At 46.4% G+C, this 56,235-nt stretch carries 60 protein-coding genes (2 of these 60 only partly in view); 42 read left to right on the top strand and 18 right to left on the bottom strand.

Annotation, left to right across the window (positions count from 1 at the left end):
- The 7 genes from glgB to MTR82_RS13850 all read left to right on the top strand — a co-directional run.
- Positions 1 to 1,131: the 3' portion of a 1,4-alpha-glucan branching protein GlgB gene (gene glgB / locus MTR82_RS13880; protein ID WP_246809520.1), read on the top strand. Its footprint begins 753 nt before the window's first position; the window shows 1,131 of its 1,884 coding nt (coding positions 754–1,884); the start codon falls outside the window, past its left edge; its stop codon occupies positions 1,129 to 1,131.
- Positions 1,121 to 2,269, top strand: a complete 1,149-nt coding sequence (locus MTR82_RS13875) for a glucose-1-phosphate adenylyltransferase (protein WP_246809519.1) — start codon at positions 1,121 to 1,123, stop codon at positions 2,267 to 2,269. The genes glgB and MTR82_RS13875 overlap by 11 nt, the downstream gene beginning before the upstream one ends.
- The gene (locus MTR82_RS13870; protein ID WP_246809518.1) at positions 2,266 to 3,291 is read left to right on the top strand and encodes a GlgC family sugar phosphate nucleotidyltransferase; all 1,026 of its coding nucleotides are present in this window, start codon (positions 2,266 to 2,268) and stop codon (positions 3,289 to 3,291) included. The genes MTR82_RS13875 and MTR82_RS13870 overlap by 4 nt, the downstream gene beginning before the upstream one ends.
- Positions 3,288 to 4,730 (top strand): glycogen synthase GlgA, encoded by a 1,443-nt coding sequence (glgA, locus tag MTR82_RS13865; RefSeq protein WP_246809517.1) that lies wholly within the window; start codon positions 3,288 to 3,290, stop codon positions 4,728 to 4,730. The genes MTR82_RS13870 and glgA overlap by 4 nt, the downstream gene beginning before the upstream one ends.
- A 38-nt stretch (positions 4,731 to 4,768) precedes the next feature.
- Positions 4,769 to 5,578: an SDR family oxidoreductase gene (locus tag MTR82_RS13860; protein ID WP_052653508.1), complete on the top strand. Its 810-nt coding sequence runs from the start codon at positions 4,769 to 4,771 to the stop codon at positions 5,576 to 5,578.
- Positions 5,579 to 5,732: 154 nt separating this feature from the next.
- Positions 5,733 to 6,815 (top strand): MBL fold metallo-hydrolase, encoded by a 1,083-nt coding sequence (locus tag MTR82_RS13855; protein WP_246809516.1) that lies wholly within the window; start codon positions 5,733 to 5,735, stop codon positions 6,813 to 6,815.
- Between the two features lie 4 nt (positions 6,816 to 6,819).
- On the top strand, positions 6,820 to 7,080 hold the full coding sequence (locus MTR82_RS13850) for a DUF3006 domain-containing protein (protein ID WP_052653504.1): 261 nt from the start codon (positions 6,820 to 6,822) through the stop codon (positions 7,078 to 7,080).
- A gap of 50 nt (positions 7,081 to 7,130) precedes the next feature.
- Here the strand turns inward: MTR82_RS13850 and MTR82_RS13845 are convergent, their stop codons facing one another.
- The 4 genes from MTR82_RS13845 to MTR82_RS13830 form a co-directional block, all read right to left on the bottom strand.
- Positions 7,131 to 7,430 (bottom strand): DUF3219 family protein, encoded by a 300-nt coding sequence (locus MTR82_RS13845; protein WP_110925671.1) that lies wholly within the window; start codon positions 7,428 to 7,430, stop codon positions 7,131 to 7,133.
- A gap of 13 nt (positions 7,431 to 7,443) precedes the next feature.
- The gene (locus tag MTR82_RS13840; protein WP_246809515.1) at positions 7,444 to 8,616 is read right to left on the bottom strand and encodes an acyl-CoA dehydrogenase family protein; all 1,173 of its coding nucleotides are present in this window, start codon (positions 8,614 to 8,616) and stop codon (positions 7,444 to 7,446) included.
- A 91-nt stretch (positions 8,617 to 8,707) separates the two neighbouring features.
- A complete protein-coding gene (locus tag MTR82_RS13835) occupies positions 8,708 to 9,772 on the bottom strand; it encodes a YkvI family membrane protein (protein ID WP_246809514.1) in 1,065 nt (354 codons plus the stop codon).
- A gap of 286 nt (positions 9,773 to 10,058) precedes the next feature.
- The gene (locus MTR82_RS13830; RefSeq protein WP_052653499.1) at positions 10,059 to 10,385 is read right to left on the bottom strand and encodes a YflT domain-containing protein; all 327 of its coding nucleotides are present in this window, start codon (positions 10,383 to 10,385) and stop codon (positions 10,059 to 10,061) included.
- Positions 10,386 to 10,505: 120 nt separating this feature from the next.
- Between MTR82_RS13830 and MTR82_RS13825 the strand changes: the two genes are divergently transcribed.
- From MTR82_RS13825 to MTR82_RS13800, 6 genes are all read left to right on the top strand, one after another.
- A complete protein-coding gene (locus MTR82_RS13825) occupies positions 10,506 to 11,240 on the top strand; it encodes an MBL fold metallo-hydrolase (RefSeq protein WP_246809513.1) in 735 nt (244 codons plus the stop codon).
- A gap of 143 nt (positions 11,241 to 11,383) precedes the next feature.
- The gene (locus MTR82_RS13820) at positions 11,384 to 12,355 is read left to right on the top strand and encodes a cation diffusion facilitator family transporter (RefSeq protein WP_246809512.1); all 972 of its coding nucleotides are present in this window, start codon (positions 11,384 to 11,386) and stop codon (positions 12,353 to 12,355) included.
- Positions 12,356 to 12,441: 86 nt separating this feature from the next.
- Positions 12,442 to 13,449 (top strand): LLM class flavin-dependent oxidoreductase, encoded by a 1,008-nt coding sequence (locus tag MTR82_RS13815; protein WP_246809511.1) that lies wholly within the window; start codon positions 12,442 to 12,444, stop codon positions 13,447 to 13,449.
- Positions 13,450 to 13,466: 17 nt separating this feature from the next.
- Positions 13,467 to 14,105: an NAD(P)-dependent oxidoreductase gene (locus MTR82_RS13810; protein ID WP_052653489.1), complete on the top strand. Its 639-nt coding sequence runs from the start codon at positions 13,467 to 13,469 to the stop codon at positions 14,103 to 14,105.
- 193 nt (positions 14,106 to 14,298) lie between these two features.
- Entirely contained in the window at positions 14,299 to 14,568 is a 270-nt protein-coding gene (locus MTR82_RS13805) for a hypothetical protein (protein WP_052653487.1), read from the top strand.
- Positions 14,569 to 14,661: 93 nt separating this feature from the next.
- On the top strand, positions 14,662 to 15,966 hold the full coding sequence (locus MTR82_RS13800) for a purine/pyrimidine permease (protein WP_246809510.1): 1,305 nt from the start codon (positions 14,662 to 14,664) through the stop codon (positions 15,964 to 15,966).
- A 219-nt stretch (positions 15,967 to 16,185) separates the two neighbouring features.
- Here MTR82_RS13800 and pepF read toward each other — a convergent pair whose 3' ends face one another.
- Complete coding sequence (pepF, locus tag MTR82_RS13795; RefSeq protein ID WP_246809509.1) at positions 16,186 to 18,000, bottom strand: oligoendopeptidase F; 1,815 nt, start codon at positions 17,998 to 18,000, stop codon at positions 16,186 to 16,188.
- Positions 18,001 to 18,695: 695 nt separating this feature from the next.
- Between pepF and MTR82_RS13790 the strand changes: the two genes are divergently transcribed.
- The 4 genes from MTR82_RS13790 (at position 18,696) to MTR82_RS13775 (ending at position 21,766) form a co-directional block, all read left to right on the top strand.
- On the top strand, positions 18,696 to 19,175 hold the full coding sequence (locus tag MTR82_RS13790; RefSeq protein ID WP_246809508.1) for a PaaI family thioesterase: 480 nt from the start codon (positions 18,696 to 18,698) through the stop codon (positions 19,173 to 19,175).
- A gap of 277 nt (positions 19,176 to 19,452) precedes the next feature.
- Positions 19,453 to 20,511 (top strand): LLM class flavin-dependent oxidoreductase, encoded by a 1,059-nt coding sequence (locus MTR82_RS13785; RefSeq protein ID WP_052653483.1) that lies wholly within the window; start codon positions 19,453 to 19,455, stop codon positions 20,509 to 20,511.
- Between the two features lie 11 nt (positions 20,512 to 20,522).
- Positions 20,523 to 21,473: an ATP-grasp domain-containing protein gene (locus MTR82_RS13780; protein ID WP_052653481.1), complete on the top strand. Its 951-nt coding sequence runs from the start codon at positions 20,523 to 20,525 to the stop codon at positions 21,471 to 21,473.
- A 110-nt stretch (positions 21,474 to 21,583) separates the two neighbouring features.
- Positions 21,584 to 21,766: a hypothetical protein gene (locus MTR82_RS13775; protein WP_052653479.1), complete on the top strand. Its 183-nt coding sequence runs from the start codon at positions 21,584 to 21,586 to the stop codon at positions 21,764 to 21,766.
- A gap of 28 nt (positions 21,767 to 21,794) precedes the next feature.
- On the opposite strand, the gene MTR82_RS13770 is transcribed toward MTR82_RS13775, so the two are convergent.
- Positions 21,795 to 22,097 carry a hypothetical protein gene (locus MTR82_RS13770; protein WP_246809507.1) on the bottom strand — a complete coding sequence of 101 codons (303 nt, stop codon included), beginning with the start codon at positions 22,095 to 22,097 and terminating at the stop codon, positions 21,795 to 21,797.
- A gap of 132 nt (positions 22,098 to 22,229) precedes the next feature.
- On the opposite strand from MTR82_RS13770, the gene MTR82_RS13765 reads away from it, so the two are divergent.
- A complete protein-coding gene (locus tag MTR82_RS13765; RefSeq protein ID WP_052653475.1) occupies positions 22,230 to 22,910 on the top strand; it encodes a hypothetical protein in 681 nt (226 codons plus the stop codon).
- Between the two features lie 63 nt (positions 22,911 to 22,973).
- Here MTR82_RS13765 and MTR82_RS13760 read toward each other — a convergent pair whose 3' ends face one another.
- The 4 genes from MTR82_RS13760 to MTR82_RS13745 all read right to left on the bottom strand — a co-directional run bounded on the left by MTR82_RS13760 (position 22,974) and on the right by MTR82_RS13745 (position 25,993).
- A complete protein-coding gene (locus MTR82_RS13760; protein WP_246809506.1) occupies positions 22,974 to 23,729 on the bottom strand; it encodes a hypothetical protein in 756 nt (251 codons plus the stop codon).
- Complete coding sequence (locus MTR82_RS13755; RefSeq protein ID WP_052653471.1) at positions 23,713 to 24,243, bottom strand: RNA polymerase sigma factor; 531 nt, start codon at positions 24,241 to 24,243, stop codon at positions 23,713 to 23,715. The genes MTR82_RS13760 and MTR82_RS13755 overlap by 17 nt, the downstream gene beginning before the upstream one ends.
- Before the next feature lie 125 nt (positions 24,244 to 24,368).
- Entirely contained in the window at positions 24,369 to 25,634 is a 1,266-nt protein-coding gene (locus tag MTR82_RS13750; protein WP_246809505.1) for an erythromycin esterase family protein, read from the bottom strand.
- Positions 25,635 to 25,723: 89 nt separating this feature from the next.
- Entirely contained in the window at positions 25,724 to 25,993 is a 270-nt protein-coding gene (locus tag MTR82_RS13745) for a GNAT family N-acetyltransferase (RefSeq protein WP_052653467.1), read from the bottom strand.
- A 95-nt stretch (positions 25,994 to 26,088) separates the two neighbouring features.
- Here MTR82_RS13745 and MTR82_RS13740 point away from each other — a divergent pair, with 95 nt between their 5' ends.
- Positions 26,089 to 27,024, top strand: a complete 936-nt coding sequence (locus tag MTR82_RS13740) for a catalase family peroxidase (RefSeq protein WP_246809504.1) — start codon at positions 26,089 to 26,091, stop codon at positions 27,022 to 27,024.
- A gap of 21 nt (positions 27,025 to 27,045) precedes the next feature.
- Here MTR82_RS13740 and MTR82_RS13735 read toward each other — a convergent pair whose 3' ends face one another.
- The 3 genes from MTR82_RS13735 to MTR82_RS13725 all read right to left on the bottom strand — a co-directional run bounded on the left by MTR82_RS13735 (position 27,046) and on the right by MTR82_RS13725 (position 30,702).
- Entirely contained in the window at positions 27,046 to 28,425 is a 1,380-nt protein-coding gene (locus MTR82_RS13735; RefSeq protein ID WP_052653463.1) for a Glu/Leu/Phe/Val family dehydrogenase, read from the bottom strand.
- A 132-nt stretch (positions 28,426 to 28,557) separates the two neighbouring features.
- On the bottom strand, positions 28,558 to 30,048 hold the full coding sequence (locus tag MTR82_RS13730; RefSeq protein ID WP_246809503.1) for a glycine betaine uptake BCCT transporter: 1,491 nt from the start codon (positions 30,046 to 30,048) through the stop codon (positions 28,558 to 28,560).
- A gap of 96 nt (positions 30,049 to 30,144) precedes the next feature.
- On the bottom strand, positions 30,145 to 30,702 hold the full coding sequence (locus MTR82_RS13725; RefSeq protein ID WP_052653459.1) for an SLOG family protein: 558 nt from the start codon (positions 30,700 to 30,702) through the stop codon (positions 30,145 to 30,147).
- Positions 30,703 to 30,892: 190 nt separating this feature from the next.
- Here MTR82_RS13725 and MTR82_RS13720 point away from each other — a divergent pair, with 190 nt between their 5' ends.
- From MTR82_RS13720 to MTR82_RS13670, 11 genes are all read left to right on the top strand, one after another.
- Positions 30,893 to 31,666 carry an SDR family oxidoreductase gene (locus MTR82_RS13720; RefSeq protein WP_246809502.1) on the top strand — a complete coding sequence of 258 codons (774 nt, stop codon included), beginning with the start codon at positions 30,893 to 30,895 and terminating at the stop codon, positions 31,664 to 31,666.
- Between the two features lie 27 nt (positions 31,667 to 31,693).
- A complete protein-coding gene (locus MTR82_RS13715; RefSeq protein WP_246809501.1) occupies positions 31,694 to 32,254 on the top strand; it encodes a TetR/AcrR family transcriptional regulator in 561 nt (186 codons plus the stop codon).
- Between the two features lie 17 nt (positions 32,255 to 32,271).
- Positions 32,272 to 33,159 (top strand): 3-hydroxyacyl-CoA dehydrogenase family protein, encoded by an 888-nt coding sequence (locus MTR82_RS13710; RefSeq protein WP_246809500.1) that lies wholly within the window; start codon positions 32,272 to 32,274, stop codon positions 33,157 to 33,159.
- Complete coding sequence (locus tag MTR82_RS13705) at positions 33,156 to 33,935, top strand: enoyl-CoA hydratase (protein WP_246809499.1); 780 nt, start codon at positions 33,156 to 33,158, stop codon at positions 33,933 to 33,935. Before MTR82_RS13710 ends, MTR82_RS13705 begins: the two co-directional genes overlap by 4 nt.
- Before the next feature lie 14 nt (positions 33,936 to 33,949).
- Complete coding sequence (locus MTR82_RS13700) at positions 33,950 to 34,357, top strand: acyl-CoA thioesterase (RefSeq protein WP_052653452.1); 408 nt, start codon at positions 33,950 to 33,952, stop codon at positions 34,355 to 34,357.
- Positions 34,357 to 35,424, top strand: a complete 1,068-nt coding sequence (locus MTR82_RS13695; protein WP_246809498.1) for a phosphotransferase family protein — start codon at positions 34,357 to 34,359, stop codon at positions 35,422 to 35,424. Before MTR82_RS13700 ends, MTR82_RS13695 begins: the two co-directional genes overlap by 1 nt.
- 13 nt (positions 35,425 to 35,437) lie before the next feature.
- Positions 35,438 to 37,198, top strand: a complete 1,761-nt coding sequence (locus MTR82_RS13690; RefSeq protein WP_246809497.1) for an acyl-CoA dehydrogenase family protein — start codon at positions 35,438 to 35,440, stop codon at positions 37,196 to 37,198.
- Between the two features lie 24 nt (positions 37,199 to 37,222).
- A complete protein-coding gene (locus MTR82_RS13685) occupies positions 37,223 to 38,197 on the top strand; it encodes a quinone oxidoreductase family protein (RefSeq protein WP_246809496.1) in 975 nt (324 codons plus the stop codon).
- 18 nt (positions 38,198 to 38,215) lie between these two features.
- On the top strand, positions 38,216 to 39,157 hold the full coding sequence (locus MTR82_RS13680) for an MBL fold metallo-hydrolase (protein ID WP_246809495.1): 942 nt from the start codon (positions 38,216 to 38,218) through the stop codon (positions 39,155 to 39,157).
- 77 nt (positions 39,158 to 39,234) lie between these two features.
- On the top strand, positions 39,235 to 40,221 hold the full coding sequence (locus MTR82_RS13675; RefSeq protein WP_246809494.1) for a zinc-binding dehydrogenase: 987 nt from the start codon (positions 39,235 to 39,237) through the stop codon (positions 40,219 to 40,221).
- A gap of 67 nt (positions 40,222 to 40,288) precedes the next feature.
- Positions 40,289 to 40,597 (top strand): DUF4870 domain-containing protein, encoded by a 309-nt coding sequence (locus MTR82_RS13670; protein ID WP_052653442.1) that lies wholly within the window; start codon positions 40,289 to 40,291, stop codon positions 40,595 to 40,597.
- Positions 40,598 to 40,878: 281 nt separating this feature from the next.
- Here the strand turns inward: MTR82_RS13670 and MTR82_RS13665 are convergent, their stop codons facing one another.
- Entirely contained in the window at positions 40,879 to 41,319 is a 441-nt protein-coding gene (locus MTR82_RS13665; protein ID WP_246809493.1) for a YtoQ family protein, read from the bottom strand.
- A 54-nt stretch (positions 41,320 to 41,373) separates the two neighbouring features.
- Positions 41,374 to 41,595 (bottom strand): hypothetical protein, encoded by a 222-nt coding sequence (locus tag MTR82_RS13660; protein WP_052653439.1) that lies wholly within the window; start codon positions 41,593 to 41,595, stop codon positions 41,374 to 41,376.
- A gap of 128 nt (positions 41,596 to 41,723) precedes the next feature.
- On the opposite strand from MTR82_RS13660, the gene MTR82_RS13655 reads away from it, so the two are divergent.
- The 7 genes from MTR82_RS13655 to MTR82_RS13625 all read left to right on the top strand — a co-directional run bounded on the left by MTR82_RS13655 (position 41,724) and on the right by MTR82_RS13625 (position 50,049).
- Complete coding sequence (locus MTR82_RS13655) at positions 41,724 to 42,887, top strand: exonuclease SbcCD subunit D (RefSeq protein WP_246809492.1); 1,164 nt, start codon at positions 41,724 to 41,726, stop codon at positions 42,885 to 42,887.
- Complete coding sequence (locus tag MTR82_RS13650; RefSeq protein WP_246809491.1) at positions 42,888 to 45,980, top strand: AAA family ATPase; 3,093 nt, start codon at positions 42,888 to 42,890, stop codon at positions 45,978 to 45,980.
- Positions 45,981 to 46,076: 96 nt separating this feature from the next.
- Positions 46,077 to 46,730, top strand: a complete 654-nt coding sequence (locus MTR82_RS13645; RefSeq protein WP_246809490.1) for a hypothetical protein — start codon at positions 46,077 to 46,079, stop codon at positions 46,728 to 46,730.
- Positions 46,731 to 46,742: 12 nt separating this feature from the next.
- A complete protein-coding gene (locus MTR82_RS13640) occupies positions 46,743 to 46,955 on the top strand; it encodes a hypothetical protein (protein WP_246809489.1) in 213 nt (70 codons plus the stop codon).
- A gap of 99 nt (positions 46,956 to 47,054) precedes the next feature.
- On the top strand, positions 47,055 to 48,323 hold the full coding sequence (locus tag MTR82_RS13635) for an acetyl-CoA hydrolase/transferase family protein (RefSeq protein ID WP_246809488.1): 1,269 nt from the start codon (positions 47,055 to 47,057) through the stop codon (positions 48,321 to 48,323).
- A gap of 123 nt (positions 48,324 to 48,446) precedes the next feature.
- Complete coding sequence (locus tag MTR82_RS13630; RefSeq protein WP_052653428.1) at positions 48,447 to 48,881, top strand: MarR family winged helix-turn-helix transcriptional regulator; 435 nt, start codon at positions 48,447 to 48,449, stop codon at positions 48,879 to 48,881.
- The gene (locus MTR82_RS13625) at positions 48,874 to 50,049 is read left to right on the top strand and encodes an MFS transporter (protein ID WP_246809487.1); all 1,176 of its coding nucleotides are present in this window, start codon (positions 48,874 to 48,876) and stop codon (positions 50,047 to 50,049) included. The genes MTR82_RS13630 and MTR82_RS13625 overlap by 8 nt, the downstream gene beginning before the upstream one ends.
- A gap of 62 nt (positions 50,050 to 50,111) precedes the next feature.
- Here the strand turns inward: MTR82_RS13625 and MTR82_RS13620 are convergent, their stop codons facing one another.
- Positions 50,112 to 50,891, bottom strand: coding sequence for a 2-keto-4-pentenoate hydratase (locus MTR82_RS13620; RefSeq protein WP_246809486.1), 780 nt, complete (start codon positions 50,889 to 50,891; stop codon positions 50,112 to 50,114).
- 108 nt (positions 50,892 to 50,999) lie between these two features.
- The gene (gene trhA, locus MTR82_RS13615) at positions 51,000 to 51,647 is read right to left on the bottom strand and encodes a PAQR family membrane homeostasis protein TrhA (protein ID WP_246809485.1); all 648 of its coding nucleotides are present in this window, start codon (positions 51,645 to 51,647) and stop codon (positions 51,000 to 51,002) included.
- Between the two features lie 138 nt (positions 51,648 to 51,785).
- On the opposite strand from trhA, the gene MTR82_RS13610 reads away from it, so the two are divergent.
- Together MTR82_RS13610 and MTR82_RS13605 are read left to right on the top strand one after the other, a co-directional pair.
- Positions 51,786 to 52,361, top strand: coding sequence for a DUF1836 domain-containing protein (locus MTR82_RS13610; RefSeq protein WP_052653422.1), 576 nt, complete (start codon positions 51,786 to 51,788; stop codon positions 52,359 to 52,361).
- Positions 52,358 to 52,804 (top strand): YaiI/YqxD family protein, encoded by a 447-nt coding sequence (locus MTR82_RS13605; RefSeq protein ID WP_246809484.1) that lies wholly within the window; start codon positions 52,358 to 52,360, stop codon positions 52,802 to 52,804. The genes MTR82_RS13610 and MTR82_RS13605 overlap by 4 nt, the downstream gene beginning before the upstream one ends.
- A gap of 56 nt (positions 52,805 to 52,860) precedes the next feature.
- Here MTR82_RS13605 and MTR82_RS13600 read toward each other — a convergent pair whose 3' ends face one another.
- The gene (locus MTR82_RS13600) at positions 52,861 to 53,964 is read right to left on the bottom strand and encodes an S-layer homology domain-containing protein (protein WP_246809483.1); all 1,104 of its coding nucleotides are present in this window, start codon (positions 53,962 to 53,964) and stop codon (positions 52,861 to 52,863) included.
- Positions 53,965 to 54,192: 228 nt separating this feature from the next.
- Between MTR82_RS13600 and MTR82_RS13595 the strand changes: the two genes are divergently transcribed.
- From MTR82_RS13595 to MTR82_RS13585, 3 genes are all read left to right on the top strand, one after another.
- Entirely contained in the window at positions 54,193 to 54,912 is a 720-nt protein-coding gene (locus tag MTR82_RS13595) for a type 1 glutamine amidotransferase domain-containing protein (protein ID WP_246809482.1), read from the top strand.
- A 269-nt stretch (positions 54,913 to 55,181) separates the two neighbouring features.
- Complete coding sequence (locus MTR82_RS13590) at positions 55,182 to 55,460, top strand: hypothetical protein (RefSeq protein ID WP_246809481.1); 279 nt, start codon at positions 55,182 to 55,184, stop codon at positions 55,458 to 55,460.
- 93 nt (positions 55,461 to 55,553) lie between these two features.
- Positions 55,554 to 56,235 carry the 5' portion of an AI-2E family transporter gene (locus MTR82_RS13585; protein ID WP_052654677.1) on the top strand. Its footprint extends 416 nt past the window's final position, so the window shows 682 of its 1,098 coding nt (coding positions 1–682); its start codon is at positions 55,554 to 55,556; the stop codon falls past the right edge of the window.

Genomic DNA, 56,235 nt, shown 5'->3' with positions numbered 1-56,235 from the left:
TTGGTTTTATTCAACGGGGCACCGCTCTATGAAGACCGCCGGAAGGAAAGGCGAAAAAATCCAGAGTGGGGAACCATGAACTTTGACATCAATAGAGGGGAAGTGGTCAGCTTTCTCCTGTCGAGCGCACATTACTGGCTGCATGAATTCAAATTCGATGGGTTCCGGATGGATGCCTTGATGAAATTATTGTTTGTTCCGAATGACCCGAGGCGTGTCCACAATGAAGAAGGCGCTGAGTTTTTGAGGAAATTGACCGCGAGCATCAAGCAGCAGCATCCCGATTCCATCTTAATCGCAGAAGATGCGTGGCATTATCCAAATGTCACCGGCAAAACCGAAGATGGGGGAATCGGCTTCGATTATAAATGGAATTTTGGCTGGATGCACGACGTCTTAAGCTATATGGAGACGCCTCCAAAAGAACGGCCTGAAAAGCATCAAAAATTGAATTTCTCCCTTATGTATTATTACGATGAACGCTATGTGTCGATATTTTCCCATGATGAAGTGGTCCATGGGCAAAAATCGCTGTTGAATAAATTGCCGGGAAACAAGGAAGAGAAATTCCATCAACTGCGCTTGCTTCTAGCTTTCTGGATGACCCACCCTGGAAAAAAACTTCTATTCATGGGCCAGGAATTCGGGCATGACGACGAATGGGAATTCCAGCCGGAGCTGGACTGGTTTTTGCTAGATCAGCCCTCCCACCGCCAAATGGACGCCTTCACGAAGGAACTTTTGGCTTTTTATAAAAAGGAGAAGGCACTATTTGAGTTGGACAATGACCGGGCGGGTTTTGAATGGCTGGACCCCGATAATCATGAACAAAGCGTTCTTGCTTTTATCAGGAGAGGGAGAGCCGCGGAAGACGAATGCATCGTCGTCGGGAATTTTTCAAACAGAGATTACAGTGGATTTGAGGTAGGTGTTCCGCAGCCGGCTTTATATGAACGCGTATTTTCCACGGCATCGCCTTTGTATGGTGGACGGGGGACTGAAAAAGGGGAAGCGGCTGCTAGAAATGTTCCAGTCGATGGCCAGAGCCAGTCGATTGCGATTGAATTGCGGGCTTTTGCCATGGAAATATGGAAGAAAAAATCGGATGGGAGTGAAAATTATGAAGAATAAAGTGGTGGCTATGTTACTCGCTGGAGGACAAGGAAGCCGTTTGAAATCCTTGACCTACAATATCGCTAAACCTGCGATTCCGTTCGGCGGAAAATACCGGATCATCGATTTTCCGCTATCGAACTGCATGAATTCTGAAATTCATACAGTCGGCGTCTTAACGCAATATCAGCCTCACGTGCTCCATAATTACATCGGACAAGGAATTCCGTGGGATTTGGATAGAAGAAGCGGTGGTGTCACGATGCTTACTCCTTATACAGAGATGGGCGGGCTCAAATGGTACGACGGAACGGCGAATGCGATCTACCAAAACATGCACTATCTCGTGGAACAAGATCCCGAATACGTACTGATCCTATCAGGGGACCATATTTACAAGATGAATTATCAAACCATGCTTGAATTCCATAAAGAACAAAATGCGGATGTCACGATTTCGGTTATCGAAGTGCCGTGGAAAGACACCCACCGCTTTGGCATCATGAACACCGACGACAAGCTGAACGTAAAGGAATTTGTTGAAAAACCCGAAAACGCAGAAAGCAATTTGGCTTCGATGGGGGTCTACATCTTTAATTGGCAAAAACTTAAAAAGTATTTGCAGCTGGATAATGAAAACGAGAATTCTTCACATGATTTTGGAAAGAACATCATCCCGCTTATGCTGGAAAACAACGAAAAGATGGTCGCTTATCCGTACAAAGGCTACTGGAAAGACGTCGGGACCGTAGATAGCCTATGGGAAGCCAATATGGATTTGCTGGATGAAACGTCGGGCCTGAACTTGCATGATCCCGGATGGCGGATTTTCTCTTCTAATCCGCAGCTGCCGCCGCAGTTTATCGGCGAACATGGCACCGTCCAGGATTCTTTGGTCAATGAAGGCTGTGTTATTGAAGGAGAAATTGAAAAATCGGTCATTTTCCAGGATGTCCAGGTGGATGAAGGTGCGTCGCTCAAAGAATGCGTTGTCATGAGTGGCGTGAAAATTGGGCAAGGTGCCCAGCTTCAGCGTGTCATTATTCCGCCGGGGCTGTCGATTCCAGAAAACTATCAGATTCCGGATCAAAAAGAAGAAATTGTTTTGTTGACGGAAGAGGTTTTACAGAACTGGAGAAGAGGTGAAGGTCAATGAGATTAATGGCAGTTATTGATGCATCTGTAAGGATGTCAGGCCTGGAAGATTTGACGATGTACCGTTCCACGGCATCAATTCCTTTTTCTGGGCGTTACCGGCTCATCGATTTCGCCTTGTCGAACGTGGTGAATTCGAATATCAACCTCGTCGGCGTTTTTCCGGCTTATCCCTTTGTTTCTTTGCTGGACCATATTGGAGTAGGAAAAAGCTGGGACTTGAATCGCCGGAAAGATGGCTTGTTCTTCCTTCCAGGTTCCCAGAAAGTGGGCAATTACGTAAGCGTCGGCGCCTTCTCCATGTTAGGTGAACATCGTTCGTTTTTTGTAAAAAGCAGACAGGAACATGTGGTAATCACCAATTGCTTTACTGTGGCGCAATTGGATTTTGAAGAAATGCTGGATGTTCATCTAACTTCCGGCAAGGATATTACCGAAGCCATTTGCGAAGATGGCACCCATTTGAAGAGCTATATCCTTTCCAAAAAATTGCTGCTGGAATTGATGGAAAGCTATGAAGAAAAGAAAGTCATCAGCATTGAAGATGTAGTAAACCGCAAAAAAGCGCCGTATACATTCAATACGTACACGCATGACGGGTTTGTTGCAGTGATTGATTCAACTGAAAATTATTTCAGGTCAGCAATGTCATTATTGGAAGCAGGGCAAAGAGAAAAGCTGTATCTAAAAGACCGCCCCATTTATACGAAAGTGAAAGATGAGCCCCCGACTAAGCATTTAAAGGGTTCGCAAGTAAGCCAAGCATTAATCGGAAATGGCTGTACGATTGCTGGAAGTGTAAAGAAAAGCATTATTAGCCGAGCCGTTTCCATTCAAGAAGGCGCCCGGTTGGAAAATTGCATCATTATGCAAAAGAGTAAAATTGGAAAAAATTGCGAATTAACTTGCGTAATTGCCGACAAAGATGTGGAGATAGATGACGGAGTTGTATTAAAAGGGACTTGGCAGCAACCCATTGTTCTCCGCAAAGGTGAGCGGGTGACAAAGGAGGATGTTCAATGAGAATTGCGATGGCTGCAGCGGAATGCGCTCCTTTCGTAAAAACAGGCGGACTCGCTGACGTAATGGGTGCTTTGCCAAAAGCGCTTGCAGAACTGGGCCATGAAGTAATGGTGATTTTGCCGAAATATACATTGATTTCTGCCGAATATGAAAAAGCGTTTCAATTTAAAGGAGATCTGGAAGTGCCTTTTAAAGGGCAAAGAGAAGCCCATTCCATTTTTGAATATCGGATGAACGGCGTCCAATTCGTCTTTGTGGAAAATGACGCTTATTATGCACGCGACCAAATCTATAGCCAAGCAGATGATGCCGAACGCTTTGCCTTTTTCAGCCGTGCCGTATTGGCGGTGTTGGAAGCGGAAACCGAGGCATTGGATGTTTTGCATGTCCATGACTGGCATACGGCCATGCTTCCGTTTCTGTTAAAAGAAGACGAGCAGTATGCTGCGCTTCGTCCAAAGACAAAAACGGTCTTGACCATCCATAACCTTCAATTCCAAGGCTATTATTCCAAAGAAACAGCCATGGAAGAATTCGAGTTGGCAGCGCGTTATTTTGAAGAGGGCCTGATCGAATGGCGCGGCAACTTCAACATGCTGAAAACAGGGATTCTATATGCCGATCAAGTAACGACCGTCAGTCCGTCTTACCGTGATGAAATTCTAACGGAGTCTTATGGAGAGAACCTTCAAACGCTCCTTCAAAAGAGGGCGGAAGACTTAGTCGGAATCTTGAATGGAGTCGATACCGTCTCATACAACCCGGCAGCAGATTTGATGATCGAAATGCCGTATGACCAGACGACAATGGAAAGGAAAGCGGTCAATAAACGTGCCGTCCAGCTCCGCTTTCATTTGCCGGAGCAAGGTGACATTCCGCTCCTGACCATGGTTTCCAGGCTGGCAGGCCAAAAAGGGATCGATGTTTTGGAAGAGACGTTGCCGAAACTATTGAAAACTCAAGACGTACAATTTGTGCTGCTCGGCTCAGGCGAAGCGAAATACGAGCAGTTTTTCCGGCAGCTGGCTGAAGAGCATCCGGAAAAAATAGCGGTCCACATAGGGTTTGACGAAGAGCTCGCCCATCTGCTTTATGCAGGCGCCGACATTTTCTTGATGCCTTCCCATTTTGAGCCATGTGGATTGAGCCAATTGGTTTCCATGATTTACGGCACGGTTCCGGTAGCGAATAAAACCGGGGGCTTAAAAGACACGGTGGTGGAGTACGATGAAGTGCTGCGCTCAGGAAACGGCTTTTTAAGTGATTTTGAGGAGCAGCAAAGTTTTGAAGATGCTTTGAAACGGGCATTGAACATGTACCATCATGCCGAACATTGGGAAATCATTAAACGAAATGGCATGGAAGGGGATTATAGCTGGAGCCGTTCCGCTGAGGAATACAGCCGGTTATATGAAAAGCTTAGCAATAAACAAGAGTAGAAAAAGCTTAGAGGATGAAAGTGAGGAGGAGGGAACGAATGGCAGATATGGATTTCAATAATACGGATTTAAAGGACTATAAAGCGAGTGGCGCTCTCGAAGGCAAAGTGGCCATTATTACAGGTGCAAACAGCGGGATTGGCCGCGCTGTAGCCATTGCCTACGTGAAAGAAGGCGCTAAAGTGGTGATCGGCTATCTCGATGATGAAGAAGCGACAGCCGAAACCCTGGAAGTCATCAAAAGCTATGGAGGAGAAGCGAAAGCGTTGAGCGGAGATCTTGGAAAGTCGGAAAACTGCGACAAACTGGTCCAATTCGCGCTCGAATCATTCGGCCAAATTGACATTCTCGTAAATAATGCGGGCTATCAATATCCACAGACTTCTCCGACCGATATTACAGATGAACAGCTATTGAAGACGTTTGAAATTAAAGCCTTTGCGATGTTCTATTTGGTCAGAGCCGCCCGTCCCCATTTAAAAGACGGTGCCCGGATCATCAATACGGCTTCGATCAATGCATACCGGGGCCATTCGGATCTCATTGACTATTCCGGAGCGAATGGAGCGATGGTTTCCATGACGCGTGCGCTTGCCCGCCGCTTCGTCCGTGAAGGAATTGCAGTGAATGGAATTGCACCTGGTCCGGTGTGGACGCCATTGATCACGAAGACTTTTGGTGATCTCAACCCTGATGTTGGGGAAGACTTCGGCAAGGATGTGCCAGCAGGGCGCCCAGCCCAGCCATATGAATTGGTGAAGGCTTTTGTCTTTCTGGCAGACCCGCAAAATTCGTACATGACGGGACAATTCCTCCATATGAACGGCGGAGACTTCATGTCCACTTGATTTGGCCACTTCCAAAAGGCTGCAAGGGAATTTCTTTGCAGCCTTTTGCTTTGGGCACTTTTAGAAGCCTCTGGCATTTTTGCTTTCACCCACTGATAGAGAAAGCCCATCAGAGGGTATGGTAAAATGCCACGACGAAAAGAGGAGAAGAATCTTGAAAAAATACATTTTGATTTTATTAGTTGCAGTTGCAAACGTCGGCATTTTCGCTTTCCAATGGTTCCAGCAGCAGAAAGAAAACGGTGAAGGCGGGAATTCTGCAGCTGTTGAAGGGGAGCTTGCCGTTCATTTTATTGACGTCGGCCAAGCAGATGCCACTTTGCTGGAATTTGGGGATTATGCCATTCTGATTGATGCAGGCGATTGGAACAGTACGGATGCCATCGATTATTTAACAGAGCAGCAGCTGGAGAAAATCGATATTGCCATTGGCACGCATCCCGACTCGGATCACATTGGACAATTGGGTTCCATCATCGAGCAGTTTGACGTGGGTGAAGTATGGATGTCTGGGAACGAAAGCACATCCAATACATTCCTCAGCACGTTAGAAGCGATTGATGAAACGGGCACGGATTATTACGAACCGCGCAGTGGCGAAGTTTTCGATGTCGGCCCGGTTGAATTGGAAGTTCTCTATCCGGAAGAAATCACCGGCAAGGCCAACGAAGAATCGATTTCTTTAAAAGTGACATTTGGAGATGTCCGTTTGATCTTCACCGGTGATGCCGGTGTCAAAGAAGAGCAGAAGATGATAGAAAGCGGCGCTGACTTGGATGCAGAAATTCTCCACCTTGGCCATCATGGGTCGAATACATCGACGAGCCGCGATTTTTTGAAAGCTGTATCTCCCAAAGTCGCCATTTACAGTGCGGGCATTGACAACTCCTATGGACATCCGCATGCCGAAGTCATTGCTTCTGTGGAAAACGAAGGCGCTGACGTCTACGGCACGGATGTAAACGGGACGATTGTGCTCCGGACAGACGGAAACAGCTACGAAATCGAAACAGAAAAAGAAGGAATCGCGGTCGAAGGGAAGAATCGCTGCATCGACCTGAATCGGGCTTCTTCAGCCGAACTGCAGGAAATCGAAGGCATCGGTCCCGCTTTCGCTGAAGATATCGTTAAAAGCCGTCCTTTTGCTTCGCTTGAAGAGCTCAAAGAAATCAAAGGCATTGGGCAAGGGAAATTAGATGATATAAAAGCCCAAGGCCTCGCTTGTGTAGGGGAGTGATTGAATGAAAGGGATGCTGAACCGGATTGAAGACGGATGGGCGGTCATTCTGATAGAGGAAGAACAAAAGGAACTCCTTCTCCCTCTCAGCCAGTTGCCGGAAGGTAGCCGCGTGAATTCATGGTTTGATATTGAACTGGAAGGAGAAGATCTTTGCTCCATTTCCTTGGATGAGGAAAGTCGGGCGGCAAAAGAACAGGAAGCGCGGGACTTAAGAAGAAAATTGAGAAGAAGGAGCCGAGGCAGCCGCTTTAAAAGAAAATAGGGAATCAAAAAAGGGGCCGCGGCTTATAGCTGTGGCTCCCTTTTTGATTTCTATGCTTTCTCCGTCAATTCCAAATGGTAGTCCGCTACTTCGTTTGGGTTGTAAAGATTTGTCGTATCGGTTGAATAGTTCGAGATGGCAGCTTGAAAGTCCAAGTTTTTTTCCGGAACTTGAACACGGAATTCCATGCCGTACAATAACACGGCAATGTCGTGGTAATCTTCGCTCGTCACGTTGAAATCGATGATGATTTTTTGCAGCGTTTTTTTAGAAACGCTGTCGGCCACATGTTCTTCCATAAAATGAAAAGCCTCGATCACTGTTTCGTTAAGGTGCACTTGAATTGTCAATTGGCTTCACTCCTTATTTATTGGCTGGATTTTCGTGTTTTTCCTGTGAGATAGATTGGATGGCTTGGTTTGCCAGTTGTGCTTTGACCATGTCTTCCATTGGCGGATTGTACAGGCCGGCCCGGATATTCAAGTAATGGCGATGCATCGGGTTGGCTTCTGAAAGTGCTCTTGAACCGACAATTTTCATCGCCTTATCGACGATGCCCATGGCCGCCTGTGTGACAGCGATTTTCGTTACGTTCAAAGCTTCATCCATCGCTGCTCTATCGCTTGCTTGAAGATAGCGTTCAACGGTTCCGTATAATAAGTGGCGGGCAGTCGTTAGCTCCAATTCCATTTCTCCGATGAGCTGGCGGATGTTCGGCGTTTCTGAAATCGGTTTTCCGAGGGAAGCCGGTTCATAGGAAACGGCGAATTCAATCGCCTGCGTGCGGGCGGCAGCAGCCATTCCGATATAACAAGCGGGAATGTGGAGCAGCCATCCTTTTCCAGCGGCTTTGGCGCCGCTCGGTTTCAAGATGAAAGAAGAAGGAATCCTCACGTCTCTCATCACTAACGTATGGCTCGCTGTGCCTCTCATGGCTAGCATATCCCAAGTTTCATCGATTGAAACGCCTTCTGTTTTGCGCGGAATAATAAAAGTTTCAATCTGTTCCTCATCCACAGTAGCCGTCACGAAAATGAAATCCAATACAGGGGCCATGGAAGTATAGGTTTTTTCGCCGTTGATTACCCACTCATCGCCGTCTTTAACAGCAAAGGTCCGTGGAAGTGCACCGCGCGCCGGGCTTCCCGCATTGTTCTCAGTGGCCGCTGTATTAATCAAAGCACCTTTTCGGATTTCTTCTGTAAGCCATGCGGCACTGTCCTGATGCCAATGCCGGTTTTCAGCGTATTCCAAAATGATTCCGGCATGCCATCCGATAGAAAGCCCGGTAGCTCCGGAAGCTTGAGAAATCGCTTCTTGCGCCAGTATGTACTCATAGAGGCCGAAGCCTTGCCCGCCCATCTCTTTCGGAAGCGTAAGGGTATGATAGCCGAGCTGCTTCAATTCATTTATATTCTCATAAGGAAAAGATCCAATAGCATCCAGCTCCGGTTCGCGCTTTTGAAACGCAGGAGCCAATGCATGAATTTGGTTTATCAGTTCTTGCTGTTGAGGTGTTTTAATAAAAGTATCCATAAAAAAAGTTCTCCTTCCGGAATGCTCTATTTAAACCATAACATGAAAAGCCGCCAAAGCAGTTGATGGATGCTTTTGCGGCTTCGATACGCTATTTGGTTGGAGCTGTCTGGACTTTCGGTTTATTAAAATCGGCATAGACCAGTGCCGCTACCAGGAAGAACCCAAGATAGCCGACGATCGGGTAGAACTCGTTGACAAGTTTAGTGAATCCGACAAAGCTCAAGATAAAGGAAACAACCCCAACGATAACAACAAATCCTTTGAATTTCGGTGTGCCCGATGGAACAAAGCGGGCTGCAAAGGCATAGATCATGCTGACGGCGGTATTGTAAATCATGCCGAACAAAATGATCGACATAAATACGCCTAAAGTAGGTGAGATGTCATTGGCAATTTGAAGCATCGGCATATCAGCATCGCCCACACTTTCGATTTTTGAAAAAATCGCTAAATGGCTGAGAATAATCAAAATCCCCAAGCCCAATCCACCAAATAATCCGCCGCGTGCAGCGATTTTTTCATCTTTTTCGGTGCTGCCCATGACGATGGACATCGAAGCACCTACTGCAATGTTAAAGGATGCATAATTCAATCCGGCCAAGAACCAGTTGGAAACAGCCGAAAGTTTTTCATTTGCAATTGGATCTAATGCTGCAAAAGATGAATCGCCGGTAGCCAAGCTGTAGATGGCCAAAATGACGACCATCAACATGAGAAAAGGCGTAATGCTGCCGATGATTGAAATGACTTTTTCGACATTCAGCATGATGGTCAAAACGACCAGGACGATCATTAGCGTGCTGCCAAGAACCGCTGGAAGGCCGAATTGCTGTGAAAAAATCGAACCGGCTCCAGCTACCATCACAACGCCAACGCCAAACAAAGTTAAAATAATTATGTAGTCCACGATTCTTCCCAATATTTTTCCGCTGATTCCGTAGATGACTTCTTTATGTGAAGGTTGCTGCATCCGGCTTCCGAGCCTTGTTAAATTCATTCCCAAATAAGCAAATAAAGCAGTCGAGATAAGGGCTGCAAAAATTCCCATCATCCCAAAACTTGTAAAATATTGCAGAATCTCTTGTCCAGAAGCAAAACCTGCCCCGACAATGATGCCGATAAAAGCGCTTCCCATTTTCAAACTCTTCTTCATAAATTTCCCCCTTGAGGCTTTTCTCCTGCAGGAAAGCGTTTACTTGCCTGTAGTTAGAAAATTAACCTTTTTCAAATATAGCAAATAGTAATGGATGGCACAATGGACAAGATGATACATAACCTGGAATATGCCAATATTACTAACCATATCAAGAGAATTTTGAAAATAAAGAAAAAACAAAGGAGAATAATATAATTTATCAGAAGTTTAAAGTTATAGTGAAATACAAAAAATGGCACAAAGACAGAAAAAACCCTCTTGCTTTTCAGCAAGAGGGAGGGGCTTAATTGTTCTTATTGGCGATGATGACGAGTTTGCCTTTATCCAGTTCTTCTTCGAATTCAGCGGCTTCCTGTTCGGTTGTTCCGGCAGCTGCAATTTTGGCGCGAAGTTCATCCCCGCGAGAAACGGTCATGTTTTTCATGCTGTCCAGGAATCCTTGCTCCTTCATGCCCACGCTTTCGGTGTCCAGTGCAGAAGAAATATCTTTTTCGCGCTTTTTGTCGTGTGCAAAGATATAAATGTCATCATGCGAATATCCTTGCGCTTGTAATTTTTCAATTTCTGCTTTTGCTTGTACGGCGTTTTCTACTGTTAGTTTTACTGTCAAAGTAATCCCTCCAATGTTTTAACTGCTCCCTTTTTATATACCCTGAGCGAATCTCTTTAAACAAACATAGGACAATGGCTGCGTTATAATAGGAAAAAATAGTTTGGGAGGAATTCTTTTATGAAAATCACAACTATAGGGATTTGGGGAGGCTATCCCAATAAAAATGAGGCCACTTCATCATTCCTGATCGAAGAGGAAGGATTTCGCTGCTTGGTGGACTGCGGAAGCGGTGTTCTGGCCGCAGTACAAAACTACACCGAATTGAAAGATCTGGATGCGGCCATCATCAGCCACTATCACCCAGACCATATTGCGGATATTAGCGTTTTGCAGCACGCAGCAATGGTCGGCATGCAACTCAAAGAATGGCAAACTCCATTCCCGATTTATGCCCATAACCGGGATCCGGAAATGTTTGCAGCGCTTTCCTATAAAGGCGTGACGGAAGGAAAGGTAATCGAAGCAAATCAGCCTCTTCAGCTCGGGCCGTTTGAAGTCGCGTTTTGCGAAACCATTCATCCGGTTTATTGTTTGGCGATGAAATTTACGTCAAACGGAAAGTCTGTAGTCTTTACGGCGGATACCGAATGGAAAGACGACCTGATCGAGTTTTCGCGCGGAGCCGATTTGCTTGTATGTGAATCGAATTTATACGAAAAATATCGGGGCATCATCAAAGGGCATTTGAGCGGAAGACAAGCAGGCGAACTGGCTGAACGGGCTGGGGCCAAGCAATTGAGGCTCACTCATCTGCCGCAATACGGCGAATTAGGCGAAATTCTTGAAGCAGCACGCTCCAGTTTTAGCGGAGATACAGAATTTGCAGAAATAGGAGCAGTTTACGAGATTTAACGCAGCTTTAGAAAAGCAGAGCTCAGGAAAAATTGAGAGCCCTCTTTTTCATGGGTTTCTACCGCACCGGTGCAGGGAATAAAATAGAAAAGCTTTCTGAGTTTACATAAAAGTTGCGAGGCCCAGAAGAATGGAGGATTTTTATGAAAGAATTTTTTGGATTGCTTAAGGGAGGGAACAAGTCCGCTTTTTGGGCTGCCATTGTCAATACGATGGTCGCGGTCATTAAGACAATCGCTTACCTCATTACAGGAAATGTCGCGATGTTCGCCGAAATGATGCACAGTTTTGGGGATGCGGCGAACCAATTATTCGTCTTTGTCGGCTCGGCATTGAGCAAAAAAGCGCCTACCGAAAAATTTCCGGGCGGTTTTGGGCGCTTAGTCAATTTAGTGCTGCTAGGTGCAGTGCTGATTGTCGGCGTACTGGCCTATGAAACCATTATCGAAGGAATCCATCATATTTCGGATGCCGTCCATACAGAAGATTGGTTCTGGTTGAACATCGGCGTCCTCGGTGCGTCTGCTCTGTTAGAAGCTTTCGTGCTCAATAAAGCCATGAAAGAAATAACCGAGCACCTTCCGAAAGAACAGACACGCGGATTAAAATATATCCCGCTCAGCTACAAAAACGTAAAAGGGGCTAAACCTGCGACCAAACTCGTTTTCCTGGAAGATAATGTAGCGGTAGGAGGAGCGGTGCTGGCTCTGGCGGCTATTGTCATTTCCACGTATACGCCGTTCCATAGCGCGACCGGCTATGCTTCGGTCATTATCGGTGTCCTGCTCATCCTTGTAGTGGGGCGGGTCTTCCTCGACAATGCGGCAGGCGCGCTTGGTGTAGCGGATGTGAAAATGCAGGCCCGGATCGGCGCAAAAGTTCTGCAGCATCCTCAAGTTGCAGACATTCAGGATTTGGACGTCATAAAAGAAGGCGACCATTTCCACGTGGAGTTGAAACTGGAAGTGGACCCGGGCATGACGATTGCCGAAGCGGATGATTTGCGGGATTACATTGAGAAGCGGATTCGGGACGGCGTCCAGGGAGTAACGGATGTCATTATCGAATTTGACGAAGACGATAAAATCCCTACATGGATGAACACGACTGAATGATTCTAAGGCCATAAGCAGATAGCTTGTCTTCGAGATATTTTGGTTTTATGGTTAATGAACATCTCCTCTTGAAAGGAAGTCATTAAATGAATCAAAATATAAACCCGGTGCCCGTATCCGTTTTGGATCTGGTCGCCATTTCAGAAGGACAGACAGCAAAAGAGGCATTGGCTGATATGGTCAGCTTGGCGCAGCATGTTGAAAAATTGGACTACAAACGCTTTTGGTTGTCTGAACACCACAATTCACCGACTTTAGCCAGTTCAGCTACGTCCATCTTAATTTCAAAAGTGCTCGATAATACAAACACGATTGAAGTAGGGTCTGGCGGTGTTATGCTGCCGAACCATACTCCGCTTGTCGTTGCTGAACAATTTGGAACACTGGAAACGATGTATCCTGGCCGAGTGAATTTGGGGCTTGGGCGCGCACCGGGAACGGATATGCAAACAGCGCATGCACTGCGCCGGACAACGCAAGAAACAGCTTATGCTTTTCCACAAGATGTCGTAGAACTGCAAAATTATTTGAAGCCGATTGAACACCAAGGACTGGTGCATGCTTACCCTGGTGTGGGCACCGAAGTTCCGATTTTTATCCTGGGTTCAAGTACATCCAGTGCGCAGTTAGCCGCAAGACTCGGCTTGCCGTATGTATTTGCTGCTCATTTTGCACCTCAGCAATTGGAGCAGGCGCTGCAAATTTACCGAACCCAGTTTCAGCCGTCCGATTATCTGGCCCAACCATACGTCATGGTTTGTGTGAATGTCGTGGCTGCAGAAACGACGGAGGAAGCTCAAAAACTTTCGACTTCGAGCCACATGTTTTATTTGAATGTTGTAAGAGGTACGAAAAATCTGCTTCAGCCGCCGGTCGATTCAATGGATGGCAAATGGAGCTTGTATGAGGAAACGATGGCTAAAAATATGTCGCGCTACACATTCCTTGGCGACCGCGAAGCCGTCGCGGGCCAATTAAGGAAGTTTATGGGCGATATGCAGATTGATGAATTGATGGCTGTGTCCTATATTTATGAGCAAGAAAAAAGAAAGCGTTCGTTTGAAATTTTAAAAGACGCGATGGATCAAATCTAAAAAAAGAGGTGCTTTAGATGAAAATCGGAATTATTGGAGCAAGCGGAAAAGCAGGCGGAGTCATTATGAAAGAAGCGCTTTCCAGAGGTCATGAAATTACGGCTATTGTGCGGGATGCTTCAAAAATTGAAGAGGAAAACGTACAGATCTTGGAAAAAGATGTTTTCAGTTTAACTGCAGAAGACCTAAAGCTGTTTGATGTTGTCGTAAATGCTTTTGGTGTACCGCCGGAAAAAGCGGAGCAGCATGTGGAAGCAGGGCGAAACCTGATCCAAGCGCTGCAAGAAGCGCCTGGTACGAGATTAATTGTAGTCGGAGGAGCAGGCAGCCTGTTTGTGGATGAGGCCCGAACGACCCGCCTGATTGAAACGCCGGAATTCCCGGATGCTTTTAAAGCGATCGCGTCTAACCAGGCGCAGAACCTGGCAGATCTTGAAGCATCGGAAGGCATCGAATGGACTTTCCTAAGCCCTGCTGCTTTTTTTGATGCGGAAGGCAGACGGACCGGAAGCTACAAGATAGGCGAAGATAGCATCACGGTGAATACAAGAGGAAAAAGCTATGTCAGCTATCCTGATTATGCCATTGCATTAGTGGATGAAATTGAAAATCCGCGCCATTTCAATAAACGCTTTACAGTTGTATCGGAAAAATAGTTTTTACATTCGCAATGCCTTAATCATGCTCGGCGGCAGAAAAAGGAACGCTTCCCGGTTCTGCCGCTTTTCAGCGTTTGTTGCGGAGATTGTTAAGAGTTTGCCACGAAATGTTCACCTTCGGTAATTTATTGAAAAAAGCTATCCTGTATAATGAAGGGAAACTTAACTATCAAAGGCGGGAAATAAACAAATGGAATTCTTATACTTTCCTGAAGATAAATCGGAATACATTCCTGGGATTATCTCAGTTGTCGTTATTTTTATTTTGTCACTGTTGATCATGTGGCTTTTGATCCGTGCGTCTCGGAAGCAAGTAAAGCAACTGCAGGATAAAGGCTATCCGGTTGTCTATAAAGGGCCGTTGGATGAAGAACATCGGACCGATGAGCAAAAGAAAAATATGGAATCGCAAAAAGAAGCGGATCCTAAAGAAACTTCTAGAAAAGACAGAGAGTCCTGAAAATTTCAGGGCTCTTTGTTTTTTCTCCGAACGCCTTTAAAAGCAAAAGGGTATACTAACAAGATAAAGAGTTAGAAAAGACGGGGGCGGGAAATGGTGAAAACTTTGTTTGGAGGCATTCAGTGGGCTATTTTTTTATTGGCTTCTTCGATTGCTGCTCCCATTGCCATCGCCAATGTTTTTGGGATGAACAGTGGAGATACAGCCTTATTTGTCCAAAGGACAATTTTTGTGCTTGGCATCGCGTGTTTAGTACAGGTGCTGATCGGGCACCGGATGCCGATTAATGAAGGGCCGGCGGGGCTCTGGTGGGGAATCTTCATCGTTTATGCAGGGATGGTCGGTGTTATGTATGAAACGATGGAAGAATCGCTGCAAGCCCTTCAAAGCGGCCTGCTCTATAGCGGTGTTTTGTTCATCGTATTTACTTACACTGGATTAGTAGGGAAGATGAGAGCGCTGTTTACGCCGACGATTACGTTCATCTATTTATTGCTGCTTGTCCTGCAATTAAGCGAATCGATTATCGGCGGCTTAGTGGGAATAGCGGGTGAAGGCGATGCCGTGGATCCGGTCGTCGTTATAGGAGGCGCAGCCGTCGTTATCGTGACGTTTTTATTCATGGGGCACAAAACTCCTTGGGTCAACCGTTATTCAGTCTTGCTGGCGATTGCGGGGGGGTGGCTGTTATTTGTGCTGCTTGGCAAGGCGGATGCGATTGCTGGTACTTCGGAATCATTGCTCGCATTGCCGGAACTTCTCGTATTCGGCCCCCTCGTTTGGGATAGCGGCATGTTCGTTACGGCGCTGTTTTTAACTTTTCTATTGGTAGCGAATATGATGGCTTCAATGCGGGTCATGGAAGTGCTTTTAAAAAATACGTTTTCGATTGAAGCCCAGGATCGGGTCAAGCAAGCGTCCGTCGCTTCCGGGATCAACCACATTTTTGCGGGGCTGTTTTCAGCCATCGGGCCCGTGCCAATTTCCGGTGCAGCCGGCTTTGTCAGTGCGACACGAAATCCTTCTTTAAAACCATTCGTTATGGGCGGCGTGGTAGTCTTAGCCATCAGCTTTTTTCCAAGCTTGATGGCACTGCTTGCGGCATTGCCGGCGCCAGTCGCTTATGCCGTAATTTTTGCGATATTCACAAAAATGGTGGAAATGGCTTTTATGGAATTGAGAGAAGAAGCGGATTATCAGCAGGCTTATAAAGTATCCGCTTTCGGATTGATGATTGGGGTCGGCATAATGTTTCTTCCGCCCGAGAGCATGGCACAGCTGCCAGCTATTCTCGCCGCTACCTTTTCCAATGGATTGATTACCGGAACACTGGCGGCGATTCTGATCGAACGCTATTTCATCTGGAAAAAAGCACGGAAAAAAACGGAAGCAGCTTAAAAGCCGCTTCCGTTTTCAATATGCTGAAAAATAAAAATAGAAAAAGTTTTGTTTGGAAACCCGATATTCCCCAAAGCCGCTGTGCTTGCCTAAAATCCGTGCTCCTGCATCGCTGCGCTAGCTTCGTCGCCAAGGTTTGCTCCATATCGTTAGAAGTGCCCCAGTCCAAAGCGCCGAAGCGCGGATTGAGGAAGCAGAAGCTCTCATCCAACTAGGTTTTTATTGTTTCACTTCAATTTCTTTTGTCAGTGTGACGAGTTCGTCGATCAATTCACCGATATATGCGATAGTATCACGCAGCGGTTCTTCCGTCGTGATGTCGACGCCTGCCATCTGTGCCAGTTCCACCGGAGTTTTGGTGCCTCCGGCTTTCAACACGTCCAGCCATTCATCGACAGCCGTTTGCCCCTCATTTAAAATCCGTTTGGACACTTGCGTCGAAATGGTCAAGCCGGCACTATAAGTATACGGATATAAGCCCATATAATAATGCGGTTGGCGCATCCACGTCAGTTCAGCGCCAGGCGTGATTTCTACAGCATCTCCCCAGAACTCTTCCAGTACACCGCGCTTCAGCTCATTTAAAATTCCGGCATTGACGCTTTGGCCGGCATCAATGCGTTCATAGACTTTCCGCTGGTAGGCCGCTTCAAGCAAATGGGTGACAAAGTTATGGTAATACGTTCTCGCAACAATGGAAGAAATCACCCAGCGCTTAAATTTTGGATCTTCCGAGTTTTTCAGCAGGTGGTTGGCCACAAGCATTTCGTTCATCGTTGAAGGGGCTTCGATGAAGTACAGGGAAGGGCGGGCGTTAAAGACGTTCTGTTCCCGGTTGGCATTATAGAAATGCCCGGCATGGCCAAGCTCATGCGCCAACACGAAAACTTCGTTCATGCGGCCGGTCCAGGAAATCAAAATGTAAGGGTGATTTCCATAAGGACTCGAACAGAAAGCGCCCGTTGATTTGCCTTTATTCTGTGCGAAATCGATCCAGCGCTCTGAATAGGAACGTTCCACCATGTCTAAATAATCTTCGCCCATGATGCCGAGCGCATCGTTGATGTATTTCTTGGATTCTTCTACAGTGATTTCCGGTTCGTACGTAGGATCCAAAGAAATCTTCAAATCCGCAAAAGTCATTTTTTCCAAACCGTGGACTTCCTGCAGCAATTTGGCATATTTGCGCATATGCGGCGCCAATTCTTGTGTGATCAAGTCGATTTGGCGGTTATAAAGCGTACGGTCCACTTCCTGGTTGAACAATAAATAATCAAAAACGGAATCGTAGCCCCGCAGGTCCGATGTGGTCTTTTCCATTTGCAGCTGCATATCGTACGTTTTAGCTGTCGTGTGCTGGTAATCTTTCAGCTTTTCAGAAAAAGCGTCAAATGCAGCGCGGCGGATTTCGGCATCCGGCTCGGCTTCCCAGTCCCCTTCAAATGACACATAACTCAATGGATAGCTCTTTCCGTTCACTTCAAAATCTTCAAACGACATATCCACCATTTTGGTCGTATTGTAAAGGCCGTATGGAGCGTTGAACGTAGCGGAATAGGCAGCCAAGGTTTTTTCAGCTTCCGGATGCAATTGGTATTCCTTTTTGCGGAGCAGCTTTTCCAGATACACACGAAACTCGTTGGATTCTTTCATTGCTGCTTCCAATGTTTCTTCCGGAAGCGCCAAAAGTTCACTGCTGACAAAGGATAGCTTGCTTCCGATTTTTGCAGAAACCGAACCGAACTTGCTGGAAAGCATCTGGGCTTCCGAATCGGTCTGGTCCGTGCTTAACGTGAGGCTTGCGTATGTACTGACAGGAACCAACTTTTCAATGAGACCCATATAAGCTGTCAACGATTCAAGGACAGACGCGGAATCGCTGATTTTTCCGTGAAACTGGCTATGGAAATCGGAAGCCTCTTTTTCCAATGAAACCAAGGCTTCATTAAATTCTTCATGCGAAGCAAATAAACTCTGTAAATCCCATGTTTCTTGTACGGGCACTTCTGAACGAAGCGGTAAACTCTTAACCATTTAATCTCTCCTCTTTATTACGGTTATCGAACTAAATACTAGTATAAAGGGACGCCGCTAAAATGTAAAAATAATTTATTGAATTTATTAAAATTTTCTTATAAATAGGTTTAGATAAAAAAAGTGGTGGAATATAAGTAGTACAAGGCGGAATAACGTAGGGAAAAGCGTATAAACGAAGTAAGTTTATGAACGCATCCAGACGATGACTTGCACAGCCTTGGCGGAAAATTTTGCAATACTGACGACCGTTACTCTTGTCAGGGACCGATAGTACCAATGGTTTCTCTCCAGAAAGTAAGTCAAGAATCAGTAAGATGTAAGTTTTTTGTGGAAGTGCATCTAAACGTCTAACTGCAGAAACACAATTTCGCTGAGAGGTAGATGCGAAGCAAAAGCCTAAATGGCAAATGACAGTTAGCGCAACAAATTGCATTGGCGAGAGTTTTCAAATTCGTCAGAGCATCAACAAGTTGTAGAAAGAATCGAATAAGAAATTTTCCGCGTGCGAACCCTCGTTTTTTAGAGGGAAGGTAATAAGGGAAAGCATGATCTGATGAAAAGGATCATGCTTTTTCTTTTTGTTTTTTATAAAAGTTCATAAAATGAACGTCTAAATGTCAGAACACTCAATTTACTTTATGTTAAGATAGTAAAAATAACTAAAATTACGCAGTTGGGAAAGAGGGATTGGCATGGCAGAAAAGATAGAGCACGCTATTCAAGATGAATACGCAGAGGATTTTGCTTGGTGCTACGGATGCGGCCGCCTGAATCAAGAAGGGCATCAATTCCGGACAGGGTGGCAGGGCGAAGAAACGGTGACGGTTTACACCCCTAAACCTGAGCACACAGCAATTCCTGGATTTGTTTACGGCGGATTGATCGCTTCACTAGTGGATTGCCACGGAACGGGATCCGCTTCTTTGGCGCTGCACCGAAAAAACGGCTTTGCACCGGGAAGCGGGGAAGCGCCGCCGCGTTTTGTCACCGCTTCTTTACATGTTGATTATAAGAAACCGACGCCGCAAGGAAAAACCTTAAAAGCGGTTGGCCGAATTGAAGAAATCCACCCGAAAAAATTTAAAATCCTAGTCGATGTATTTGCCGAAGAAGAATTAGTTGCCACCGGAGAAGTCCAAGCGGTGGTCATGCCGGCTTCCTTTGCCAAATAATTGATGAAGGGGTATTTGTTATGCGGGAGATGGAACCGCCGCGCAATGATCTGATTGGAGAAATATTAAAAGAATACGAAAATACGGATAGAAAACTTAAAAAAAGCGAGAAGTCACTGGGAATAGATTACTCTATTCCTTTATCGCTTTAGCACGATAAAATTTAATAACCTAGTATACTAGTAAGAATACGTGGTTTTGTTGTATACTAAAAGCGTTATTTGATTGTTTGAAAATTTTGCACTTGACTATAAACGTAAAGGGAAGTGAACGGGCGATGAAATATGGTTTCTGGATGCCGATATTTGGCGGTTGGCTGCGCAATGTGGAAGATGAAAACATGCCGGCGACTTTTGATTATGCAAAGCAAGTAGCGCAATCAGCGGAGCAATGGGGCTACGACACCACATTGATTGCTGAGTTGAATTTGAATGATATCAAAGGGATGGAAGCTGATTCTTTAGAAGCTTGGTCAACAGCGGCAGCACTGGCAGCCGTGACGGACAAGCTGGAAATCATGACGGCAATTCGCCCTGCTTTCCATAACCCTGCTGTAACTGCGAAGATGGCGGCTAATATAGACCGGATTTCCAATGGCCGGTTCACTTTGAATGTAGTATCTGCCTGGTGGGCAGAAGAAGCACGCCAATACGGCGGAGAATTTACAGAGCACGATGAGCGTTATGACCGTACAGATGAGTTCCTGAAAATTGTCAAAGGGATGTGGACGGAAGAAACTTTCTCTTTCAAAGGGAAGTATTACGATATCCAAAATGCACATCTTGCTCCGAAACCTGTCCAGCGTCCGAATCCCATTTTATACGCTGGCGGAGAAAGTCCGCGCGGCAAGCAATCGATCGTGGAGTCATGCGATGCTTACGTCATGCATGGCGGGACAGTAGAAGAAATTGAAACAAAAATTGCCGGCATGAAAAAATTGCGGGAAGAAGCAGGTAAAGAACCTTTGAAATCTTTCGGCATGGCAGCCTATATCATCTGCCGCGATACAGAGGAAGAAGTAGCTGCTGAATATGCGCGCATCACAGATGTGAAAGATGCGAAAGGCTACGTGGGCTACGATGACTTTGTCAGCAAATCAAAATTGGAGCAAGAAGTGAAGCTTCAAGATTATTCCGTTTCGAACCGCGGCTTGCGTCCGAATTTGATTGGAACGCCGGAACAAATTGCAGATCGCATTCTTGCTTATGAGCAGGTAGGATTGGATCTCTTATTGCTTCAATTCTCTCCGCAATTGGAAGAAATGGAGCGCTTCTCGAAAAAAGTAATGCCAATCGTCGAGGAAAAGCGTAAAGCACTGGCAGCAACGACTTACTAGGAGGAAACGACATGACTGAAAAAATATACGTAATACATGAAAACGAAGAGTGGACCACGCATTTATTCAAACGTTTAGATGAACTGGGCCTTCCTTACGAAGATTGGTTTATCAATGAAAGCCTCGTTGATTTGAACGATACGCCGCCGGAAGGCGTCTTCTACAGCCGAATGAGTGCATCATCCCATACCCGCGGACATCGTTTCGCACCGGAAATGGCGGATTCCCTGCTTGTCTGGCTGGAGAACCACGGACGCAAAGTGTTCAATGGCAGCCAGGCGCTAAGCTTGGAAGTCAGCAAAGTGAAACAATACATGGCGCTTAATGCGGCTGGCATCCGTACGCCTAAAACCATTGCGGCGAACGGCAAAGAACAGATTTTAGCCGCTGCAGAAAAAATGGGTGTTTCTTCTTTCATCACGAAACATAACCGTGCCGGGAAAGGCCTTGGCGTAAGATTGTTCCATTCGATGGAAGCTTTGAACGAATACGTAAATGGCGCGGAATTCGAACCATCCATTGATGGCATTACGCTAATTCAGGAGTATATCCAAGCGCCTGAACCGTTCATCACGCGCTGTGAATTTGTCGGCGGCAAGTTCGTTTATGCAGTGCAAGTGGACACTTCAGAAGGATTTGAATTATGCCCGGCAGATGCTTGCCGAATCGACGATTTGTTCTGTCCGGTAGGAGAAGAAGTCGAAGAAAAGCCGAAATTCCAAGTGGTGGAAGGGTTCAACGATCCGATTATCGCTAAATATGAGGCGTTCCTAGCCCAAAACAATATCAATGTCGCGGGCATCGAATTTATCCGCAACGCAGCAGGCGACATTTTCACTTACGATGTGAATACCAATACGAATTATAATTCAGACGCAGAAGCGGCTGCCGGCAAATACGGCATGCTGGAGCTGGCGAAGTTTTTAGAGCGCGAATTAAAAGGCGTGAAAGAGACCGTTTGATGAACGGAGAAGCGGGCATCATTGTTGATGTCCGCTTTTTTGCGTTTAATGAAGGCGCACGGAGGGAAAACGGGTAAAGAAAGCTTGAGGAGACGAAAGGAAGAGAAATCATGGAAGAAAAACGGGAAGACGAGGTATTGGCCGAAGAAGGTGCAGAAGAAGAAGTGGAAGAACCGGTCAAGGAAAAGGATTTTGACGGCATCTACAGCAATATTGCCTCAAACCGGTATGAAAATCTGCGGACTAGCCATATCGAGAACAAAGCGAAGCAACTTCGGAAACAGAGAAAATAAAAGATCAAGTGCCTAAGCGCTCGATCTTTTATTTTTTGGGCAGCCGTTCTATTTCTTCTGCCACTGCAAATGCGAGGTCGTCATTTCCGAACAGCTGCAGAACTTCCAACATCGTGGCATGGCTAATTTCAAGATCAGCTGTTTCGGCATTGGCTTCTTCGATGGCGGTTTGAAGCGCCGCATTTTTTTCTTGATAAGGGTAGGCTTTTTGGTAAACAGCCATCGGGTCAAGTTGGTGGTTCATGCACCATTGCACGAATAGTTGGATCATCATCTGCTCATCTTGCTGGTATTTCTTGATGATCCATTCCTCACGGTTTTCGTTTTCCATATCGGCACTTCCTTTTTCATTGTTGTTCCCGTTATACCACAGGAAGCTGGACAAATCGAGTGAATGCATAGACTTCTGCTATAGTTTCCTCTAGAATGAACCCCATAGCATGATAGTATCGGAGGGCGAAAAATGAAATTATTACAAGTACGAAAAGGGCAATTGGTTTATTACAACAACGAACTGCACAAGGTGTATTCGGTTAAACCATTAGCGAAAAAATCCGTGCTGATGTTCCGGCTGAAAGACATGGAGCAAGTAGCGTGCAAAGCGGAAGAGGCGACATTCTACAAACCGAAACATATGGATTCGTTCCTGTTTTTAGGGTCAAAGTATACGCTTCGGGAAGATGTTAACGCTGAAGAAGGCGGCTATATCTTCATTGTGAAACCGGATCCGGACTATATGGACCATTACTCATTGAACGAATTTGAAAAAGTTGAATCTGTTGAAGGCAAAAACGTGATTACGACGCGCCAAAACACCGTGAAGGCCCGTGAATTCTTCGTCATGGTTCCGGGTGAAGAGCCGGGAAGCACGGACATCAGCTATTTCGATCCATCAAAAGTGACGGAAAGCCAAAAAGAAGAAGACGCCCAATTGGAAGAAAAATTGCGTGAACAAAACGCGATCAAACCTTCTATTGGCGATGTCTATTTGAATTTGGATAATGGAGCGATTGCCATGGTCGTGGCAATTGAACATGAAGTGGTGACATTGGGGACAGGAGAAAAAATCACATTCCATGCGCTTTTCAAAGCGGACAACTGGAATTACCTATACTCGATCAATTCAACGTCAAGTGAACTTTAAGCATGCAAACAGGCCGGCAAAGAAAATTTCTTTGCCGGCCTGTTTTTTATGCTTCCATTTTTCTCAATCCACGATGTGGAACTCCTGCAGCATGGCATAAAAACGGGCCCCATGCCCTTCAGCCGCTTCTAAGAAATAGCGCTCGGTAATTACGAAACTGCCTTCTTGTCCATTGCTGATGACATAAGCGTGGACCACTTCGTCATCCCACTCCATTCCGCCATTTTTAATGCCATGCAATTGATAGCCTTCTACAGGTTCGGTGACTTTTTCGATTGGGCGAAGGTCTGGAAATTCCTGTTTTAGTTCTTCTTCGTACTGGCTGGCGAGTGCATCAGGAGCCGTGCCGGGGATTTGTTCGATGGTCATGGAAACTTCAGGGTATTGCTCCGGCAACTCCTCTTTGGTAGTGATCACATCGGGCTTATCGCCTTCGCCTCGGATCATTTTATAGCGATCTTCATCGATGTAGATGACGTATTCCGCATCTTTTCCTTCATTCAACTGGACATTCGTTTCTTCTTCCATTCCTTCAATGCTTTGGACGACTTCTTTTTCGGGCACAAACATTTCCTTGATCCGGTCAATCAACGCCATGCCGGTTTCGGTTTGGAAACTGAAAGCAATCAAAATACCGGCTGCGGCTGCAATGAACAGCGGAATGATTTTCTTCTTCATTTTTTTCACCTTCTTGTCTGCCGGTTTTGGTTCTGCAAAAAGTTCATCCTCTAATCGGCTCCAAATTTCGGGTTCCATTTGATTGGCGGCTGAAGTTTGATCCATCAGCGCTTTTTTCACTTGTTCATCTATGTTTTTCATTCAGGTACGCCTCCTGTTCGGTCATTTCCAAAAGCTGCCGCAAGTTTTGCCGTCCTTTGTAAAGGCGGGATTTGACGGTGTTTTGGTTTAACTCCAGAATGTCCGAAATCTCTTTTTCACTGAAGCCTTTAATATATTTCAAAATTAACGGAATGCGGTATAAATCCTCCAAATTTTGAATGGCTTCAATCAAATCTGCAGCATTTCCGTCAGAAGATGTGGAAAGCCGTTCATCATTTTCTAAATTCGGCTGCGGGTAGGATCTCATATTCCCTTCTTTCTTTAGCAGCCGGTTGCATTCGTTCACTAATATCCGGTAAAGCCAGGGTTCAAAAGGCAAATTGGCGTCGTATGAAGAAAAATTGCGGTAAACGCGTATAAATGTTTCTTGGACAGCATCTTTGGCTAACTCGGGATTTCGCGTAATCACCATGGCGCTGCGGATGGCGAAATTCGCATGTTCTTTATAAAGTTCCTGAAAGCTGTGTTTGTCCAACGATTTCTTGTGATTCATCGCTCGAAACCACTCCTTTCCATCCGTTCTAAATACTCTTATATGTATTACCTTCGAAAAGGGGGAAAAGTTTTCTTTTTATGCAAATTTTCATCAAAAAAAGACAGACGGGGAGTCTGCCTTTTCTACTGAACGGTATTTTCAACTTGTATAGGGGTGAGGGCTTTCGTTTTTTCCAAATAAATAAAAGCATCATAGCGTTTCGACAGCCGGGTGGGAACATAATTTCCGCGCGATTCAAATTCTGGATGGTAAACGACGCCAATCGCACGATGTCCGGCCCATTGGTCAAAGGCTTTCCGGTTCTGTTCATTAAAAACGACGTACTTGCTGCCGGGTCCGGTTCGGTGAAAAATCTCTTCCCATGAATGGAGCCGGGCCGGCGGGACCTCCATGATGCGGTGAGGGGTCCCCCAGGCTTCTGAAGCTACAACAGTTCCTTCATACGTTCCAAAGCCAAGGGCGAAGACATCTTCCGGCCGGTTCTGTTCGCGAAGCACTTGTCCTACATTGATCATGCCATCGTTTTTCATATCCGTCGCACGGGCATCTCCGATATGGGTATTGTGTTCCCAGATAATGATTTTAGCGTCACGGCCGTGATAGTCCTGGATTTCATTGATGGCCTCTACCATATGTTCGTCGCGGATATTCCAAGAAACTTCTCCGCTTTGGACCATGGCCCGGTAATAATCTTCCGCATTTTTGGCGACCAAAGCGTTGATCTTCAAATTTAAATCATTTTCCCAATCATCTTTATAAAGTTCTTCATTCGAGCGGATGGAAGAAAGGAGCTTCGAGACTTCCTCGATACAGACAGTCGAAAAGCTTGCATAAGAAATCGCATAATTTTCGGGCTCCCGATTAAAGGGCTCAAAACAGGAAAAGGCTTTTTTGGCTAACTCCAAGTCGCCGCCGGAAGGATTGGTATGGGTCAAATAATGGATGACTTCTTCCATCGACTCCCACAGGCTGTAAATGTCGATGCCGTAAAATCCTGTTTTCCGGCCATTTTGGTTATTGTATTCCTTCAGCCAGCCAATAAAGTCGGCCATCTCTTCATTGGCCCACATCCAGGTCGGCCATCGGGTAAACGATTTGACGATTTCATGCGCACTTTTTCCATTTTCGTCAAACCCTTTGATGAAGCGGTTGACCTGTTGGGCAGAAGGCCAATCACCTTCAACTGCAACCAAGGTAAACCCTTTTTCTTGGATCAACTTCTTCGAAAGCTCGGCGCGCACAGTGTAGAAGTCGGAAGTGCCGTGGCTTGCTTCACCGAGCATAACGATTTTAGCGTCTCCAACCGCTTCAACAATCGTCGACAAATCCTTGGCTGAGTGGAAAGGCTCGGCAAATCTTACTACTGCTTGTTCGAGAGAGGTGTCCATGATGCCATCTCCTTTTAAACGCTTTTCTTTTACTGTTCCCGGGTTCTTTCGGACAAAACAAAAACATCCGCCTGCGCGGATGTTTCGGATTATTTTGCCACGACATCCTGGAAATCAGGCGTTTTTTCGATAACGCCATGAGCAAATGGGCATTGGGGGTCGATTTTCTTTCCTTCTTGCCGCGCATACTGCACCACCTGTTCAACAAGCTGTTTGCCGACTCCTTGCCCTTCAAGTTTTGGCGACACTTCAGTATGGTCAACCGTCAACACATCGCCATCTGGAATATAGGAGATGTATCCTAATTCCTCTGCATCTTTCATGACAGTAAAGCGGTTGTTTTCATGTTTGAAATCCATGTACAAATCCCTCCTTAGATTCTCTGATCTTTTTGTATTCCCGTTATTTTTAAAATTAAGCATATTCGGGTATAGCGGTGAAAAGGGGTGAGTACATGGAAAAATCAGAACTGGCCGAAGTGGCCGTTAACCGGATTGAACGCGTATTCGGCGAATATCCGCTTTATCGCCGTGCGCATGCACGAGGCGTCATATACAAAGCGAAATTTACAGCGAACGGCAATGCCGAAGGGCTGACTATTGCGCCGCATCTTCAAAGAGGGGAGACCGAGGCATTTGTCCGCTTTTCTCACAGTTCGCCGAATCCCGAATGGACGGATGTCATGTCGCCGGTCAAAGGGATGGCGGTCCAGTTCAAGCTGCCGAATGGTAAAGCGACCAATATCGTCGGCGTCAATGCACCGATATTTTTTGCGCGGACTCCTGCAGCTTTCACAGAAATGCTTGGAGTGGTTAACTCATTTAAAGACGGAAAGCCCCCTTTGCGGGAACTGGCTGAACTGCTGATCCGATATCCGGAGAGCCGGGCGGCGATCAAGATTCTTAAAAAGATGCATGCACCCGTTAGTTTTGCGACAGGCATCTACTATTCAATGCACGCCTTTTATTTTCTGGACCAAGAAGGCAAGCGGACGCCGATCAAATATGAATGGATGCCAGATGCCGGGATAGAGACTTTAGATGCCAAAGACCTGGCAGAAATCCCCGCAGGCTATTATGAACAGGAGATCGAGGAACGCGTAAAGGCAGGGACGGCTAATTTCAAGTTGGCCATCGTCCTCGGGGAAGCGGATGATCCGACAGACGATCCGACTGTCGAATGGCCGCGGGAACGCCGGCGAATACTAGTGGGGCGCCTGAAGATTGAAGGAATAGCGGAACAAGCAGATGGCATGAAGTTCGATCCGACAGAGATGCCTGAGGGGATTCTTTGTTCCGAAGATCCGATTTTGCACTTTCGGAAAGATGCCTACTCCATTTCCCATGCACGCCGGATTGCAGAGAAAAATAAAGCCGCTGACGCCGATTGACGGCTGCAGCGGCTTTATTTTTTAATAGAGTTTTCCTTGGCGATAAAGGACAGTGGAAAGCTTTTTAACTGAATGGATGTAGCAATTTTGCCGAAGCGGAAACGGATCGCCGAAGAATTGCGGATAAATGGCATCCATCGTTTCTTTCATTTTTTCAAGCAGGAGGCGATGAACTTCCGCTTCTGTGTAAAATTGCGTTTCACGGCCCTGCAGCCATTCAAAATAGGAAACGATGACACCGCCGGCATTGGCGAGAATATCCGGGATGATGATGACACCCTTGTTGCTCAAGTATTCGTCCGCTTCCTGAGTTGTCGGTGCGTTTGCTCCTTCGATAATAATTTTTGCTTTAATTTCTTTCATATTGTCTTTGTGGATCTGGTTTTCCAGAGCGGCGAGCAGCAAGACATCGACTGGCAGCGTCAGCAGTTCTTCGCGTCCCCTGATTTCTGCGGCGACATTTGCTTGGTCGAGTTCTGCCGGTGTAGCCGGCAAATCGCCGCGGTTGCTTGCGGTGAAGTGGATCAACGCGGGTATGTCCAGGCCATCTTCATTGTAAAGGGTGACATTCCGGTCGCTGACCGCCACAATCCGGTTGCTGATTTCAGTGCTTTTATAGGCTTCAAGCGCTGCTACGGACCCAACATTTCCGAATCCTTGGACCGCCATGGTGAGTGGGCGGTTCGCATGGGCGAGTGCGGTCGCAGCAAACGCATTATCTGAGCTGGCAAGCATTTGCTCGTTGGCTTTTACATACTCATTCATTAAATAGCGGAAAGTGAAGTAGACCCCTTTTCCGGTTGCTTCCCGTCGCCCCAGCGACCCGCCGTTAGCTACGCTTTTTCCGGTGAAGCTGCCAAGATAGGCCTGGCCGTAATGGACTTTTTTGAACTCGGCCATCATCCAGTCCATTTCGCGTTCGCCTGAACCGACATCCGGAGCAGGAATGTCTTTATCCGGACCGATTTCATCTGAAAAATAACGGACGTATTTCCGGCAAATCAGATTTAATTCTTTTTCGGAATATTCCCGTGGATTGATGACAATCCCGCCTTTGCCGCCTCCGAAAGGAACGTTATGCAAAGCATTTTTTAAGGTCATCAGAAAAGCCAGGTTGATGACTTCTTCTTCATTGACGCTTTCGTGGAAACGGATCCCGCCTTTGTAAGGTCCGAGTGCATCGTTATGATGGACGCGAAACGCCGGAATTCGCACTACACTTCCGTTGTCTAATGGAATGCGCAAGAACGATTTATGGATTTTATTCGGTGTGGAAAGAATGGCGCTCAAAGAAGTGAATGCTTGCGTTCTCATTTGTCCTTGAAGCTCAGGCAGGAACTGGTCGCTTTCCAGCAATGCGTTCAATGAACCTTGGACGATCGTGCGTGTCTGTTCTTCCATATGAAAAACACCTCCATTAAATTGGGCCAGCTTGAACTCTCATCAAATAAAACGAAATCTTCCTTCCATCTATACCCGCAACTTGCTTGGACTATGCAAAAAGCGCCTTCCGCAAAAGGAAGGCGCTTTTCGCTATTTCTTTGGTTTCGCTAATTTGACTTCGGCATCCAATGCCTTGAACAAGGCAATCACCATGAGGATCATGACGACGGAGAAGGGCAGGGCTGCAGCAATGATGGTGTTTTGTACAGCTGTCAGTCCGCCGACAGATAGCAGAATGGCCGCAACAAGCGATTGGGCAATGCCCCACAACACTTTGATCTGGTTGCTCGGAAGCAAAGAGCCGTTTGTCGACTGCATGCCAAGCACGAAAGTCGCTGAATCCGCTGAAGTGATGAAAAACGTGCTCACCAGCAAAATGGCGAAGAGGGACATGATAAAGCCCAGCGGCATTTCACTGAACATGGCAAACAGTGTTTGTTCGGTCGGGAAGCCGGTCAAATCAATTCCGCTTTTCTGCGTATTGATGGCTGTCGATCCAAAAGCCGCAAACCAGAAAGAACCGAAAAGTGTAGGCACCAAGACGACGCCAATTAGAAATTCCCGGATCGTCCGCCCTTTTGAAACACGGGCAATGAACATGCTGACAAAAGGCGCCCAGGAAATCCACCAAGCCCAATAAAAGATAGTCCAATCATTCAGCCATGAGCGGTTTTCCGCATCGAGTGGAGCCGACTGGAAACTTAGGCTAATCAGGTTTTGAAGATAATGGCCGAATGTCTCGGTGAATAAATTCAAAATAAGCAAGGTCGGTCCAAGCACAAGAACAAGGATCAAAAGAATAACAGCCAGCACCATGTTGGTATTGGACAGATACTTAATTCCTTTGTTCAGTCCGGACCAGGCCGAGATGACGAACAGGATGGTGACAATGGCAATAATCAGCAGCTGGAACCAAGGCTCGTCCGGCGCACCGAAGAGATACGTTAAACCGCCATTAATTTGAACAGCGCCAAAGCCGAGGGAAGTCGCCACGCCGAAAACAGTGGCAAAAACGGCAAGAACATCAACTAAGGTTCCAAGCGGACCTTCCATTTTCTTGCCGAAAATCGGCTTCAGTGTTGATGAAATTAACGCAGGTTCGCCTTTGCGGAATTGAAAGAATGCAAGCGATAAGGCAATTAACCCGTACATGGCCCAGACATGGATGCCCCAATGATAATAGGTGCGTTCCAAGCCTTCTTTGAAAGCGGCATCTGTCCCGGCTTCTGCAGTGGCTGGCTGGATGGCAAAGTGGCTTAGCGGTTCAGAGGCGCCGTAGAAAACAAGGCCAATGCCCATTCCGGCAGAAAACAGCATGGAAATCCAGGAAAGGGTAGAAAATTCAGGACGGTCGCTGTCTTTGCCCAACCGGATTTTTCCGTATGGACTGACCACAATGACAAATACAAGAATGAGCAGCAGGGCCATCAGCGTAAGATAATACCAACCAAAATTGGTGCCGATAAATGCCCGGATGTTGCCGGTCACTTTTTCAAAAATTTCAGGTGCGAATACACCGAATAAGACAGTCAAAATGACTAATGCAAATGTGATATAAAATACTCTTGAAGCTTTCTTCATAGGTTCTCCTTTAATCTTTTGTTTGGCATAGTTATTAAGGGTATCGAAGTTCCTTCTTTCCGTCAACCTCGTACCCGGATGTTCAAGTATTCAAACTTACTCCCAATCGTTCATTTGTTCTTCTTCAGCAACGACTCGCAAGTCATCCGCTGTGATGGTGAAAACCTGATAATCATTTTTTTCAGCGTAGCTTTCGGCTTCTTTTTTGGTGAACTTCGGTGAGCCCTCCATTTCTTCGTCGTAAACAATCAGCATGCCATCCGAGTTGCGGAGAAAGAATTTATTTTTTTCGATGAACTGCCAAGGCGCCTCGTAAGGGCGATTTGTCAAACTGCGATGAAAGTCAGCCATTTCAAGAATCATCTCGTACTTTTCCTGTTTTGCTTCGTTCCACCTTTTTTCCTGATCAAGAAAGGGGGTAAGGACTGCGTATTTCAATTCGGGAAATTCATCCTTTAACTCCAACACCACTTCCGCAGCCCAAGTTTCCACTCCAAGCTGTCCGCTGACGATGACCCATTCCAATCCTTCATCCAGGAATTCGCGCAACCGGTTTTCCAGTGCTTTTTTAATAAACCGGACCCCAGGATTTTTGTCATCGAATATCCCAAGCTCATGCTGTTTATAACCTGTAATGACGAGCCGCTTCAACATGGGAAACCTCCTCTCGTTTTAACTTCTATTCTTCCATTTTATCGTATTAGCTGTTCAGCGGGCGAGCGGCAGCGTTTTTCAGCCGCAACAAACCGATTTAGCATCTTGCTTTATAGAAATGAAAACGTTACCATAAATTTAAGTATTCTGAACATACTAACTAGTTAGTATAAAACGAGGGGGAAATGGAATGAATGTTATGGATCTTTTTAAATTGGATGGGAAAACGGCAATCGTCACGGGTGGAGGAAGAGGATTAGGGGCGCAAATCGCTGAAGGGTTTGCGGAAGCGGGCGCCAACGTGGTGGTGTGTTCACGGAAAGTTGAAGCTTGTGAAGAAATCAGCGAGAAGTTAAAAGCGAAAGGCGTTCGGTCGCTGGCATTGGCATGTGACGTGACGAAACCGGAAGATGTTCAAAAGGTGGTCCAAAAAACGCTGGAAGAATTCGGTTCCGTTGATATTTTGGTCAACAATTCTGGGGCTACTTGGGGAGCGCCTGTACTTGAGATGCCGCTGGATGCTTGGGAGAAAGTCATGAACGTTAACGTAACGGGAACCTTTTTGATGAGCCGGGAAGTCGGCGAAACGATGATCAAACAAGGCAGCGGAAAAATCATCAACATCGCATCTGTTGCCGGACTTGGCGGAATCGATCCAAGATTGATGGATACAATTGGCTACAACACCAGCAAAGGCGCAGTGATCACATTCACGAAAGATTTGGCAGCGAAGTGGGGCCAATTCAATATTAACGTCAATGCGTTGGCGCCAGGATTCTTCCCGACCAAAATGTCGAAGGTCTTAATTGAGCAGGGAGGAGACCGGCTGCTTGACCAGACACCGTTAAACCGTTTTGGGACAGAAGAAGATCTGAAAGGTGCAGCATTATTCTTAGCCTCAAAAGCATCCGATTACATTACAGGCGATGTGGTTGTCGTTGATGGAGGCATGCATGTGCTGTAAGTGCATCAAAGATTGCGAGGAAACGGCATGAAAGAAAAAATCATTAAAGAAAGCATTTTGCTGTTTGAAAAAAAGGGGTTCAGTGAAACCTCCATTCAAGATATTGTAGAGGCCATTGGCGCGACAAAAGGAACATTCTACTATTATTTCACCAGTAAAGAGCAACTGCTGATGGAAATCCATTTGGGCTATATCGACGACTTGCTGGAACGCCAAGCGGCCATTTATAAAACAGAGGCCAACAATCAACAGAAGCTTCGGCAAATGCTGGAACTGCTAATAGCAGATATTAAGGACCATGGTCCAAGCGGCAGAGTGTTTTTCAGGGAAATGCGCCATTTAGCAGAAGAGAACGCAGGAGCAGTAAAGGCAAAACGCGAAGAATTTCGGGTCAATATCGAAAACTTACTGATTCAAGGAATGGAAGAAGGTGAATTCAGAAAGGATATCAAGCCGGATATGATCGCTTTTGCGGTACTAGGCGTTACCAATTGGAGCTATCAATGGTTTAACCCGGCAGGAAAAGTATCTGCCGAAAGTTTGGCTGAAATCTACAGCGATTTAATTTTGAACGGAATTGCCGGATAAGCAAAGGGGATGGATAAGTGGAAAATCTTACGATCAATAAAATATGCGTGGTTGGCGCTGGGCAAATGGGACACCAAATTGCGATGCTGTGTGCTTTGGGCGGATATCAAACGGCCCTTCAGGATGTAAAAGATGAAGCGTTGTCGAAAGCGAAGAGCAGCTTGGAAATGTTGATGGGGCAATGGGTGCGAAAAGGAAAGATAACGGAGCAGCAAAAAGCAGAAGCTTTTGGCCGATTATCGTTTACTGCCGATTTGGAAAAAGCGGCAAGTGATGCGGATTACATCATTGAAGCGGCAGTTGAAAAACTGGAAGTAAAGCGCGAAATCTTTAAGCAATTGGATGCGATTGCGCCGAAGCATGCCATTCTTGCTTCCAATAGTTCGACGATTGTCAATTCGTTAATCGCAGAAGCAACAGCGCGCCCGGAAAAAGTGTGCAATATGCATTTCTTTTTCCCGCCTCTTGTCATGGATTGTGTCGAGGTCGTGATGAGCGAAAAAACTTCAGAAGAAACGGCGCAAACTGCGATGGAAGTTTGTAAAAAAATCGGGCGGACAGGCGTCTTGCTGCGAAAAGAAATTTCCGGATTTGTAGCAAACCGGATCTTAGGGGCATTGCAAAAAGAAGCGATGCATTTATATGAAGCAGGCATTGCCGACTTTAAAGAAATTGATCTCGTCATCAAGAAAGCCTTGCGCCATCCAATCGGACCTTTCGAGTTGATGGATTTGTCGGGGCTTGACGTGGCTTATTACGTCATGCAGCAGCAATATGCGGAAAGCGGCAACCCGGAAGATAAGCCGCCTGCATTTATTGAAGAAAAAGTGAAGGCTGGAGAGCTTGGCAGAAAAACAGGCAAAGGATTTTACGATTACGGGGAAAAGGGAGTCGAAACGCCATGACGACAGTGCTGCAAGTAGAAAAAACAGACGGCTATGCGGTGGTCACCATCAATAACCCACCGATGAACGTCATCAGCAACCAAGTATTTAAAGAACTGGATGAAGCATTTGCAAATCTCGGCGAAGATGAAGGGGTGAACGCGGTCATTTTAACTGGCCAAGGCGAGAAAGTGTTTGCAGCCGGAGCCGACATCAAGGAGTTTCCGCTGCTGATCGGACAAACGGGCATACAAGAAACTTTCCTCGAGACGCATGCAATTTTGCACCGGATCGACCAGTTTGAAAAGCCGGTGATCGCGATGTTGAACGGGCTTACGCTCGGCGGCGGCTGTGAATTGGTGCTATGCTGCGACATTCGGATTGCAGAAGAGCATGTGCAGATCGGCTTGCCGGAAATCACGTTAGGCCTGTTTCCAGGCGGCGGGGGGACGCAGCGTCTGCCGCGCCTGATCGGCGAAGCGAGAGCAAAAGAAATGATGTTCACAGGCGAATCGGTGACAGCAGAAAAAGCCGAGCGGATCGGCTTGGTCAATCGCGTTGTTCCTAGTGGAGAAGGGATGGAAGCGGCGAGAAAGATGGCGAAGCGGTTGGGGCGGTCTTCTTTGCCGGCTTTAACGTTTATTAAGCGAGCAGTCGATAAAGGATTGGAACTTCCGCTAGAAGACGGCACGGATCTGGAAGCGGCGTATTTTGAAAAAGTCTTCCAAACCGAAGATGCCAAAGAAGGCGTCCAGGCATTTATCGAAAAAAGAAAACCGGCATTTCAAAACAAATAGGGAGATGGGAAACTGTGGCGCATGAGTTGGCGGTAAAAGTGCGGTTTAGTGAAACGGATGCACTTGGACATATCAGCAATATCAGCTATTTTATCTATTTGGAAGAAGCCCGCATCGAATTTTTCAAAGCGCTGGGCTTTGATATGGCCATTGAGAAATGGAAAGTGATTTTGGCCTCTGCCAAATGCGATTTTATCAATCAGGGCTTTTTTAACCAGCAGCTGAAAGTGATTTCGGCCGTCAGTAAAATCGGCAATTCCAGTTTTTCAATCGTTCATCGGATTGAGGATGCAGCGACCGGCCAACTGATAGCAAAAGGAGACGCAAGCGCAGTCCATTTTAATTTTGAAACCCAGAAAAGCGAAAGCTTGCCGGATGAAATCCGCAGCTTGCTCGAGAAACACCTGGAGGAGGACGCGTGATGGCGAAACTTGAAAATGGCGTGATTCCTGTTAGGCCCGGTGAAGAGCTGAACCGGGTGAAACTTTTGGATTTTCTTCGTCTGCATATCGACGGGCTGCCGGAAGGGGAGCTGGAAATCCGGCAATTCGGCGCCGGGCACTCCAATTTGACGTACGACCTGTCAATCGGGAATTGGGAAGCGGTGCTCCGCAGGCCGCCGCTTGGCCCGGTAGCGCCGAAAGCCCATGATATGGAACGGGAATTCCGCATTCTTTCTTCTTTAAATGAAGTGTTTCCTGCAGCTCCAAAGCCATACGTTTTTTCGGATGATGAAGCGATAGTCGGCAGCCCTTTTTTTATCATGGAGAGGCGGCATGGCCAAGTGATCGATACAGAATTGCCAAAAGGAACCGAGCCATCTGAAGAACTGGGCGAAAAAATTTCAGAGCTGATGGTCGATACACTTGTAGACTTGCATGCTGTTGACTACACAAAAACGGCTTTAGCCGAACTGGCTAAACCCGATGGCTTCATGGATCGGCAAGTTTCAGGATGGATTGAACGGTATGAACGGTCAAAAACGGATGACATCCCGGAAGTGTCGGCACTTGCGGAATGGATGCAAACGCACATCCCGCAATCTCCTGCTCCAACCGTCATCCACTATGATTTCAAGCTGAATAATGCGATGTTTTCAGATGATTTTACAAAAATCACCGGATTATTTGATTGGGAAATGGCAACAGTCGGCGACCCGCTTGCTGATTTGGGAGCGGCGATGGGCTACTGGATTGAACAAGACGATCCCGAATTATTGAAAAAAGGGTTTGGCAAAGCTCCGGTAACGGTGCTTCCAGGTTTCTATACACGCCAGGAATTTATCCGGCGCTATGCAGAAAAAAGCGGCCGGGACGTTTCAGCGATGCATTTCTATTTGACGTTTGCTTATTTCAAGCTGGCCGTCATTTGCCAGCAGATTTATTACCGATATCGCAACGGGCAGACAAAAGATCCTCGGTTTGCCCATTTTGGAGACTTTGTAAAGAGCCTCATCCAACATGCACTGGCCACTGCTAAAAATAGCTAAAGGAGTGATTTCAATGGATAAGCATACAATCACTTACCGCGGAGCAAGTTTCCTGTATCAGCCTGCTGAAGCGGAAACGATTTTTACGCCGGAGGATTTTACAGAAGAACATAAGATGATTGCGAAAACCGCCAAGCGATTCCTGGAAAGCAAAGTTCGGCCTTTAAATGAAAAAATTGAAAGCCAGGATTTTGGAGTAGTCAAAACGCTGCTTGATCAAGCTGGAGAACTTGGTTTACTGGCGCACAGCATTCCCGAAAAATACGACGGGCTCGGTTTGGATAAAATCAGCAAAGGTTTGGTCGGAGAAGTGCTGGGGTCAGCTGGAAGCTACGGGGTGGCGCATTCCAATCATACGTGCATCGCGACGCTGCCGATCACTTATTTCGGAAACGAGGAGCAGAAGCAAAAGTATTTGCCGAAACTCGCTTCTGGGGAATACATCGGTGCCTACTGCCTGACGGAACCGAATGCGGGATCGGATGCGCTAGCGGCTCAGACGGTGGCTAAGTTAAATGACGCCGGCAGCCATTATGTATTGAACGGCACGAAAATGTTCATTACCAATGCCGCTTTCTCGGATACGTTCATCGTTTATGCAAAAGTGGACGGCCAGTATTTCACGGCGTTTATCGTCGAAAAGAATTTCCCGGGATTGTCGCTTGGGGCAGAAGAGCAGAAAATGGGGATTAAAGGATCATCCACACGTGCGGTGATTTTCGAAGATTGCGAAGTTCCTATTGAAAATTTATTGGGCGAAGTAGGGAAAGGGCACGTTATCGCCCTGAATGTATTGAATTTGGGGCGCTATAATTTAGGGTCTGCCACCATGGGTGCTGCGAAATACGGTTTGGAACTGGCTTTGAACTATACGAAAGAACGCCGGCAATTTGGCAAGACGATTGCAGAATTTACGGCAACTCAAGAAAAAATTGCCGATATGGCGATACGAATTTATGCATCCGAATCGCTGCAATATCGGACAGCTGGGTATTTGGAAGAAGCTTTAGGCGGTTTATATGACTCAGCAGATACGGGGCTGACAGCGAAACGCTTGATGGAGTATGCCACTGAATGCGCAATTTGCAAAGTCTACGGGTCAGAAACGTTGGATTATGTGGCAGATGAAGCGCTTCAGCTGCATGGCGGCTATGGATTTATCAAAGAATATAAGATTGAACAGATGTACCGGGATTCGCGTATTAACCGGATATTCGAAGGAACCAATGAAATCAACCGGCTAATGATTCCTGGGAATTTGCTGAAAGCATACGGCAAAGGGCAAGTCGATTTAGAAGAATTGATTAAGCAGGCGGCCGCAGAAATTCGAGCGCCTAAAGTGGGATCCATTGGTGTTATTTCCCGGGAAATCGAAGCCGTACAGGCGATGCGTAGAGTGTTTTTGCTATGTACGGGACTTGCCTTTAAAAATTATGGCCCACGTATGAGTGAAGAGCAGGAAGTGCTGATGAAATTGGCGGATATCGGCTTGCATTTATACGCAGCAGAATCTGCTGTTTTGCGGACAGCAAAAGCTGTCGCGAAAGACGGTGAAGAAAAGCACGCATTAAAAGTGGATTTGACCAAAGCGTTGATTGATGACTCGCTCCTTGAAGTGGAAATGGCGGCGCGCAAAATGGTGCAAGCGACGGTTTCCGAAAAGACAGCCCATGATTATGTCTTGATGGTCACAGGGGAACTTAGCCGTCTGCAGCGTTCATGCGGCATGCAGACAAAGCGCAGCATTGCAGAAAGCGTGCTGGAAGCAGAATAGTATATTTCATAAGGGGGAAGTTTCTTGAGACAAATCAAGTTTGAACAATACGGCGGACCGGAAGTGCTTAAATGGGTGGAAACGGAAAAACCGGAGCCGGCAGCCAATGAAGTCTTAATAGAAATGAAAGCAATCGGCGTCAATTATGCAGATACAGCACGCCGCGAAGGGAAATATGTGGTGCCGACTAAGCTTCCATATGTTCCGGGGTCAGAAGTGGCGGGCGTGATTGCTGCAGTCGGCGAAGAAGTGCAGCGTTTTAAAGAAGGAATGCGCGTCGTGGCGTTGATCGAATCAAATGGGTATGCGGAATATGTTGCGGTCGACGAACGGATTTTAACGCCTGTCCCGGACGATGTCGATTTTGAGCAGGCGGTGGCGCTGCCATTGCAAGGGCTTAGTGCATATCATATCTTAAAAACGATGGGCCGCTTGGAAGCGGGGGAAACCGTATTAGTCCACGCTGCGGCAGGTGGAGTAGGCGCCATCGCCGTCCAGCTCGCTAAACTTTTTGGAGCAGGGAAAATTATTGCCACAGCCAGTACTGAGGAAAAGTTGGCCCATGCAGAAAAAATGGGCGCAACGGATCTGGTGAACTATTCTGAAGAGGGCTGGGTTGAAAAAATCAAGGAAATTACCGGCGGAAAAGGCGTTGATGTCGCTTTGGAAATGGTCGGAGGCGAGGTGTTCAACCAAACCGTGAAATGCCTGGCGCCTTTTGGACGGCTGGTTATTTTCGGTGCGGCGAGCGGCGAACAAGCGAGCTTCCATCCAGGACAGTTGATGAAGCGAAATCAATCAGTTATCGGCTTTTTCCTGCCGCAAATTATGAGGAAGCCTGAACTTTATCAACGGAGTTTCAAAGAATTGCTGGAATATATGGAGAACGGCCAATTGGAATTGACGATTGGGGGGACCTATCCGCTGGAAAAAGCGGCAGAAGTGCATAAATTGCTGCAAGGAAGGCAGACGATCGGAAAATTGGTGTTGAAGCCTTAGCAACAGAGGAGAGATTGGATGCTTGAGAAATTAGGGGTCGAATCAATTCGGCTGAATCTTCCGTTCAGATTAAATCATGTCAATTGCTTTATGGCAGAATCAGAAAATGGCTGGACGATCATCGATGCCGGATTAAACAATAGCGAAACGAGAGGGTTTTGGGATGAACGAATCGGCGATAGACGGATCGAGACGATTCTCATCACCCATTATCATCCGGATCATTTCGGCTATGCCGGCGGGCTTCAAGCGAAAACCGGCGCACAGCTGCGGATGTCGGAGATTGATGCTGAATTGGGAAATGTTTCTTGGAAACCTGAATTTATGGATACGATGCCGAACCATTACAGCGCTTCTGGAGTGCCGCGGGAAACGGCGGAGAAGATGATGCAGAACACAGCGGACTTCCAGCCGCTGGTCAAACCTTTGCCAAAGGTCAACCGCTTTTTGGCTGAAGGCGAACAGGTTCAGATTGGGCGGTATAAATACGACGTGATCCATACGCCGGGACATTCGGATGGCATGGTCTGCTTTTATAATAAAGAAGCAAATGTATTATTTTCTGCAGACCACATCTTGCCGAAAATCACACCGAATATTTCCTATTGGTTCCACGGACACGAAAATCCGTTGGCCTTGTATTTAGCCTCTTTGGATAAAATAAAGGAACTGAACGCGGATTTTGTCATCCCTTCCCACGGACGCCCTTTTTACGGAGCGAATGCGCGAATAGAAGAATTGGTGAAGCATCATCAAGAGCGGTTGGATGAAACAAAAGAGATGACCAAGACACCTTCTACGGTTTATCAAATATGCGAACGCCTCTTTAAGCGTCCATTAACGGTCCACGAAATGCGTTTTGCCGTAGGCGAAACGCTGGCGCATCTGGAATTTCTGCGGCATAGCGGTGAGTGCATAAGGGAGAAGGAACAAGGCGCATGGTTTTATGAACAAACGTGATAAACTACTATCAGAATGAGATAAGGTCATGGGGGACTATGGCTTTTTTTATTTACCGATGGGAAAGGGTGAAACAAGTGAAAGCATTTGTCATTGAATCCGGAGAACTCAGACTAAAAGAAATGGAAGAACCGAAAGCAAAACGCGGCGAAGTGGTGGTAGCGCTTTGCACCGCTGGGTTGAACCGGCGTGATTTAGGGTTGCCTAAAAGATGGGGGAATAAACCGGAGGCGCTCATTATCGGTTCGGACGGAGCGGGCGTCATTGAATCCGTAGGGGAAGGCGTAAAAGACTTTAAAGTTGGAGATGAGGTCATCATCAATCCGGCACTCCGTTGGTATGACAATAGCGTAGCACCGCCAAAGGGCTTTGACATTCTTGGAATGCCGGATCATGGGACTTTTGCCGAAAAGATCGCTTTATCTGCAGAGCAAGTCGAGAAAAAACCTGCCCATTTGAGCTGGGAAGAAGCCGGCTCGTTAGCATTGGCAGGACTGACTGGATTTCGGGCGCTCTTTACGAAAGGGGGAACGTTAGCGGGCGATACGTTATTCATTCCGGGCGCTGGAGGCGGAGTCGCAACTTACTTGATCCAATACGCCAAGAATATAGGAGCACGCGTGATCGTGACTTCCCAGAGTGAAGAAAAGAGAAAGCGTGCGCTGGAACTTGGAGCGGATAGAGCAATTGACTCCAATAGCGATTGGGAAAAGGAACTGGCAGATGAAACGATCGACTTGGTCATTGACAGTGTCGGGCGTGCAACGTTCAATCGTTCGCTGGAGGTGCTAAAGCCGGGCGGACGCATCGTCATTTTCGGTGCAACGACAGAAGACAATGTGGATTTCAATTTGCGCAAATTTTTCTACGGCCAATACCAATTGTTTGGCTCGACCATGGGCAGCCGGGAAGAATTGCGGAACTTACTTTTGCATATCGAAAAATTTGATATGCACCCGATTGTGGACCGCGTTTTTGAGCTGGAAGAAGCCCAACAAGCATTCGATTATCTCGCAGAAGGCAAGCAATTCGGCAAAGTGGTCTTGAAAATAAATTCTTATTGATTTTTGAAACCATTCATCTCTTGGGCCGTATAATAAAGTAATAGAAAAAAGACTGGAGATGAAATGTATGCAAAACACAGGGATGAAAATTCTTGTTCACGCGAGCGCGTTTTTCGCACCGTTTTTAGTGCCGTTTATCGTGTTCCTTGTATCGAATGATGAAGAAGTGAAAAAACTGTCCATTCAGGCGTTGCTGTTCCAACTGGTGATGGGCGTCTTGTTGTTCGTTTCAAGCTTGCTGGTGATCGTGCTGATCGGTATTCCAATGCTAATTGTACTCGGCATCGTTACTTTGATCGTACCGATTTTGGGCATTATCCGCGCATTGAACAACGAAAAGTTCGATTACCCGATCGTCGGTGCATGGTATCAATAAAAAAGTCCCTTTGGGGCTTTTTTTTATTGAGCTGAAATGGAATTTCAGGTGAGCTTTTTCAGGTTGCGCGCGTTCGTGGAGAAATGCGCTCGCTCAGTGAAAAATGCGCGCGTTCATGGAGAAATGCGCGCGTTCAGAAAAAAATACGCGCGTTCAACGAAAAATGCGCGCGTTCAGATGAAAATACGCGCGTTCACCGAATTTCCACGCCGCCCGACCACATCCAGCCCTAGCATCAGCCAAAACAAAAAACCTATCCTACGTGCGGATAGGTTTTTTGCTTATTCAACAATATAAGCCAATGCTTTGATTGCCTGGTCGACGGTTTCGACCGTGGCATTCGCTTTTTGCGACAATTCTTTCAGTGGATGATGGAGCTTTTCCGGACGAATCAAAATGACGGGTTTGCCGGAAGCGAGAGCTGAACTCGCATCCATGGCGGTATTCCATTGTTTGTATTGTTCGCCGAAGAGCGCGATGACCAGATCCGCTTTCTGCATCAAGACGCCCGTCCGTAAATTGTTGAAACTGGATGCGGCTGCGTCCTTGAATACGGCATTCGGCTGTTCGCCTAAAATTTCTTCGCCGATATTGTCGGATCGGTCGTGGTTTTCCATCGGGCCGACAAAATCGATCGGCAAATCTAGGGCAAGGGATTTCTTTTTGATTTCTTCGCGCCACGTGTTGTGGATTTCTCCAGCAAGGTAAACGGTTAATCTCATCTTCGATTCCTCCCAAAATAGACATTTGTTCCAGTCTATCATAGTTGGAGCCGCTCAGATGATCAGGCGTTCTTTTTGCGTTACCGGAATCAATGAAAGCACATTCTCCATTTTGAACGTGCGTTTCTTATGCCGGAGAAAGCAATAGGCTTGGAAGGATTCGCCGCTGACTTTTAAAATCTTGACGCGCCGTTTGCTGATTGTGCCATCATTCGCCATGTACATCATATCCACAAGCTGCTGATGCTTAAACGCTTTAAGTATCTGTGCTTTCATCGTTTTCACTCCTTTAATCGAACATTTGTTCTTATTATATCCCATAAGTTTAAGGGAAACAAGCAATGTGTTTTCGTGTATAATAGAACGAACATATATTCTTTTATTTGAAGGAAGGGGCTCATTTTATGAAGTTTTTCCATACCGCCGACTGGCATTTAGGGAAGCTTGTGCAAGGCGTTTCCATGACCGAAGACCAGCGCCATGTGCTTGATCAATTTATCGCGGCAATAGAAGAGGAACGGCCGGATGCCGTTATTATTGCAGGGGATTTGTATGACCGCGCGGTTCCGCCGACAGATGCCGTCAATCTCTTGGACGAAGTGCTGGCGAAAATTGTTTTGGAGTTGAAGACGCCGGTTTTTGCTGTCGCTGGAAACCATGACAGTCCGGGACGCCTGAATTTTGGCAGCCGGTTGATGAAGACGAATGGCATTCACATTGTCGGGCAGATGAATGCGGAGATAGCGCCTGTCGTTTTGCAGGATGCATTCGGGCCGGTGCATATTCATTTGATCCCGTATGCCGATCCGTCCCAAGTTCGCTATGCCCATGATAATCCGGAAATCCGTTCGCATAACGATGCGATGAAGGCCATTACGGAAAAAATCCGCAGCACCATGGATTCAAGTGCTCGCCATATTGCAGTCGGCCATGCATTCATTACGCCTCATGGAGAGCCGGAGGAAAATACGAGCGATTCAGAGCGCCCGTTATCCATTGGCGGAGCTGAACACGTGGCAGCCGAGCATTTTCACCCGTTCCACTATACAGCGCTCGGCCATTTGCACCAAGCCCATTATGTCTTGAATGAAACCGTGCGCTATGCAGGGTCTCCTATGAAATATTCCATTTCAGAAGAGCATCACCAAAAAGGGTTTTTGGTTGTGGAGATGGATGCAGTTGGCGCCGTTTTCGTTGAAAAAAGGCTGCTCGAACCGAAAAGAGACCTTCGGACAGTAGAAGGCTTTATGGAAGACCTACTTATTCACGAAATCAATGAAGATTATGTCTTTGTGAAATTGCTTGATGAGACGCCGATTTTATACCCAATGGAAAAAATCCGTTCCGTCTATCCGAATGCGATGCATGTAGAGCGCAAACATTTCGGGCAAGTTTCAAAACAAAGCGATTCGGGTTCGCGCCGGGAAATGGACCCCCTGGTTTTATTCAATGCATTCTACGAGGAAGTGAAAGGCGAACGGGCGTCAGAAGAAACAGAAGCGATTTTCAAAGACGTGCTGCAGGAATTTCTGCGCGAAGAAACTAATGAGAAAGAGGGGGTGAAGTAAATGCGTCCCTTGAAATTAAAACTGACTGCGTTCGGTCCATATAAACATACCGAGACCATTGATTTTGCCGATTTGAAAGGCAATCAATTATTCGTCATTTCCGGAAGCACAGGATCCGGGAAGACGACTATCTTTGACGGCATTTGTTTTGCGCTTTACGGTGCTGCAAGCGGTTCGGACCGTGCCGAGACGCGGAATCTGCGGAGTGATTTTGCAGAAGACGGGACCCATACCTGCGTTGAAATGGAATTTGAGATACATAGGAAAGTCTACCGGATTCTCCGGCAGATGGGCCATGTGAAAAAAGGCAATAAAAGCGCGACAGGAGAAAAATATGAGTTTTTCGAAGTGACGGAAAAAGGCGAAGTGCCTTGCGTGGAGCGGCAAATCGTCTCGGAAATCAACCGCCGCGTAGAAGAAATCATCGGCTTGTCGCAAAACCAATTTAGCCAGATTGTGATGCTGCCGCAAGGTGAATTCCGGAAGCTCCTCACTTCCGAAACAGACAATAAAGAAGAAATCCTCCGGAAAATCTTCAAAACGGAACCGTATAAAATGATCAGCGAACGCTTGAAGCATCGAAAAGATGCTGCGGCTAAAGCTTACCAATACGAAGAGCACGCGCTTGCAAGCTTGATCAACGGAATTGCATCCGTCCTGCCGCAACGGGATTCTGAGCTATTTGAACTGCTGGAACGCGAACATTTCAATGTCAATCAAGTACTGAATGCGCTTCGCCAGGAAGCTGTCTATTATGGAGAGAAAGCAGCAAAAGATGAACAAGCATATTTGGCCGCTTACGGGCTGCATGACGGCAAATTAGCGGAATTCCATGAAGCGAAGAAATGGAACGACCGCTTGCAGGAGCTCGAAGAAAAAACCAAGCGCTTGGAAGCGATGAAAGAGCAGTTGCCGCAAATCGCTGATCAAGAACGGCGGCTGCAGCAGGCGGAACGTGCCGCTTTGATTGAAGGAAGCGAAAACCTGTTCAAGGAATTGCAGGCTAATGAAACGACGAAAAGACAGGCATTTGAAAGAGCGGTCGACGATGAAGCGCGGGCAAGCACACAACTTGGAAATGCAGAACATGCTTTTTCCATCGAGCAAGGAAAAGAAAAAGAGCGGGAAGACATCAGCCAAGAGCTGCATCAGCTAGAGAATGTCCTTCCGTCCGTTCGCGAAATCGATGGCAAAAAACGGGAATTGAAAGCAATGGAAGCATCCGTTGCGTTGGCACAACAAAACCTCTCGGAAGCGGCTTCGAAGTTCCAATTGGAAAAAGAAGCGCATCAACAGCTTGGCGAGGCCGCTGCAGCTTTGGAGCAGAAACTCGAGCCTTTTGATGCGAAGAACAGCGAATGGAATTCGTTGAAGGAGCAAAGCCGCATTCTCAAGGAATGGCTTGCGGCAGAAAATGACTGGCAGGCCCAGCAGCAGACCCATCGATTAAAAGAGCAGCGGTTCACCGAATTGAACGCCTCCTATCAAGCGTTAGAGAACGGTTGGTTAGCCAATCAAGCACAAATTTTAGCGGCTTCTTTGCATGATGGGGAAGCTTGCCCGGTGTGCGGAAGCACCGAACATCCGCAGAAATCTTCAGCAGCCCATCACTCGGCAGTTACGAAAGAAGAGCTGGAAGCGGCAAAAGCGGAATTCAGCCAAGCAGACGGAGAATACCGAAATGCGGCCGCCAAATTGAATGCCTTGGAAGAACAATTAACTTTGAAAAAGGGCATTGCAGCCCAGTTTGGAGAACTGGCGGAAGATGCAGCTTCTGCATATGAGGGAGCGGAGAAAGAAAGAAGAGCATTGGAGCTGGAAGTAGCAGCCTTGTCCGCCGATAAAAAGCAGCTTCGTTTCCTGAAAGAACAACTGAATCTCCAAACAGAAAAAGTGGAAGCTTTAGAAGCCGGCAAAAATGCAGCTGCAGAAAAAGCGCAGCAATTGGCTGCATCTTTCCAGACAGCCGCTGCTGTGTTTGAACAAAGCCTATTGGCGATTCCGGAAGGCCTGCAGCATTTAGAGATTCTGGAAAAGAAAATACGCACCGTGAAATCCTTGAAAACCGAACTGGCGGAGGCCTGGAAAAAAGTGCAGCAGCAGTTGCAGGAAGCGAAAGAACGGCAGGCAACGGCTGTGATCACTGCCAAGCACACGAAAGAAGCGGCAGAAGAAATTCGATTGAAAAAAGAAAAAGCCGAACAGCAATTTAAAGAAGCGCTGCAGAAATCGGATTTCGAATCAGCGGAAGCGTACCAGCAAGCGAAATTATCTGACCAGCAGCAAACGGCGTTAAAGAATGAAATTCAGGAATTCAAGCAAAGCCATTATACATTGCGCGAGCAAGTGAAGGAATTGCAGGAAGCACTCGACGGAAAAGCGAAAGCGGATTTGCCAGGAATGGAAGCGGAACTCGCCCACTTGAAGCAAGCCTATGAAGACTCCTTGGCCACGTGGAACCGTGCGAAAGAATGCCGGCTCCAGATCAGTCAGCTGTCGGACAACATTTCCAAAGCTTCTAGGCAAGCCGCTGAAATGGAAAAGCAGATGAACCGGGTCGCTGATTTGTATGATATGGTCCGTGGACAGAATCAGCTGAAGATTTCATTTGAACGCTATTTGCAGATTGAATACTTGGAACAGATTATCCATTCAGCGAATGAACGACTGAAGAACCTATCCAATGGCCAGTTTTACTTGATCCGGAGCGACCGCCAAGAAGCAAGAGGCAAACAGAGCGGCCTCGGGTTGGACGTTTATGATGCCTATACGGGGCAAACACGCGACGTGAAAACTTTATCCGGCGGCGAAAAATTCAATGCTTCGCTTTGCCTGGCGCTCGGCATGGCAGATGTTATCCAAAGTTTCCAAGGCAATGTCGCCATCGATACGATGTTCATCGATGAAGGTTTCGGTTCGCTGGATGACGAGTCATTGAACAAATCGATCGACACGCTGATCGATTTGCAGAAGTCAGGCCGAATGATCGGCGTCATTTCACACGTCCAGGAACTAAAAGCGGCGATCCCTGCTATTCTGGAAGTGAAGAAATCGAAAGAAGGATTCAGCCAAACGAAGTTCGTCCTGAAATAAAACAGCATAGAGGAGGGGCCAAAAGCATCCATTGTTTAAAGGCCTTCCGTTTAGTGAATGGTAAAGTAACACCCACTTTTCGGAAGGAAGGTGCATATGGATACCCTTCTCTATTTTTTATTTACAGCTGCTTATATGGGGCTTGTGATAGGGGGACTCCGGCGGCAGCGTTCGTGGAATTTCATGTCATTCATCTATCTCGTCCTGCTTGGGCTAATCTATGACAATGGCATGATCGCCCTTGGAAAATTCATCGGCGAAGGCCCGCTTCTTGAAAACTTGAGCTTGCTGCGTTTTTGGAGCCATGCTTTCTTGACGCCTGCTTTAGTGTTGTTTTCTTATGGTGCCTTGCATGAAGCTGGAGTAGAATGGAGCAGAAAGAGGATTGTCGGCATCGCAGCGATTTTCTATACTGCCGCTTTGATTATTGCTGAACTGCTGCTGGAAACGATAGGCATGGAGCTCATGATTGAAAAAGAATACGGCGTTTTGCGCTATGTGTCTGCCGATCCGGCATCCGGCCCGCCTATTATGGTATTGCTGGTTTCTGTCGTGCTTCTTGCAGCAGGAGCGATTCTTTGGAAAAGGCGTGGATGGAAATGGATGCTGGTGGGAGCGGTAGTGATGACGATCGGCAGCGCAGTTCCCATCCCAGTAGAGAGCTCAGCAGCAACCAATGCATTTGAACTTTTCTTGTTGGCGGCATTAGTCTCGACGAAAGTGCATTTGGAACGACGACACGATACATGAAGGAGCATCGCTATGAAAAATTTCACGGTTAAAACACGGATTATCTATTTTGCGGTTATCGCGCTTATCAGCATCGCTTTCTTTGTTCTGCAAATATATGCGAACTCAAGCGGAGATTATGGAATGGGTTCCATTATCGTTTTAATCCTTTGGGCATTGCTCGCCCTCTTTGGAATTGCAGGGCTTATTTTCACACTTTCAAAACGGGACCGTCATCAAAAATGACGGTCTTTTTTTGAATAGAATGGCTATTTTGCTTTTATGGAGCGCCAAAGGAAATGTGATAAAATTTAGACATCCAGACAGTCGGGAGTGAACCAATAAATGACTAGAAAATTGAGTGCACAAGAAGTGGTTGGCTTAATCGATCAAGGGGCAGATATCATCATTCCGATCGCAAACGGCGAACCGATCCAATTGCTTGATATATTGGAAGAACACGCAGACCAGCTGCAAGGCGTGAAAATCCATCAAATGCTGGCCCTTCGCAACCGCCCTTACATTGAAGGCGCGTACGAAGGGCTCAAGCACGTTTCTTATTTTTTGAGCGGCGCTACACGGAAGGTCTATCAACAGGCAAAAATGGAGCTTGTGCCGAATAACTTCCATGAAGTCCCGCGCATGCTGCAAAAAGTGACCAAGATGTCGATGATGATGACAGTCGTGTCGCCAATGGACGAGCACGGGTTTTTCACAATGGGCACGCAAGCCGACTATGTTTCTGAATTTGTTGGAAAAGTTCCGTTCATTGTCGAAGTGAATGACCAGATGCCGAGAACTTATGGGCGCAACCAAATCCATATTAGCCAAATTGCGGGGTATGTGGAACATAACGCGCCATTGACTGAAGAAAAAGCGTCGCCGATTGGAGATAAAGATCTTTTGATCGCTTCTTCCGTTATTGAAGACATCGAAGACGGCGATACGCTGCAGATTGGCATCGGTTCTGTTCCGAATGCCGTCATCAGCATGCTGAAAGACCACCGCCATCTGGGCATCCATACCGAAATGCTGCCAGACGGCATTGTGGATTTGGTAGAAGCGGGAGCCGTAGACGGCACCCGCAAATTCACAAATCCCGGAAAAATCGTCGCGACTTTTGCATACGGTTCTAAGAAACTGTATGATTTCATCGACGACAACCCGGTTGTCGAATTCTTGCCGGTAAGCATTGTCAACGATCCGCGGGAAATTGCCTTGGAAAAGAACATCGTTTCCATCAATGCTACAACGGAAGTCGACTTGTTTGGCCAATGTGCATCTGAAACCGTTGGCGGCAAATACTATTCTTCAAGCGGCGGCCAAATCGACTTTGCCCGCGGTGTCCGTTTTGCCGAGAACGGCAAAGGCTATATTTGCATGACGTCGACCGCGAAGAACGATGAGATTTCCCGCATTAACCTTCAATTGACTCCGGGATCGATCGTCACTACAGGCAAAAATGATGTAGATAACATCGTGACGGAATACGGGATGGCCCGCTTGCACGGCGTCTCCATTTCAGAACGGGCGAAGCGCCTCATTTCAATTGCGCATCCGAAATTCCGTGATGAACTGATGTTTGACGCAAAAAAACAAGGGATCATTATTTAATAATAGCGTGTTGAACAAAGCCTTTCCTGCACTTCTGCGAGGAAAGGCTTTGTTTTGTTCTCTATACAAAAGCACAGAATTCATATATACTTACCTAAGTAAGTAATTTAAGGGCGGATGACGATGCAAAAATTACTGTTCCATGAAATTCATCAAAAATCTCGGCTTTCTGTGAAAGAAGTGAATGAAGCACTTAAAGAGTTCGATTTATACAGTGCCCAATGGTCAATCCTTTTTTGTATCAAGCAATTTGGTTCTATGACGCAAAAGGAAATTTGGCAATATTTGAATGTGGAAGCTCCGACCATCACCAGGACCGTAGCAAGGCTTGAAGAAAGCGGTTGGGTTGAACGGAAAGAAGGCGCTGATAAGCGGGAACGTATCGTATTTTTATCGGACCGCGCAAAAAATACAGTTCCTAAAATTGAAAAGCGCATTTTGGAAGTGGAAGAGCGGCTGCTTTCGCTGCTCTCAGAAGGTGAACAAGCGCAGCTGATCGAGTTATTGAAGAAAATAGGAAATGCAGCAGAATATGAAAAGGATGGAAGCAATGACTGAAAAAAGACCAATTTGGACAAGAAGTTTTATCAATATCTCCATTAGTACATTTTTTATTTTTACCGTATTTTATGCATTGCTGACGTTCCTGCCAATTTACGTCATGAACGAGCTTGGCGGGACAGCGAGCCAAGGCGGGATGGCGGTCTCCGTATTCCTGGTTTCTGCTATTATCATGCGCTTCTTTGCCGGAATGATCTTGGAGAAGTACGGAAAAAGAAGGATTTTGACCCTCAGTGTGCTGATGTTCGCAGTCAGCACTATTTTCTATGTGGTTGTAGATGATTTTGCACTCTTATTGGGACTGCGGTTTTTCCATGGGATTTGGTTCAGTTTGATGACGACGGTTGGGGGAGCCATCGCTGCCGATATTGTCCCGCCGGAACGGCGCGGGGAAGGGCTTGGCTATTACGGCATTGCAATGAACATTGCGATTGTCGCAGGCCCTTTCATTGCGTTAACGCTGCAGCCTTTCATGGCAGCAAGATCCATCTTTATTATTTTTAGCGTCATCATGGTGATCGGCTTTTTCTGTGCTTTAGCGGTTCGGGTGGAAGAAACGGCACCGGTGCTGCGCGAAGGAAAACGCAAACTGTCTTTGCATGACTTTCTTGAAACAAAGGCGATGCCTATCGCAAGCGTTGGATTTTTTGTTTCCTTTGTGTATGCAAGCATTGTTTCTTTCATCTCTGTTTACGCGGAATCATTAGGATTGCTGAAAACGGCCAGCTATTTCTTCTTAGTTTATGCAATCGCCATGCTGGTGGTGCGGCCATTCAGCGGGCGGATATTCGACTCAAGAGGACCGCATATCGTTATCGTTCCTTCTTGCATCATGTTTGCCATCGGGCTGTTTTCATTGAGTATTACGCAATCGCCTTGGATGCTCCTCTTATCAGGTGCGTTAGTCGGCCTTGGCTACGGCACTTTGCTGCCAAGCTTTCAGACGCTTGCCATCCAATCAGCGGATAAGCACCGAAGCGGCTATGCGACAGGCACATTTTTCGCTTTCTATGATACGGGTATGGCCATCGGTACAGCATCGCTTGGCATTATTGCCGTCTCACTCGGCTACGCAAATCTGTATTTAATGCTTGCCGTTATGGTCCTGTTAATCGCCCTTTACTACGTGTGGATTATGAAAGGCCACAAGCAGGCAGTTGAATAAACTAAACAAAAAGGCGTCCTGCGAAGCAGGACGCCTTTTTTAGATAGTAGAGAAAGCAAAGCTTAAATCACTTTTAAGGAGACTTCTCCGATTCCTTCATAGCTTGCGGTATAAAGGCCTTTTTCAAGCTTTTTTGGCAAGATGAACGTACCGGAAGAAATCGCCATGCCTTTTTTGATCGCTAACCCGTGCTTAGCCAATTCTTCAGCCAGCCATTTGACTGCATAAACGGGATGTTCTAGCACGGCTTTCGAGGAATCTGAAGCGATTTCCTCGCCATTGAATGTTAAACGGCCTTGAATATCGTCCAAGTCATCAAATTGGACGCCTTCTTTCGGCTTGCCGATCACAATTTTTCCTGCCACGGCACTGTCGGCGATGACTTGGCCAAGCGAAAGATGCGGAAACCAATCTTCAAAACGGGAATCCGGAACTTCGATTCCTGGGGCAACCAAAGTCTTTTGAAGAATGGCTTCTACGCTATCTTCTGCAGACAAATCCTCCTGTGCAATGAAAATCAATTCGAGTTCAATTAAAGGGGAGCTCATCGCAGTAAGTTCAATGGTGCCGCCGGAAATCGCAGGAGAGGTCAAAGCCCCGTACAGAGGGGTTTCAGAATTAAAAAGTTCCTGTGTTTCCTTGCTCGTCAAACTGATTTTATAGCCTTTCAATTCTTCATTGGCTGCTTCGGCTTTTTTCGCCGTTAAGGCATGTTGAATGCCATATGCTTTTTCTTTTTCCAGAAAAGCGGGAATCTGGTCTTTAGAAAGTGGTTTGTTCTGTATGTATGCTTCAAATAAGGTGTCGGCTAATCGCTGATCATTTAAATCGAATTGTTCCATCGGTTCTCCTCCTCATGAATTATTAGAATAATCATATCATTTAATCGGAGAGAAAACAGGGAGGATGAGAAAATGCCCTTTCTCCAACTTTGAAGAAAAGGCATTTCTTTATAAAACATAGAAGTACACAGAAAGGAAATGGCAAAGGCTGCCGGCCAAAATGAAAAGATGAAAAATTTCATGGAAGCCCAAATGCTTGGATGACAGGAAATCCGGTTTCATTCCATAGATAATGCCTCCAACTGTGTAAAGAAGGCCGCCGCTGACGAGCAATGACAAGCCCGGTACAGATAAACTGTCTGCTAAAGGGACGACCGCAAAGATGATAATCCATCCCATGGCAATATAGATGGCGGTAGACAACCAGCGCGGCGAATGGAACCATACCATTTTAAAGAAAATCCCGCTGATACCAAGGCCCGCAACGATTGCAAACAAGATGATGCCGAGCTTGCCGTTAAGCGCAATCAAGCAAAAAGGAGCATACGATCCAGCGATCAAAGCGAAAATCATGGAATGGTCCAATTTCCGGAGAAATGCAATGGTGGATGGCATTGCAAGCGCGCTATGGTAAATTGCTGAAGCCGAATAAAGGCAGATCAAACTCACGCCGAAAATAATGACAGAGCTGAGATGCGAAGCTGGGGCCTGGCCATAAGCCGCTTTAATCACCATGGCCAGTAAAGCAATAAAAGACAACACAGCGCCCAGAAGGTGGGAGAAGGCATTGAATGGTTCTCTTATGTAAGTTCTCATTAATATATGCTCCTTGTTATACGTAGTTATTGAAACTACTTAAGATAATACTCTTATTTAATTCGGTGGTCAAGCTTGGAGGATTTTGAATAATCATGTAGAATAAACAGTAATAACTGACAGGGTGAAGGTGAAAATGTGGCGGATATAAAAAAGCTGACAGAGGATTTGGCGCTTGAAAAAACGATCCTTCTAGAAGATATACCCAAAATTGACTTATATATCGATCAAGTCATTCAATTGTTTGAAACGAGTTTTGAAGAAACGAAAAGAACCGGCGCAGAAAAAATTCTGACGAAGACGATGATCAATAACTATGCAAAAGGAAAATTGTTTTACCCTGTTCAGAACAAAAAGTATTCGCGCAACCACATTATGCTGATCCACTTGATCTACCAGATGAAAAGCGTCTTATCGATAAATGATGTGAAGCAAGTATTGGATGGGTTGAATGAACGGGCGGAAAAGGAGCAGCTGAATTTAGAAAGCTTCTATGAAAGTTATTTGCATATTCAACAAGGCAGCATTGCCTCTTTTAAAGAAGGGCTTGGCCGCCAAGCAGAATTGGCCGAAAAAGAAGGGGCTGCCATAGAAGATCCGAACGAATTGGAACAGGTTTTATTAATTGCCTCTCTGGTGCATACAAGCAATTTATACAAAAGGGCAGCTGAAAAATTAGTGGATGATCTGGTGGAACGGAGGAAATCGCGATGACGAAAGTATTGATCGATGCGGACGGCTGCCCGGTTGTAGATTTGACCATCGCTTTGTCGAGAAAATTCGACCTGCCGGTGCTGCTGATCTGCGATACTTCCCATATAATGCAGCGCGAAGGAGCGGAAACGATTACGGTATCCAAAGGTGCGGATGCAGTCGATTTTGTCTTAGTCAACCGTGTAAAAAAAGGCGATGTCGTCGTAACGCAGGATTATGGGCTAGCTGCCATGGTCCTTGCCAAGCAAGGATATCCGATTGACCAGAACGGCCGAATCTATTCTTCGGAAAATATTGATCAATTGCTCCACGGCCGCCATGTTGCCAAAAAAATCCGGCAAAGCGGCGGGCGCATGAAAGGCCCGAAAAAACGCAAGCCCGAAGACAATGAAAAATTCCAGCAAAGTTTAGTGGAACTCTTCAAAACAATTGCTTCTGAATAACGAAAGGCCCCGGGAATCTGATTCCTGGGGCCTTTTTTTGTTCTCTTCGTCAACTGTCAGATGGTCCAGCGATTGTTCACAATTGCGATCAAAATCCATTCACCTTCGCTGTTTTTTTCAAAGACCATGTTTAAGTTTTGCCAGTCCATGTACTCGAATTGTGCTGTGCCGGGATTATAGAATTCAACAACGGCCGCATTTGGGAAGCGTCGTGCAATCTGCTCTCTCGTCATCGGCTGCTCTGTCCGTCCGTAGCGTTCTTTTTCCTCATAGTCGGCGTCCATCAAATATTCATCATAATACGCAGCCGGCGTTAACTCGATGGGAAATCCGCTGCCGTCTTCATAGCCCCATAGATATTCTTTCTGGTCTGCCATAAAAGCGCTTACTTGGCTTTTGGAGAATGTCTGTCCATTGCCATCCAGGCATCCGCCGCTATATGGGCAGAAGGCCAATCCTTTGGAAGAGCTGACGTACTTGGAAACTTCAACAAAATTCTTTTCCTGCAATGCCCCTAAAATCTCATTAGCGGCTGCAAGCAATTCACGTTTGTCTTCAATGAAAGTGGGTTCAATTGCCCGTGCAAGGAACGCTGCGAATTGGGCGCGCGTGACAGGGCTTGACGGCCGGAACCGGTTGTCCGGAAAACCTTTTGCGACGCCTTGATGGGCAAGTCTGGCTACTGCTTCATTGGAAACGGTATTCGGTCCCATATCCAAAAAGCCGGATGGCGGAGCCGCTGGGAAATCGAAGGCCCGGTCAAGGAACATCGCTGCCTGGCCACGGTTCAATTGACCGTTCGGGCGGAACGTATTGTCCGGAAAGCCGAAGGCGATGCCTTCTTTAACTGCAGAATCGATGTAGCCGGAAGCTGGGTGGCCGGCACTTACATCTTTAAATGGCGTTTTGCGCTGTTTGCCATCCAATTCGAGTGCACGTCCGATCATCACAGTGGCTTGGGCGCGGCTTACTGTGGCATTGGGCCGGAATGTTCCGTCCTCGTAGCCGGACACAATTCCTTGTTCGTGGAGATAGATGATCTCAAAGGCGAATCCATGGGTTGCCGGAACATCATCAAACGTGACAACAGCGGAAGCGGGAAGAGAAAACATACTGAATGCAAGGATGATGGATGCTGCAAACGACAAAAGCGTTTTCATCTTTAATCCCTCCCTAGTTACTGTAATTTTATCATAAATAAAGGCGAAAATATATAAAAAGACTGTATTTTCTGACAATAAAAGTGTTTAATAAGAGCTGACGAGAATGCTTTTAGAATCTCTTGCAGGCAAACTTGGCAGCGGAAGAAACGTACGATGGGTGGACGTTTTTCTTCATTTGGGAAAGGGAATACGAAGAAAAAGAACGAAGCAGGAAAGGGGATCACGATGGAAAAACTATTGATTGCAGTCACCAATCATGCAGCCCTTGGAACAGGAGGCAAAAAGACCGGATTATGGCTGAGGGAATTGACGGATTTTTACCATGAAGTGAAAAATGATTTTGAAGTGGACATTATTAGTACATCGCGAAAGCGAGTTCCTCTGGATCCAAGAAGCTTGATGGCAGTCCTGACAAATAAGAAAACGCGTGCTTACTATATGAACGACGAGTTGATGGACAAAATAAAAAATCCATTCGCCCCCGAGGATATCGATGCACAGGATTACGCCGCCATTTATTTTGCCGGAGGGCATGGAACAATGTGGGATTTTCCAGATAACAGCGAGTTGCAGGAAATTACGAAAACAATTTATGAAAATGGCGGAATGGTTTTAGCCGTATGCCACGGGCCGAGCGGTTTGCAGAACGTCAAGCTGTCAGACGGAAGATATCTTTTATCAGGGCATGTCGTTACGGGGTTTTCCGATAAGGAAGAAAAGTTAATGGGGTTATATAAGCATATTCCTTTTTCTTTGGAGCAGGCATTGAAAGATCGGGGCACTTTATACAAACAGAGCACGTTTCCAATGGCCGCTTGCGTGCTGCAGTCCGGCAGGCTGATTACAGGCCAGAATCCAGCTTCCACAAAAGGCGTCGCGCAAAAGTTTCTTGAACAATGGCCTGAGCTCAAAAAAGAACAAGCTAAGCATGAGCAGGAAGCTTAAGCATTGCCTTTCCATTTCATTCCCCTGCAACAGCCATACTACAAAGTTAGCTGCAGGCAATGATTGTATGAAGTGTCCATTAAAAGAAAGAACGAGCAAAAACAGGAAGGGCCGCGTGGTATTCATTCGGCAAACGGCGGTTGCAAACAGGCGCAGGAGCTAAAAGAATAAATGGCGCCAAAAAATCTTTTCAATGAGTAGTTAAAAAGTAGTTTTAAGGGTATACAGAATAGAAGACAGTCTATCAGTTTCTATTTGGAGGGGTATACATGAAAAAATCTACTATGAATACAGTCATCGGCAGCGCCTTAGCAGCAGCTGCAGGAATTTTTGTTTTTAAAGCGTATCAGGAAAAAAATAGCGTAAAGGTTCAAGAAGACTCGGACATGCGCAACAGCGTAGAAGTAGACCGCCGGGAAAGTGTTGAAGCCGATCTGGACCCAGCTGAAAAAGGCTTGACCCAATTGGATTCCGCTTACCGTGATGAATGGCAGGCAAACGGATTCCCGCAAACTCATAGAGAAATGAAAGAACTTGAAGAAGAATAAACAATTCCGGCAAAAGAGTGAAGGCGGAGGCAACTCTTGCTTTCGCTCTTTTTTGCTGGAATTTTTAAATTGAAAAAGGAAGGAGGAGGTTCCATGTGGATTAAAAAACCATTTTTTGAATATGCGACCGGAACGCTATTAATTGTTATTATTCTATTCTTTTTAGGAAAGATCGACTACGCTTTTTGGCCATTCAAAGTGATTATTGCGACGGTATTTGCGCCAATCGTGATTGCTGGCCTTCTGTATTATATTCTGCGTCCATTATTGAAGCTGCTGACGCGCTACATACCAAAACTCGCAGGAATTGCCCTTATCTTCTCATTGATCGCCATTATATTAATTTCCATCACTTATTTCTTGGGGCCGCTATTGAAAGGCCAAGTGACAAGCCTCGCTGAGCTGGCACCCGAAACAATTGAGGAAGTGACAACAGATTCCGGCCAAGCTGTTTCTAAATTTGAATTTGCTGGAGTAAGTGGGACGGAATTGAAAAATTATTTGACTTCCTACACGGAAGATTTATCGGACGGCTTGCTGGAAAATGTGATGGGGATTCTGGGGATGTTGATGAACGTAGCCGTTGTCTTGATCGTAGTGCCGTTCATCCTGTTCTTTCTATTGAAGGATGATGAAAAATTAAATCCTCATTTAATGAAATACCTTCCTGAAGAACATCGGCTTGAGGGAAGGAAGCTGTTGCGGGATCTTGACCAGACCCTTTCCGATTACATTGTCGGACAAGCCATTGTCGCATTTACGGTTGGGGTGTTGA

The organism is Planococcus ruber, assembly GCF_022819085.1.
GTDB lineage: Bacteria > Bacillota > Bacilli > Bacillales_A > Planococcaceae > Planococcus > Planococcus ruber.
The sequence above is the reverse complement of the archived record's forward strand: the minus strand, read 5'-3'. Positions and strand labels throughout refer to the sequence as shown.

Excerpts from the sequence above, each read along its gene's own strand:
- MTR82_RS13875 (WP_246809519.1), top strand. The coding sequence starts at position 1,121 with ATGAAGAATAAAGTGGTGGCTATGTTACTCGCTGGAGGACAAGGAAGC.
- MTR82_RS13870 (WP_246809518.1), top strand. The coding sequence starts at position 2,266 with ATGAGATTAATGGCAGTTATTGATGCATCTGTAAGGATGTCAGGCCTG.
- glgA (WP_246809517.1), top strand. The coding sequence starts at position 3,288 with ATGAGAATTGCGATGGCTGCAGCGGAATGCGCTCCTTTCGTAAAAACA.
- MTR82_RS13860 (WP_052653508.1), top strand. The coding sequence starts at position 4,769 with ATGGCAGATATGGATTTCAATAATACGGATTTAAAGGACTATAAAGCG.
- MTR82_RS13850 (WP_052653504.1), top strand. The coding sequence starts at position 6,820 with ATGAAAGGGATGCTGAACCGGATTGAAGACGGATGGGCGGTCATTCTG.
- MTR82_RS13840 (WP_246809515.1), bottom strand. The coding sequence starts at position 8,616 with ATGGATACTTTTATTAAAACACCTCAACAGCAAGAACTGATAAACCAA.
- MTR82_RS13835 (WP_246809514.1), bottom strand. The coding sequence starts at position 9,772 with ATGAAGAAGAGTTTGAAAATGGGAAGCGCTTTTATCGGCATCATTGTC.
- MTR82_RS13825 (WP_246809513.1), top strand. The coding sequence starts at position 10,506 with ATGAAAATCACAACTATAGGGATTTGGGGAGGCTATCCCAATAAAAAT.
- MTR82_RS13820 (WP_246809512.1), top strand. The coding sequence starts at position 11,384 with ATGAAAGAATTTTTTGGATTGCTTAAGGGAGGGAACAAGTCCGCTTTT.
- MTR82_RS13815 (WP_246809511.1), top strand. The coding sequence starts at position 12,442 with ATGAATCAAAATATAAACCCGGTGCCCGTATCCGTTTTGGATCTGGTC.
- MTR82_RS13810 (WP_052653489.1), top strand. The coding sequence starts at position 13,467 with ATGAAAATCGGAATTATTGGAGCAAGCGGAAAAGCAGGCGGAGTCATT.
- MTR82_RS13805 (WP_052653487.1), top strand. The coding sequence starts at position 14,299 with ATGGAATTCTTATACTTTCCTGAAGATAAATCGGAATACATTCCTGGG.
- MTR82_RS13800 (WP_246809510.1), top strand. The coding sequence starts at position 14,662 with ATGGTGAAAACTTTGTTTGGAGGCATTCAGTGGGCTATTTTTTTATTG.
- pepF (WP_246809509.1), bottom strand. The coding sequence starts at position 18,000 with ATGGTTAAGAGTTTACCGCTTCGTTCAGAAGTGCCCGTACAAGAAACA.
- MTR82_RS13790 (WP_246809508.1), top strand. The coding sequence starts at position 18,696 with ATGGCAGAAAAGATAGAGCACGCTATTCAAGATGAATACGCAGAGGAT.
- MTR82_RS13785 (WP_052653483.1), top strand. The coding sequence starts at position 19,453 with ATGAAATATGGTTTCTGGATGCCGATATTTGGCGGTTGGCTGCGCAAT.
- MTR82_RS13780 (WP_052653481.1), top strand. The coding sequence starts at position 20,523 with ATGACTGAAAAAATATACGTAATACATGAAAACGAAGAGTGGACCACG.
- MTR82_RS13775 (WP_052653479.1), top strand. The coding sequence starts at position 21,584 with ATGGAAGAAAAACGGGAAGACGAGGTATTGGCCGAAGAAGGTGCAGAA.
- MTR82_RS13770 (WP_246809507.1), bottom strand. The coding sequence starts at position 22,097 with ATGGAAAACGAAAACCGTGAGGAATGGATCATCAAGAAATACCAGCAA.
- MTR82_RS13765 (WP_052653475.1), top strand. The coding sequence starts at position 22,230 with ATGAAATTATTACAAGTACGAAAAGGGCAATTGGTTTATTACAACAAC.
- MTR82_RS13760 (WP_246809506.1), bottom strand. The coding sequence starts at position 23,729 with ATGAAAAACATAGATGAACAAGTGAAAAAAGCGCTGATGGATCAAACT.
- MTR82_RS13755 (WP_052653471.1), bottom strand. The coding sequence starts at position 24,243 with ATGAATCACAAGAAATCGTTGGACAAACACAGCTTTCAGGAACTTTAT.
- MTR82_RS13750 (WP_246809505.1), bottom strand. The coding sequence starts at position 25,634 with ATGGACACCTCTCTCGAACAAGCAGTAGTAAGATTTGCCGAGCCTTTC.
- MTR82_RS13745 (WP_052653467.1), bottom strand. The coding sequence starts at position 25,993 with ATGGATTTCAAACATGAAAACAACCGCTTTACTGTCATGAAAGATGCA.
- MTR82_RS13740 (WP_246809504.1), top strand. The coding sequence starts at position 26,089 with ATGGAAAAATCAGAACTGGCCGAAGTGGCCGTTAACCGGATTGAACGC.
- MTR82_RS13735 (WP_052653463.1), bottom strand. The coding sequence starts at position 28,425 with ATGGAAGAACAGACACGCACGATCGTCCAAGGTTCATTGAACGCATTG.
- MTR82_RS13730 (WP_246809503.1), bottom strand. The coding sequence starts at position 30,048 with ATGAAGAAAGCTTCAAGAGTATTTTATATCACATTTGCATTAGTCATT.
- MTR82_RS13725 (WP_052653459.1), bottom strand. The coding sequence starts at position 30,702 with ATGTTGAAGCGGCTCGTCATTACAGGTTATAAACAGCATGAGCTTGGG.
- MTR82_RS13720 (WP_246809502.1), top strand. The coding sequence starts at position 30,893 with ATGAATGTTATGGATCTTTTTAAATTGGATGGGAAAACGGCAATCGTC.
- MTR82_RS13715 (WP_246809501.1), top strand. The coding sequence starts at position 31,694 with ATGAAAGAAAAAATCATTAAAGAAAGCATTTTGCTGTTTGAAAAAAAG.
- MTR82_RS13705 (WP_246809499.1), top strand. The coding sequence starts at position 33,156 with ATGACGACAGTGCTGCAAGTAGAAAAAACAGACGGCTATGCGGTGGTC.
- MTR82_RS13695 (WP_246809498.1), top strand. The coding sequence starts at position 34,357 with ATGGCGAAACTTGAAAATGGCGTGATTCCTGTTAGGCCCGGTGAAGAG.
- MTR82_RS13690 (WP_246809497.1), top strand. The coding sequence starts at position 35,438 with ATGGATAAGCATACAATCACTTACCGCGGAGCAAGTTTCCTGTATCAG.
- MTR82_RS13680 (WP_246809495.1), top strand. The coding sequence starts at position 38,216 with ATGCTTGAGAAATTAGGGGTCGAATCAATTCGGCTGAATCTTCCGTTC.
- MTR82_RS13670 (WP_052653442.1), top strand. The coding sequence starts at position 40,289 with ATGCAAAACACAGGGATGAAAATTCTTGTTCACGCGAGCGCGTTTTTC.
- MTR82_RS13665 (WP_246809493.1), bottom strand. The coding sequence starts at position 41,319 with ATGAGATTAACCGTTTACCTTGCTGGAGAAATCCACAACACGTGGCGC.
- MTR82_RS13660 (WP_052653439.1), bottom strand. The coding sequence starts at position 41,595 with ATGAAAGCACAGATACTTAAAGCGTTTAAGCATCAGCAGCTTGTGGAT.
- MTR82_RS13655 (WP_246809492.1), top strand. The coding sequence starts at position 41,724 with ATGAAGTTTTTCCATACCGCCGACTGGCATTTAGGGAAGCTTGTGCAA.
- MTR82_RS13650 (WP_246809491.1), top strand. The coding sequence starts at position 42,888 with ATGCGTCCCTTGAAATTAAAACTGACTGCGTTCGGTCCATATAAACAT.
- MTR82_RS13645 (WP_246809490.1), top strand. The coding sequence starts at position 46,077 with ATGGATACCCTTCTCTATTTTTTATTTACAGCTGCTTATATGGGGCTT.
- MTR82_RS13640 (WP_246809489.1), top strand. The coding sequence starts at position 46,743 with ATGAAAAATTTCACGGTTAAAACACGGATTATCTATTTTGCGGTTATC.
- MTR82_RS13635 (WP_246809488.1), top strand. The coding sequence starts at position 47,055 with ATGACTAGAAAATTGAGTGCACAAGAAGTGGTTGGCTTAATCGATCAA.
- MTR82_RS13630 (WP_052653428.1), top strand. The coding sequence starts at position 48,447 with ATGCAAAAATTACTGTTCCATGAAATTCATCAAAAATCTCGGCTTTCT.
- MTR82_RS13625 (WP_246809487.1), top strand. The coding sequence starts at position 48,874 with ATGACTGAAAAAAGACCAATTTGGACAAGAAGTTTTATCAATATCTCC.
- MTR82_RS13620 (WP_246809486.1), bottom strand. The coding sequence starts at position 50,891 with ATGGAACAATTCGATTTAAATGATCAGCGATTAGCCGACACCTTATTT.
- trhA (WP_246809485.1), bottom strand. The coding sequence starts at position 51,647 with ATGAGAACTTACATAAGAGAACCATTCAATGCCTTCTCCCACCTTCTG.
- MTR82_RS13605 (WP_246809484.1), top strand. The coding sequence starts at position 52,358 with ATGACGAAAGTATTGATCGATGCGGACGGCTGCCCGGTTGTAGATTTG.
- MTR82_RS13600 (WP_246809483.1), bottom strand. The coding sequence starts at position 53,964 with ATGAAAACGCTTTTGTCGTTTGCAGCATCCATCATCCTTGCATTCAGT.
- MTR82_RS13595 (WP_246809482.1), top strand. The coding sequence starts at position 54,193 with ATGGAAAAACTATTGATTGCAGTCACCAATCATGCAGCCCTTGGAACA.
- MTR82_RS13590 (WP_246809481.1), top strand. The coding sequence starts at position 55,182 with ATGAAAAAATCTACTATGAATACAGTCATCGGCAGCGCCTTAGCAGCA.